This window comes from Streptomyces sp. NPDC051041, assembly GCF_044456065.1.
Classification (GTDB): domain Bacteria; phylum Actinomycetota; class Actinomycetes; order Streptomycetales; family Streptomycetaceae; genus Streptomyces; species Streptomyces glaucus.
Genome location: NZ_JBITFM010000004.1, coordinates 1 through 55,580, shown reverse-complemented (window position 1 = coordinate 55,580; position 55,580 = coordinate 1). Strand labels below are relative to the sequence as shown.

Annotated in this window: 53 protein-coding genes and 1 pseudogene (1 of these 54 running past the window's edge); 31 read left to right on the top strand and 23 right to left on the bottom strand. The window is 73.9% G+C overall.

What is annotated here, in order from left to right:
• On the bottom strand, positions 1–615 hold the 5' portion of the coding sequence (locus ACIBAI_RS08940) for a heme-copper oxidase subunit III (RefSeq protein ID WP_344608606.1). Its footprint begins 6 nt before the window's first position; only the first 615 of its 621 coding nucleotides appear in the window; its start codon is at positions 613–615; the stop codon falls past the left edge of the window.
• A 143-nt stretch (positions 616–758) separates the two neighbouring features.
• Between ACIBAI_RS08940 and ACIBAI_RS08935 the strand changes: the two genes are divergently transcribed.
• Positions 759–1,160, top strand: a complete 402-nt coding sequence (locus ACIBAI_RS08935; RefSeq protein WP_399032316.1) for a hypothetical protein — start codon at positions 759–761, stop codon at positions 1,158–1,160.
• Between the two features lie 27 nt (positions 1,161–1,187).
• Here ACIBAI_RS08935 and ACIBAI_RS08930 read toward each other — a convergent pair whose 3' ends face one another.
• From ACIBAI_RS08930 to coxB, 4 genes are all read right to left on the bottom strand, one after another.
• Positions 1,188–2,474: an Ig-like domain-containing protein gene (locus ACIBAI_RS08930; RefSeq protein ID WP_399032314.1), complete on the bottom strand. Its 1,287-nt coding sequence runs from the start codon at positions 2,472–2,474 to the stop codon at positions 1,188–1,190.
• 130 nt (positions 2,475–2,604) lie between these two features.
• Complete coding sequence (locus tag ACIBAI_RS08925; RefSeq protein ID WP_399032312.1) at positions 2,605–3,003, bottom strand: cytochrome c oxidase subunit 4; 399 nt, start codon at positions 3,001–3,003, stop codon at positions 2,605–2,607.
• The gene (gene ctaD, locus ACIBAI_RS08920; RefSeq protein WP_399032311.1) at positions 3,000–4,736 is read right to left on the bottom strand and encodes a cytochrome c oxidase subunit I; all 1,737 of its coding nucleotides are present in this window, start codon (positions 4,734–4,736) and stop codon (positions 3,000–3,002) included. Before ctaD ends, ACIBAI_RS08925 begins: the two co-directional genes overlap by 4 nt.
• Positions 4,733–5,692, bottom strand: coding sequence for a cytochrome c oxidase subunit II (gene coxB / locus ACIBAI_RS08915; RefSeq protein ID WP_399032309.1), 960 nt, complete (start codon positions 5,690–5,692; stop codon positions 4,733–4,735). Before coxB ends, ctaD begins: the two co-directional genes overlap by 4 nt.
• Before the next feature lie 297 nt (positions 5,693–5,989).
• Between coxB and ACIBAI_RS08910 the strand changes: the two genes are divergently transcribed.
• Entirely contained in the window at positions 5,990–7,366 is a 1,377-nt protein-coding gene (locus ACIBAI_RS08910; RefSeq protein ID WP_399032307.1) for a cysteine desulfurase/sulfurtransferase TusA family protein, read from the top strand.
• Between the two features lies 1 nt (position 7,367).
• Here ACIBAI_RS08910 and ACIBAI_RS08905 read toward each other — a convergent pair whose 3' ends face one another.
• On the bottom strand, positions 7,368–8,342 hold the full coding sequence (locus tag ACIBAI_RS08905) for a carbohydrate kinase family protein (RefSeq protein ID WP_344608593.1): 975 nt from the start codon (positions 8,340–8,342) through the stop codon (positions 7,368–7,370).
• A 132-nt stretch (positions 8,343–8,474) separates the two neighbouring features.
• On the opposite strand from ACIBAI_RS08905, the gene ACIBAI_RS08900 reads away from it, so the two are divergent.
• Together ACIBAI_RS08900 and ACIBAI_RS08895 are read left to right on the top strand one after the other, a co-directional pair.
• Positions 8,475–8,684, top strand: a complete 210-nt coding sequence (locus ACIBAI_RS08900) for a hypothetical protein (protein ID WP_399032305.1) — start codon at positions 8,475–8,477, stop codon at positions 8,682–8,684.
• A 150-nt stretch (positions 8,685–8,834) separates the two neighbouring features.
• Positions 8,835–10,397, top strand: a complete 1,563-nt coding sequence (locus ACIBAI_RS08895) for a hypothetical protein (RefSeq protein ID WP_399032303.1) — start codon at positions 8,835–8,837, stop codon at positions 10,395–10,397.
• Positions 10,398–10,495: 98 nt separating this feature from the next.
• On the opposite strand, the gene ACIBAI_RS08890 is transcribed toward ACIBAI_RS08895, so the two are convergent.
• Positions 10,496–10,852 carry an iron-sulfur cluster assembly accessory protein gene (locus ACIBAI_RS08890; protein ID WP_028422454.1) on the bottom strand — a complete coding sequence of 119 codons (357 nt, stop codon included), beginning with the start codon at positions 10,850–10,852 and terminating at the stop codon, positions 10,496–10,498.
• 261 nt (positions 10,853–11,113) lie between these two features.
• On the opposite strand from ACIBAI_RS08890, the gene nadA reads away from it, so the two are divergent.
• On the top strand, positions 11,114–12,298 hold the full coding sequence (gene nadA, locus ACIBAI_RS08885; protein ID WP_399032301.1) for a quinolinate synthase NadA: 1,185 nt from the start codon (positions 11,114–11,116) through the stop codon (positions 12,296–12,298).
• A gap of 64 nt (positions 12,299–12,362) precedes the next feature.
• Here nadA and ACIBAI_RS08880 read toward each other — a convergent pair whose 3' ends face one another.
• From ACIBAI_RS08880 to ACIBAI_RS08860, 5 genes are all read right to left on the bottom strand, one after another.
• Positions 12,363–15,467, bottom strand: a complete 3,105-nt coding sequence (locus ACIBAI_RS08880; RefSeq protein ID WP_399032300.1) for an efflux RND transporter permease subunit — start codon at positions 15,465–15,467, stop codon at positions 12,363–12,365.
• Between the two features lie 170 nt (positions 15,468–15,637).
• Positions 15,638–16,321 (bottom strand): response regulator, encoded by a 684-nt coding sequence (locus ACIBAI_RS08875; RefSeq protein ID WP_399032298.1) that lies wholly within the window; start codon positions 16,319–16,321, stop codon positions 15,638–15,640.
• 12 nt (positions 16,322–16,333) lie between these two features.
• Positions 16,334–17,539: a sensor histidine kinase gene (locus ACIBAI_RS08870; RefSeq protein ID WP_399032296.1), complete on the bottom strand. Its 1,206-nt coding sequence runs from the start codon at positions 17,537–17,539 to the stop codon at positions 16,334–16,336.
• 144 nt (positions 17,540–17,683) lie between these two features.
• Positions 17,684–17,965 (bottom strand): hypothetical protein, encoded by a 282-nt coding sequence (locus ACIBAI_RS08865; protein ID WP_399032294.1) that lies wholly within the window; start codon positions 17,963–17,965, stop codon positions 17,684–17,686.
• Positions 17,966–18,001: 36 nt separating this feature from the next.
• Entirely contained in the window at positions 18,002–18,811 is an 810-nt protein-coding gene (locus ACIBAI_RS08860) for a PspA/IM30 family protein (protein WP_399032292.1), read from the bottom strand.
• A 304-nt stretch (positions 18,812–19,115) separates the two neighbouring features.
• Here ACIBAI_RS08860 and ACIBAI_RS08855 point away from each other — a divergent pair, with 304 nt between their 5' ends.
• The 3 genes from ACIBAI_RS08855 (at position 19,116) to ACIBAI_RS08845 (ending at position 21,628) form a co-directional block, all read left to right on the top strand.
• Positions 19,116–19,715 (top strand): DUF3043 domain-containing protein, encoded by a 600-nt coding sequence (locus tag ACIBAI_RS08855; protein ID WP_399032290.1) that lies wholly within the window; start codon positions 19,116–19,118, stop codon positions 19,713–19,715.
• Between the two features lie 83 nt (positions 19,716–19,798).
• Positions 19,799–20,500 carry a class I SAM-dependent methyltransferase gene (locus ACIBAI_RS08850; protein ID WP_399032289.1) on the top strand — a complete coding sequence of 234 codons (702 nt, stop codon included), beginning with the start codon at positions 19,799–19,801 and terminating at the stop codon, positions 20,498–20,500.
• A 57-nt stretch (positions 20,501–20,557) separates the two neighbouring features.
• The gene (locus tag ACIBAI_RS08845) at positions 20,558–21,628 is read left to right on the top strand and encodes a S1C family serine protease (RefSeq protein WP_399032287.1); all 1,071 of its coding nucleotides are present in this window, start codon (positions 20,558–20,560) and stop codon (positions 21,626–21,628) included.
• 37 nt (positions 21,629–21,665) lie between these two features.
• Here the strand turns inward: ACIBAI_RS08845 and ACIBAI_RS08840 are convergent, their stop codons facing one another.
• Positions 21,666–21,878, bottom strand: a complete 213-nt coding sequence (locus tag ACIBAI_RS08840; RefSeq protein ID WP_344604999.1) for a hypothetical protein — start codon at positions 21,876–21,878, stop codon at positions 21,666–21,668.
• Positions 21,879–22,039: 161 nt separating this feature from the next.
• Here ACIBAI_RS08840 and ACIBAI_RS08835 point away from each other — a divergent pair, with 161 nt between their 5' ends.
• Positions 22,040–23,239, top strand: a complete 1,200-nt coding sequence (locus tag ACIBAI_RS08835; RefSeq protein WP_399032285.1) for a bifunctional adenosylcobinamide kinase/adenosylcobinamide-phosphate guanylyltransferase — start codon at positions 22,040–22,042, stop codon at positions 23,237–23,239.
• Here ACIBAI_RS08835 and ACIBAI_RS08830 read toward each other — a convergent pair.
• Positions 23,228–24,262 carry a class I SAM-dependent methyltransferase gene (locus ACIBAI_RS08830; RefSeq protein ID WP_399032284.1) on the bottom strand — a complete coding sequence of 345 codons (1,035 nt, stop codon included), beginning with the start codon at positions 24,260–24,262 and terminating at the stop codon, positions 23,228–23,230. The genes ACIBAI_RS08835 and ACIBAI_RS08830 overlap by 12 nt on opposite strands.
• Before the next feature lie 170 nt (positions 24,263–24,432).
• Between ACIBAI_RS08830 and cobT the strand changes: the two genes are divergently transcribed.
• Positions 24,433–25,533, top strand: coding sequence for a nicotinate-nucleotide--dimethylbenzimidazole phosphoribosyltransferase (gene cobT / locus ACIBAI_RS08825; protein WP_399032282.1), 1,101 nt, complete (start codon positions 24,433–24,435; stop codon positions 25,531–25,533).
• Positions 25,534–25,537: 4 nt separating this feature from the next.
• Here cobT and ACIBAI_RS08820 read toward each other — a convergent pair whose 3' ends face one another.
• Positions 25,538–26,311 carry a hypothetical protein gene (locus ACIBAI_RS08820; protein ID WP_399032280.1) on the bottom strand — a complete coding sequence of 258 codons (774 nt, stop codon included), beginning with the start codon at positions 26,309–26,311 and terminating at the stop codon, positions 25,538–25,540.
• A 60-nt stretch (positions 26,312–26,371) separates the two neighbouring features.
• Between ACIBAI_RS08820 and ACIBAI_RS08815 the strand changes: the two genes are divergently transcribed.
• From ACIBAI_RS08815 to ACIBAI_RS08770, 10 genes are all read left to right on the top strand, one after another.
• Positions 26,372–27,154 (top strand): adenosylcobinamide-GDP ribazoletransferase, encoded by a 783-nt coding sequence (locus ACIBAI_RS08815; protein WP_399032278.1) that lies wholly within the window; start codon positions 26,372–26,374, stop codon positions 27,152–27,154.
• Between the two features lie 98 nt (positions 27,155–27,252).
• Complete coding sequence (locus ACIBAI_RS08810) at positions 27,253–27,858, top strand: hypothetical protein (RefSeq protein ID WP_399032276.1); 606 nt, start codon at positions 27,253–27,255, stop codon at positions 27,856–27,858.
• Between the two features lie 354 nt (positions 27,859–28,212).
• On the top strand, positions 28,213–29,748 hold the full coding sequence (locus ACIBAI_RS08805; RefSeq protein ID WP_399032274.1) for a leucyl aminopeptidase: 1,536 nt from the start codon (positions 28,213–28,215) through the stop codon (positions 29,746–29,748).
• A 298-nt stretch (positions 29,749–30,046) separates the two neighbouring features.
• Complete coding sequence (gene lpdA / locus ACIBAI_RS08800) at positions 30,047–31,435, top strand: dihydrolipoyl dehydrogenase (RefSeq protein ID WP_399032272.1); 1,389 nt, start codon at positions 30,047–30,049, stop codon at positions 31,433–31,435.
• 98 nt (positions 31,436–31,533) lie between these two features.
• A complete protein-coding gene (gene sucB / locus ACIBAI_RS08795) occupies positions 31,534–33,378 on the top strand; it encodes a 2-oxoglutarate dehydrogenase, E2 component, dihydrolipoamide succinyltransferase (RefSeq protein WP_399032270.1) in 1,845 nt (614 codons plus the stop codon).
• A 205-nt stretch (positions 33,379–33,583) separates the two neighbouring features.
• Entirely contained in the window at positions 33,584–34,222 is a 639-nt protein-coding gene (locus tag ACIBAI_RS08790; protein ID WP_399032268.1) for a GntR family transcriptional regulator, read from the top strand.
• Between the two features lie 136 nt (positions 34,223–34,358).
• Positions 34,359–34,862: a hypothetical protein gene (locus tag ACIBAI_RS08785; RefSeq protein ID WP_399032266.1), complete on the top strand. Its 504-nt coding sequence runs from the start codon at positions 34,359–34,361 to the stop codon at positions 34,860–34,862.
• Between the two features lie 336 nt (positions 34,863–35,198).
• Positions 35,199–37,901, top strand: coding sequence for a pyruvate dehydrogenase (acetyl-transferring), homodimeric type (aceE, locus tag ACIBAI_RS08780; protein ID WP_399032265.1), 2,703 nt, complete (start codon positions 35,199–35,201; stop codon positions 37,899–37,901).
• A 58-nt stretch (positions 37,902–37,959) separates the two neighbouring features.
• On the top strand, positions 37,960–39,054 hold the full coding sequence (locus tag ACIBAI_RS08775) for a helix-turn-helix transcriptional regulator (protein ID WP_399032263.1): 1,095 nt from the start codon (positions 37,960–37,962) through the stop codon (positions 39,052–39,054).
• Between the two features lie 127 nt (positions 39,055–39,181).
• The gene (locus ACIBAI_RS08770; RefSeq protein WP_399032261.1) at positions 39,182–39,703 is read left to right on the top strand and encodes a DUF4240 domain-containing protein; all 522 of its coding nucleotides are present in this window, start codon (positions 39,182–39,184) and stop codon (positions 39,701–39,703) included.
• A gap of 14 nt (positions 39,704–39,717) precedes the next feature.
• On the opposite strand, the gene ACIBAI_RS08765 is transcribed toward ACIBAI_RS08770, so the two are convergent.
• Both ACIBAI_RS08765 and ACIBAI_RS08760 read right to left on the bottom strand, forming a co-directional pair.
• Positions 39,718–39,948, bottom strand: a complete 231-nt coding sequence (locus ACIBAI_RS08765; RefSeq protein WP_399032259.1) for a hypothetical protein — start codon at positions 39,946–39,948, stop codon at positions 39,718–39,720.
• Positions 39,945–40,847 (bottom strand): peptidoglycan recognition protein, encoded by a 903-nt coding sequence (locus ACIBAI_RS08760; RefSeq protein ID WP_399032258.1) that lies wholly within the window; start codon positions 40,845–40,847, stop codon positions 39,945–39,947. Before ACIBAI_RS08760 ends, ACIBAI_RS08765 begins: the two co-directional genes overlap by 4 nt.
• Positions 40,848–41,019: 172 nt before the next feature.
• On the opposite strand from ACIBAI_RS08760, the gene ACIBAI_RS08755 reads away from it, so the two are divergent.
• Positions 41,020–42,204, top strand: coding sequence for a MarP family serine protease (locus ACIBAI_RS08755; RefSeq protein ID WP_399032257.1), 1,185 nt, complete (start codon positions 41,020–41,022; stop codon positions 42,202–42,204).
• 14 nt (positions 42,205–42,218) lie between these two features.
• On the opposite strand, the gene ACIBAI_RS08750 is transcribed toward ACIBAI_RS08755, so the two are convergent.
• Positions 42,219–42,707 (bottom strand): GNAT family N-acetyltransferase, encoded by a 489-nt coding sequence (locus ACIBAI_RS08750; protein WP_399032255.1) that lies wholly within the window; start codon positions 42,705–42,707, stop codon positions 42,219–42,221.
• Between the two features lie 70 nt (positions 42,708–42,777).
• Here ACIBAI_RS08750 and ACIBAI_RS08745 point away from each other — a divergent pair, with 70 nt between their 5' ends.
• Positions 42,778–43,680: a TIGR01777 family oxidoreductase gene (locus tag ACIBAI_RS08745; protein WP_399032253.1), complete on the top strand. Its 903-nt coding sequence runs from the start codon at positions 42,778–42,780 to the stop codon at positions 43,678–43,680.
• A gap of 150 nt (positions 43,681–43,830) precedes the next feature.
• Positions 43,831–45,300, top strand: coding sequence for an NAD(P)/FAD-dependent oxidoreductase (locus ACIBAI_RS08740; RefSeq protein ID WP_399032252.1), 1,470 nt, complete (start codon positions 43,831–43,833; stop codon positions 45,298–45,300).
• A 48-nt stretch (positions 45,301–45,348) separates the two neighbouring features.
• Here ACIBAI_RS08740 and ACIBAI_RS08735 read toward each other — a convergent pair whose 3' ends face one another.
• Entirely contained in the window at positions 45,349–46,869 is a 1,521-nt protein-coding gene (locus tag ACIBAI_RS08735) for a regulator (protein WP_399032250.1), read from the bottom strand.
• Positions 46,870–47,125: 256 nt separating this feature from the next.
• Between ACIBAI_RS08735 and lipB the strand changes: the two genes are divergently transcribed.
• The 4 genes from lipB (at position 47,126) to ACIBAI_RS08715 (ending at position 50,258) form a co-directional block, all read left to right on the top strand.
• Positions 47,126–47,935 (top strand): lipoyl(octanoyl) transferase LipB, encoded by an 810-nt coding sequence (lipB, locus tag ACIBAI_RS08730; protein WP_399032248.1) that lies wholly within the window; start codon positions 47,126–47,128, stop codon positions 47,933–47,935.
• A 93-nt stretch (positions 47,936–48,028) separates the two neighbouring features.
• On the top strand, positions 48,029–49,018 hold the full coding sequence (lipA, locus tag ACIBAI_RS08725) for a lipoyl synthase (RefSeq protein ID WP_399032246.1): 990 nt from the start codon (positions 48,029–48,031) through the stop codon (positions 49,016–49,018).
• 271 nt (positions 49,019–49,289) lie between these two features.
• The gene (locus ACIBAI_RS08720; RefSeq protein ID WP_344605142.1) at positions 49,290–49,490 is read left to right on the top strand and encodes a hypothetical protein; all 201 of its coding nucleotides are present in this window, start codon (positions 49,290–49,292) and stop codon (positions 49,488–49,490) included.
• Positions 49,491–49,556: 66 nt separating this feature from the next.
• Positions 49,557–50,258: a DUF4191 domain-containing protein gene (locus tag ACIBAI_RS08715; RefSeq protein ID WP_344605048.1), complete on the top strand. Its 702-nt coding sequence runs from the start codon at positions 49,557–49,559 to the stop codon at positions 50,256–50,258.
• 136 nt (positions 50,259–50,394) lie between these two features.
• Here the strand turns inward: ACIBAI_RS08715 and ACIBAI_RS08710 are convergent, their stop codons facing one another.
• Positions 50,395–50,862, bottom strand: coding sequence for an RDD family protein (locus ACIBAI_RS08710; protein WP_399032244.1), 468 nt, complete (start codon positions 50,860–50,862; stop codon positions 50,395–50,397).
• A gap of 209 nt (positions 50,863–51,071) precedes the next feature.
• Here ACIBAI_RS08710 and glnA point away from each other — a divergent pair, with 209 nt between their 5' ends.
• Both glnA and ACIBAI_RS08700 read left to right on the top strand, forming a co-directional pair.
• Positions 51,072–52,481 (top strand): type I glutamate--ammonia ligase, encoded by a 1,410-nt coding sequence (gene glnA, locus ACIBAI_RS08705; RefSeq protein WP_344605052.1) that lies wholly within the window; start codon positions 51,072–51,074, stop codon positions 52,479–52,481.
• Positions 52,482–52,623: 142 nt separating this feature from the next.
• Entirely contained in the window at positions 52,624–52,887 is a 264-nt protein-coding gene (locus ACIBAI_RS08700; protein WP_399032242.1) for a hypothetical protein, read from the top strand.
• Between the two features lie 76 nt (positions 52,888–52,963).
• Here the strand turns inward: ACIBAI_RS08700 and ACIBAI_RS08695 are convergent, their stop codons facing one another.
• Complete coding sequence (locus ACIBAI_RS08695; protein ID WP_399032240.1) at positions 52,964–53,242, bottom strand: hypothetical protein; 279 nt, start codon at positions 53,240–53,242, stop codon at positions 52,964–52,966.
• A 114-nt stretch (positions 53,243–53,356) separates the two neighbouring features.
• On the opposite strand from ACIBAI_RS08695, the gene ACIBAI_RS08690 reads away from it, so the two are divergent.
• Positions 53,357–54,118, top strand: a complete 762-nt coding sequence (locus tag ACIBAI_RS08690) for an alpha/beta hydrolase (RefSeq protein WP_399032238.1) — start codon at positions 53,357–53,359, stop codon at positions 54,116–54,118.
• Positions 54,119–54,216: 98 nt separating this feature from the next.
• On the opposite strand, the gene ACIBAI_RS08685 is transcribed toward ACIBAI_RS08690, so the two are convergent.
• Positions 54,217–54,525 carry a hypothetical protein gene (locus tag ACIBAI_RS08685; RefSeq protein WP_399032236.1) on the bottom strand — a complete coding sequence of 103 codons (309 nt, stop codon included), beginning with the start codon at positions 54,523–54,525 and terminating at the stop codon, positions 54,217–54,219.
• A 198-nt stretch (positions 54,526–54,723) separates the two neighbouring features.
• On the opposite strand from ACIBAI_RS08685, the gene ACIBAI_RS08680 reads away from it, so the two are divergent.
• Positions 54,724–55,083, top strand: a complete 360-nt coding sequence (locus tag ACIBAI_RS08680) for an arsenate reductase family protein (RefSeq protein ID WP_399032234.1) — start codon at positions 54,724–54,726, stop codon at positions 55,081–55,083.
• 161 nt (positions 55,084–55,244) lie between these two features.
• Here ACIBAI_RS08680 and ACIBAI_RS08675 read toward each other — a convergent pair.
• Positions 55,245–55,580: pseudogene (locus ACIBAI_RS08675) on the bottom strand (IS701 family transposase); the annotation flags it as partial.

The following is a 55,580-nucleotide window of genomic DNA, read 5'->3' as shown; positions in this document are numbered from 1 at the left end:
GATCATGTAGATCGTGGCGAAGAGGCCGATCCAGACCACATCGACGAAGTGCCAGTAGTAGGACACGACGATGGCGGCGGTCGCCTGCTCGTGGGTGAACCTCCGGGCCGCGTAGGTCCGGCCGAGGACCAGCAGGAAGGCGATGAGACCGCCCGTCACGTGCAGGCCGTGGAAGCCGGTGGTCAGGTAGAAGACCGAGCCGTACGGGTCGGACGAGAGCGACAGGCCCTCGTGCTTGACCAGCTCGGTGTACTCGAAGACCTGGCCGCCGATGAAGATCGCACCCATGATGAAGGTGACGATGAACCACATCCGGAGCTTCTTCACGTCACCGCGCTCGGCGGCGAACACGCCGAGCTGGCAGGTGAGGGAGGAGAGCACCAGGATCGTGGTGTTGGTCGCCGAGAACGGGAAGTTCAGGGCGTCGGCCTTCTCCGACCAGAAGTCGGGCCCGGTCACCGAGCGCAGGGTGAAGTACATCGCGAAGAGGGCCGCGAAGAACATCAGCTCGGAACTCAGCCAGATGATGGTTCCGACGCTGGTGAGGTTCGGCCGATTGACCGACGGGTGCGCGTGCCCGGTTTCTACTGTCGTTGCTGTCGCCACGACCGACATTATGTCGGTCGCTTATCCCGCCCTCACTCCGGGGGTGCCGTTCGGAGTGTCTTGCCGGTTCGCACCGCTGTTGACGTGGTGCCCGAGGGAGTAGCATCCGCCCATCGGGCCTGTCCTTACGACGCTGACGTCACGGAGGAACCATGCAGCCGACCGCCACGGTGCTGGTCTACAGCGACGACTCCAACACCCGCGAGCAGGTGCGGCTGGCCACCGGCCGGCGGCCGGCGCCCGACGCCCCCGCGGTGGAGTTCGTGGAGTGCGCGACGCCCCAGGCGGTGCTGCGGGAGCTGGGCAGGGGCGGGGTCGACGTCTGCGTCCTGGACGGCGAGGCCGTGCCCATGGGGGGCATGGGGATGTGCCGGCAGATCAAGGACGAGGTGTTCGACTGCCCGCCGGTGCTGCTGCTGATCGGGCGGCCGCAGGACGCGTGGCTGGCGACCTGGAGCCGGGCGGACGCCGCGGTGACGCTGCCGGTGGAGCCGGTGGAGTTCGCGGCGGCGCTCGCCTCCCTGCTGCGGGAGAAGCGGCTGCAGCGCGTCTGAGGTCTGCCGCCGGGCCGGTCCGGGCTCTCACCGGCTCTGGGGTCTCAGCCCGGCGCGGCCGGCCGGGGCCGGGCCGTCGGGGTCGCCGGTGGTGAGGGCGCTGCCCTGGCGCCACTTCCGCCAGGGCAGGTTCCAGTCGCCGAAGCCGTTGCCGAAGGGCGTCATCGTCTCGCCCCGGGAGTTGACGACCTTGACGACGTCACCCTCGCGGACGTTCTCGAAGAACCATTTGGCGTTCTCGGTGCTCATGCCGGTGCAGCCGTGGCTGACGTTGGCGGAGCCCTGGGAGCCCTCGGACCAGGGGGCGGCGTGCAGGTACTCGCCGCTCCAGGTGACGCGGGTGGCGAAGTGGACGGGCAGGTCGTAGGACTCGGCCGAGTCCTCGGCGATGCCGAGGGTGCTGCTGCGCATCCGCACGAAGCGTTCCTTGCCGAGGACGACCTTGATGCCGTTGCGGGTCTCGAAGCCGGGTTTGCCGGTGGTGACGGGGATGGTCCGGACCTCCTTCCCGTTCTTGTAAACCTTCATCCAGTGGGCGGCGGCGTCCGTGAGGGCCTCGACCCGGTCGCCCGTGCTGAACTCCAGGGGTTCGGCCGTGCCGCCCCACAGCCGGTCGCCGACCTTGATGCCGGCCAGGTTGCTGCGCACCCGGACGGTGGCGTGGGCGGGCCAGTACTCCTTGGGGCGGTAGTGGAGCTCCCTGTCGTTCACCCAGTGCCAGGCGCCCTGCACGGCGGGCGTGGAGTCGACCTTGAGGGCGCGTTCGACGACGGCGCGCTGGGCCCGGTCCCGGACCGGCCGGTTCAGTTCGGCCGTGACGGGCCGGCCGACACCGTACGTGCCCTTCCCGGGTCCGAGGTCGACGTTCAGGCGCTTCTTGGTCAGGGGCCTGCCGGTGTCGAAGGTGATGACCTTGCGGCCGGGCGCCCCGTCCTGGTCCTCGGTGCTCACCCGGACCGTGTAGCGGGCGCCGGCGGCCAGTGGTGAGGTGCTGTGCCAGCGGCTGCCGTCGGCGGCGAGTTCGCCCGCGACGTACCGGCCTGTGGCGTCGTGGACGGTGACGTCCGTGATGCGCCCGTCGGGGTCCTTGGCGACGACTTCCAGGGGCTGGTCCGGATCGGCCTTCTTCCCGGGGCCGAGGGAACCGCTGAAGGAGATCCGGTCGGTCGCGTCGTACGGTTCGGCCGCCAGCGGATGGCCGCTGTCGCAGGAGGTGGCGCCCGCGCCGAGGGCGATCACCAGCAGGGTGCAGCCGACGGCGGCGGGGGTGCGCGGGCCGGCTGCGGCACCCCGGGAATCAGCGGTGTGGCTCATGACCTCACGCTAGGGAGCTTCCCGGGCGGCGGCGCGGTGGGGAAGCCGAGCGGGGGATCCGCGGTGCGGCACGAGCAGGGGCCCGGACGCTCCTGACGGAGTGTCCGGGCCCCGATGCGCTCGGCGCGGGTCACTGGGTGCGGTTCTCACCGCGGTAGTACTCGAAGACCCAGCCCCAGAGGGCGATCAGCATCAGCGGTGCCGAGAAGTACATCAGCCACCAGCCGACCGCGACCGCCAGGAAGGCGAACGCGCCGCCGACCGCCAGGAAGAGCGGCTGCCAGCTGTGCGGGCTGAAGAACCCGATCTCGCCGGCGTCGTCCGCGACGTCCGCTTCCTTGTCGTCCTGGGCGCCCACGTCGACCCGCTTGGCCGTGAAGCCGAGGTAGAAGCCGATCATGATGGCCAGGCCGAACGCCAGGAAGAGGGCCGTGGTGCCGGCCGGCTCCTTCGACCACCAGCCATAGACGATCGCCATGACGAGGATGAAGACGCTCAGCCACATGAACATCTTGCCCTGGATCTTCACTTGCCGGCCTCCTTGCCGCCAGCGAGGGCCTTGTCGCCGTGGCCGACGTTCTCGAGCTGGTCGAGAGCGGCGATCTCCGGGTGGTGCAGGTCGAACGCCGGGGATTCACTGCGGATCCGCGGCAGGGTGAGGAAGTTGTGCCGCGGCGGCGGGCAGGAGGTGGCCCACTCCAGCGAGCGGCCGTAGCCCCACGGGTCGTCCACGCCGACCGGCTTGCCGTACTTGGCCGTCTTCCACACGTTGTAGAAGAACGGCAGGATCGACATGCCGAGCAGGAACGAGGCGATCGTCGAGATCGTGTTCAGGGCGGTGAAGCCGTCGGCCGCCAGGTAGTCGGCGTACCGGCGCGGCATGCCCTCGGCGCCCAGCCAGTGCTGGACCAGGAAGGTGCCGTGGAAGCCGATGAACAGCGTCCAGAAGGTGATCTTGCCGAGGCGCTCGTCGAGCAGCTTGCCGGTGAACTTCGGCCACCAGAAGTGGAAGCCGGCGAACATCGCGAAGACGACCGTGCCGAAGACGACGTAGTGGAAGTGGGCCACCACGAAGTACGAGTCGGAGATGTGGAAGTCCATCGGCGGCGAGGCCAGGATGACGCCGGTCAGACCACCGAAGGTGAAGGTGATGAGGAAGCCCATCGCCCACAGCATCGGCGTCTCGAAGGACAGCGAGCCCTTCCACATGGTGCCGATCCAGTTGAAGAACTTCACACCGGTCGGGACGGCGATCAGGAACGTCATGAAGGAGAAGAACGGCAGCAGCACACCGCCGGTGACGTACATGTGGTGCGCCCACACCGTCACGGACAGACCCGCGATCGCGATCGTCGCGCCGACCAGTCCCATGTAGCCGAACATCGGCTTGCGGGAGAAGACCGGGATCACCTCGGAGATGATGCCGAAGAACGGCAGCGCGATGATGTAGACCTCGGGGTGGCCGAAGAACCAGAACAGGTGCTGCCACAGCAGCGCGCCGCCGTTGGCCGAGTCGAAGACGTGGGCGCCGAACTTGCGGTCCGCCTCCAGCGCGAACAGCGCCGCCGCCAGCACGGGGAAGGCCAGCAGGACCAGGACACCGGTCAGCAGCACGTTCCAGGTGAAGATCGGCATGCGGAACATGGTCATGCCCGGCGCGCGCATGCAGATGATCGTGGTGATGAAGTTGACCGAGCCGAGGATCGTGCCGAAGCCGGAGAAGGCCAGGCCCATGATCCACAGGTCACCGCCCAGACCCGGCGAGTGCACCGCGTCCGACAGCGGGGCGTAGGCGAACCAGCCGAAGTCGGCCGCGCCCTGCGGGGTGAGGAAACCGCCCACGGCGATGAGCGAGCCGAACAGGTACAGCCAGTAGGCGAACATGTTCAGCCGGGGGAAGGCCACGTCCGGCGCGCCGATCTGCAGCGGCATGATCCAGTTGGCGAAACCGGCGAACAGCGGCGTCGCGAACATCAGCAGCATGATCGTGCCGTGCATCGTGAACGCCTGGTTGAACTGCTCGTTCGACATGATCTGCAGGCCCGGCCGGGCCAGCTCGGCGCGCATGAACAGCGCCATGACGCCGCCGATGCAGAAGAACGCGAACGACGTGACCAGATACAGCGTGCCGATCGTCTTGTGGTCCGTGGTCGTCAGCCACTTGATCACGACGCTGCCGCGCTTCTGGCGCCGGACCGGCAGCTCGTCCTCATAGTGGGACCCTGCTGCCGCGGCACCCTGGGGTTCGTTGAGGATGCTCACAGGATGTTCGACTCCCGGTTCTTCTCGGGACCCGCCTGCTCGATGCCGGCGGGAACGTAACCGGTCTGCCCCTTCTTCACGAGGTCCTTGAGGTGCTGCTCGTAGCGCTCGGGGGAGACGACCTTCACGTTGAACAGCATCCGGGAGTGGTCGACGCCGCAGAGCTCGGCGCACTTGCCCTTGAAGGTGCCCTCCCGGTTGGGGGTCACCTCGAAGGCGTTGGTCTGGCCCGGGATGACGTCCTGCTTCATCAGGAACGGCACCACCCAGAAGGAGTGGATGACGTCACGCGAGGTCAGGACGAAGCGGACCCGCTTGCCCTCGGGCAGCCACAGGGTCGGGCCCGGGTTGCCCGTCTGCGGGTTGCGCGTGGAGGGGATGCCGCAGTCGTGGACGCCGCCGGCGTTCGCCGGGAAGGCCTCCTTGTAGCGGTCGGGGACCGCGTCCAGTTCCTTGGCGGTCTTGGCGTCACCGGAGGAACCGTCGACGCTCTCGACGTAGTTGAAGCACCAGCTCCACTGGAAACCGACCACGTTGACCGTGACGTCGGGCTTCTTCTCCAGCTTGAGAAGCTCGGACTCGTCGCGGGCGGTGAAGTAGAAGAGCACCGAGACGATGATGAGCGGGACGACCGTGTACAGCGCCTCGATGGGCATGTTGTACCGGGTCTGCGGGGGGATTTCGACCTTGGTGCGGCTGCGCCGGTGGAAGAAAGCACTCCACAGGATCAGGCCCCACACCAGCACGCCGACGGCGAGCGCGGCAGCCCAGGAACCCTGCCACAGGGAGAGGATCCGCGGAGCCTCTTCCGTGGTGGGGGTGGGCATGCCAAGGCGGGGGAAGTCCTCCCATGTGCAACCGGTGGCGGTCGCCAGGACCAGGCCCGCGGTCAGTGCCTGCAGCAGCTTCCGCCGCATCGGGCGCCGCGGCGAGCGGTCGGAGCCGTTGGGACTCACGTAGCGCCTTCCCGAGAGTCTCGCCCGCGCGCATCGGCTGCGGCCTTCTCGCTGGTCGGTCGCCGCCCTGCGTCGGGCAGGGGTTTGGATGTTTATGCGGACCAAACCCTAGCCGACGCCCTCCGGGGGGTCGCGGGGAGGGTGCCCATACGCGCCGCGGGTCACTCCGAGGGGCGCTTGCCGGCTCGGGGCCCCGACTCGCGCGGCGGGCACGGGTGGTGCGGGCGCGGCGCGCCCGCGCGGCGCGGTCGCGCACCGGTGCTGTCCCGCGCCCCCTCGGGCGCTTAGCGTTGCGGTGTGCCCTACTTCGATGCCGCCTCCGCCGCTCCGCTCCATCCCGTCGCCCGTCAGGCCCTGTTGGCCTCCCTCGACGAGGGGTGGGCCGATCCCGCCCGGTTGTACCGGGAGGGCCGCCGGGCCCGTCTGCTGCTGGACGCCGCGCGCGAGACGGCCGCGGAGCTGGTCGGGTGCCGGCCGGACGAGTTGGTGTTCACCTCCTCCGGCACGCGGGCGGTGCACTCCGGCATCGCGGGGGCGCTGGCCGGACGGCGGCGCGCCGGGCGTCACCTGATCGTGTCAGCGGTCGAACACTCCTCGGTGCTGCACGCGGCCGAGGTGCACGAGGCCGACGGCGGGCCGGTCACCCGGGTGGCGGTGGACCGTACGGGTGCGGTGGCGCCGGAGGCGTACGCGGCCGCCCTGCGCCCGGACACCGCGCTGGCCTGTCTGCAGTCGGCCAACCACGAGGTGGGCACGGAGCAGCCGGTGGCCGAGGTGGCCGAGGCGTGCCGTGCGGCGGGGGTGCCGCTGCTGGTGGACGCGGCGCAGTCGCTGGGGTGGGGGCGGGTCGGGGGCGACTGGTCGCTGCTCGCGGCCAGCGCCCACAAGTGGGGCGGGCCGTCGGGGGTCGGGCTGCTCGTCGTGCGCAAGGGGGTGCGGTTCGCGCCGCAAGGACCGGCGGACGAGCGGGAGTCGGGGCGGGCTGCCGGGTTCGAGAACATCCCGGCGATCGTCGCCGCGGCGGCCTCGCTGCGGGCGGTGCGGGCCGAGGCGGCGGAAGAGGCGGCGCGGCTGCGGGAGCTGACGGAGCGGATCCGGGCGCGGGTGCCCGAGCTGGTGCCGGACGTGGAGGTGGTGGGCGACCCGGTGCGCCGGCTGCCCGGCGTCGTCACCTTCTCCTGCCTCTACGTCGACGGGGAGGCGCTGCTGCACGAGCTGGACCGTGCCGGTTTCTCCGTTTCGTCCGGTTCGTCGTGTACGAGCAGCACGCTGACGCCCAGCCATGTGCTGAAGGCGATGGGGGTGCTGAGCGAGGGCAACGTGCGGGTGTCGCTGCCGCCGGGGACGCCGGCCGAGGACGTGGAGCGGTTCCTGGCGGCGCTGCCGGACGCGGTGGCGGGGGTCCGGGAGAAGCTCGGGGCGCCGGCGCCGGCGGCGGTCGTGCACGAGGGCGCGCTCGTCGTCGACGCGGTCGGCAAGCTCTGCCCGGTCCCGGTGATCGAGCTGGCGAAGGTGATCGGGGACGTCCCGGTGGGCGGGACCGTCCGGGTGCTCGCGGACGACGAGGCGGCGCGGCTGGACATCCCGGCGTGGTGCGCGATGCGCGGGCAGGAGTACGTCGGCGAGGAGCCGGCGGACCGCGGCTGCGCGTTCGTGGTCCGCCGGCTCTCCTGACTCAGGCCAGGTGCTCCTGCACCTCGGCGGCGGCCTCGTGGCCGTAGGCCTTGGTGAAGCGCTCCATGAAGTGGGCCCGGCGCAGCTGGTACTCCTGGGTGCCGACCGTCTCGATGACCAGCGTGGCGAGCATGCAGCCGACCTGGGCGGCCCGCTCCAGGGACACGCCCCAGACGAGGCCGGAGAGGAAACCGGCGCGGAAGGCGTCGCCGACGCCGGTGGGGTCGGCCTTGCGCTCCTCCTCCGGGCAGCCGACCTCGACCGGGTCCGCGCCGGCCCGCTCGATGCGCACGCCGCGCGCGCCGAGCGTGGTCACGCGGTGGCCGACCCGGGAGAGGATCTCGGCGTCGCTCCAGCCGGTCTTGGACTCGATGAGGCCCTTCTCGTACTCGTTGGAGAACAGGTACGTCGCCCCGTCGAGCAGGATCCGGATCTCCTCGCCGTCCATGCGGGCGATCTGCTGGGAGAAGTCGGCGGCGAACGGGATGTTCCGGGAGCGGCACTCCTCGGTGTGCCGGAGCATCGCCTCCGGGTCGTCCGCGCCGATGAGGACCAGGTCGAGGCCGCCGACGCGGTCGGCGACGGTCTGCAGCTCGATCAGGCGGGCCTCGCTCATGGCGCCCGTGTAGAAGGAGCCGATCTGGTTGTGGTCGGCGTCGGTCGTGCAGACGAAGCGGGCGGTGTGCAGGGTCTCGGAGATGCGGACGGAGTCGGTGTCGACCCCGTTGCGGTCCAGCCAGGCCCGGTACTCGTCGAAGTCGGAGCCCGCCGCGCCCACCAGGATCGGCCGGGTGCCGAGCTGGCCCATGCCGAAGGCGATGTTCGCGCCGACGCCGCCCCGGCGCACGTCGAGCTGGTCGACCAGGAAGGAGAGCGAGACCGTGTGCAGCTGGTCCGCGACGAGCTGGTCGGCGAAGCGGCCGGGGAAGGTCATGAGGTGGTCGGTGGCGATGGAGCCGGTGACTGCGATGCGCACGACGTGGACTCTCTCCTGAGGGAGGCGGTGTGACAGTTCACGCTACCCGGTGGGCGGACGCCCGCTGAAGCGGGGAAAACTACCCGATAGTAGATCTTTCTTCGCAGGATCGGGCATGCCTACGGTGCCGCTATGACGAATCCGAAGGCTCCCGCGTACGCCCCGGCCGACCCCGACGGCGACCTGGCGTCGCTGCGCGGCGACTGCGCCCGGATGGTGCCGCACTGGGCGGCCCCCGAGCGGACGCCCCCCGCCCCGGTCTCCCCCGCGCGCCTCCACGGAGTGACGGTGCCGCCGGCGTCGGCGCGGCTGCTGGACGCGATGTCGGACTACGGCGACTGAGCGGACGCCGCCCCGGCGGGGAACCGGGCGCTCCTCCGCTGCGTCCCATCGCCGTCCCCCGTGGAGGGACGCGGAACACGACCCGCCGGCAGCCCGTGCGCGAAGCGGGCGGGTCGTACGGGACAGTCGCGCAGCCGAAGGAGCGATGCGGTGAACACCGAGCGACCCGACCACGACGACGCCCCGGCTGAGCCGGGCGCCGGCGGCTCCGCCGAGGAACAGGGCGTCCGGGCGGAGCCGGGAACCGCGGGCGCCGGCACGCCCGGCGCGAAGAGCGGCGCCGGCCGCGCCGGCGGTGCGCGGGAGGGCGGGCGGCCGGCCCGGCGGCGCTCCCCGCTGGTCGCCGTCTGCGCCGCCGCCGTCCTGCTCGTCGGGGGCGGCGGGGCGTACCTGGCGGCGAACGTCGCCGGCGGCGCGGCGCCCGGGGCGTCCGGCGGCGGCGCTCCCCCGCCGCTCGCCCTCGACGGCCCCGCACCGGGCGGCACGAACGGCGTCGCGCCCGGTGAGCCCGACCCCTACGGCGTCGTCCACCGGGCCGCGGGCGCGCTCCCCCGGGGCCCCGGCTCGGCGCCCGTGTACCGGCCGGCCGGACAGGTCGCCGCGGAGGAGGTGGCGCGGCTGGCGAAGGCCCTCGGCGTGCCGGGGACACCGGTGGCACGGGGCCGGGACTGGACGGTCGGGGCGGTGAAGGACGGGTCGGGGCCGGTTCTGCGGGTGGCGCGGCAGGCGCCCGGGGCGTGGACGTTCCACCGGTACGCGCCGGGCACCGACGACTGCCGGGGCGCCACCGCGTGCGCGCGGAAGTCCGGCGGCCCGGTGGGCGAGGAGACCGCGCGGAAGGCCGCCGCGCCCGTGCTGAAGGCGGTGGGCCAGGACGACGCGAAGGCCGACGCGCGTCAGGTCATGGGCGCCCGGCGGGTGGTGAACGCCGACCCCGTGGTCGGCGGGCTGCCCACCCACGGCTGGACGACCGGGGTGGTCGTCGGCGCGACGGGCGAGGTGGTCGGCGGCAGCGGTCTGCTGAAGGCGCCGGTGAAGGGGGACACGTACCCCGTCCTGGACGCGGAGCGGACGCTGGAGCTGATGAACGCGGCGCCGGCGGCCGACCCGCGCGCGGGCGTCGGCGGCTGCGCCAGTCCCGCGCCGCTGGCGGACGGGGCGCAGGAGCCCTGCGGTCCGTCCGCGGCGGCCCCGGAGCGGGAGACGGCCGTGGTCGAGCGGGCCGTCTTCGGCCTGGCCTCGCACTCCGTCGGCGCGCGGCAGACGCTGGTGCCGTCCTGGCTGTTCGAGGTGCGGGCGCCGGGCTCGCGGGACACCGTCACGGTGGCGCATCCGGCGGTCGACCCGGAGTACCTGACCTCCGCCGCGCCGTCCGACGGCACGCCGTCCGGGGGGCCGGCCGAGACGCCGGCCCCCCGGGACGTCCGGGTCGAGGGCTACACCGCCGAGGGCAGGGAGCTGACCGTGACCTTCACGGGCGGGGTGTGCGCCGACTACGCGGCGGAGGCGGCCGAGAGCGCCGGCGAGGTGACGGTCACGGTGACCGAGACCCCGCATCCGGACCGGGCCTGCATCCTGATCGCCCGGCAGTACGAGCGGACCGTGCGGCTGGACGAGCCGCTCGGCGACCGTGCGGTCGTGGGCTCGGACGGCAGCCGGGTGCCGGTGCGGAAGCCGGGGGCGCGGCTGCCGGCGCCGTCCGGGACGCGCTAGCGCGGGCTCCCCGCGTCCCGGGGACCGGAGGAGCGCGAAGGCGGCGGCCCCGCCGGAGGGGACCGCCGCCTTCCCGTCACGCGTTCGCCGGGCGCGGCTCAGCTGAAGGAGTCGCCGCAGGCGCAGGAGCCCGTCGCGTTCGGGTTGTCGATCGTGAAGCCCTGCTTCTCGATCGTGTCCACGAAGTCGATGGTGGCGCCGCCCAGGTACGGAGCGCTCATCCGGTCGGTGACGACCTTCACGCCGCCGAAGTCCTTCTCCACGTCGCCGTCGAGGGAACGCTCGTCGAAGAAGAGCTGGTAGCGCAGGCCGGAGCAGCCACCGGGCTGGACGGCGACGCGCAGGGCGAGGTCGTCACGGCCTTCCTGGTCGAGCAGGGCCTTGACCTTGGCCGCGGCGGCGTCGGTCAGGATGATGCCGTCGGTGACGGTGGTGGTCTCGTCCGATACGGACATCTACATCTCTCCCGGGTTGTACGGAGACTGCTTGCCGACGGTTGCAACCGGCGGCGCCGCGGATTCATTCCGGGCGAGCCCGACTTTCTCCTCGGCTTGTGTCCTTCATGCTCGCACATGCCCCGGTGCGCGGACAGCGGTCCGGACGGCGGACCGCCGCCGGGATTCACGTCACACCGACGCGATGGGCATCGTCAAACTGACATGAACCGGTTATGATAGATAGCGTCAATTCGACGAAAAGTAGAAAGGGTGCGTGTCGTGACCACCGCCCAAGCCCAGGAGCTCGACGTCCAGCCGACGCCCCTCGCCCTGCTGCTCCTCGGCCGCGAGGCCGACCCGAGGAGCGAGCGCGGTGTGGAGTGTCCCGGCGACCTGCCCTCGCCGTCCGACCCGGACCTGGTGGAGCGCGCCCGCAGGGCCAAGGAGAGGCTCGGGGACAAGGTCTTCGTGCTCGGCCACCACTACCAGCGCGACGAGGTCATCCAGTTCGCCGACGTCACGGGAGACTCCTTCAAGCTGGCGCGGGACGCGGCCGCGCGCCCCGAGGCCGAGTACATCGTGTTCTGCGGTGTGCACTTCATGGCCGAGTCCGCCGACATCCTGACCTCCGACGACCAGAAGGTCGTCCTGCCGGACCTGGCCGCCGGCTGCTCGATGGCCGACATGGCCACGGCCGAGCAGGTCGCCGAGTGCTGGGACGTGCTGACCGAGGCCGGCGTCGCCGAGCAGGTCGTGCCGGTGTCGTACATGAACTCCTCGGCGGACATCAAGGCGTTCACGGGCAAGCACGGCGGGACGATCTGCACCTCGTCGAACGCCCGGCGGGCCCTGGAGTGGGCCTTCCAGCAGGGCGAGAAGGTCCTGTTCCTGCCCGACCAGCACCTCGGCCGGAACACGGCGGTGCGGGACATGGGCATGTCGCTGGAGGACTGCGTCGTCTACAACCCGCACAAGCCGAACGGCGGGCTGACCGCGGACGAGCTGCGCGCCGCGAAGATGATCCTGTGGCGCGGCCACTGCTCGGTGCACGGCCGCTTCAGCCTGGACTCGGTCGACGAGGTGCGCGCGCGCATCCCGGGCGTGAACGTCCTCGTCCACCCCGAGTGCCGGCACGAGGTCGTGGCGGCGGCCGATCACGTCGGTTCGACGGAGTACATCATCAAGACCCTGGAGGCCGCGCCGGCCGGCTCCAAGTGGGCCGTCGGCACGGAGCTGAACCTGGTCCGCCGGCTGGCGAACCGGTTCGCGCCCGAGGGCAAGGAGATCGTGTTCCTGGACCGGACGGTGTGCTTCTGCTCCACGATGAACCGCATCGACCTGCCGCACCTGGTGTGGGCCCTGGAGTCCCTCGCCGACGGCAAGCTCGTCAACCGCATCGAGGTCGACGAGGAGACCGAGGCGTTCGCGAAGCTGGCGCTGGAGCGGATGCTGGCGCTGCCGTAGGACGCGCGGACGTGCGTGAGGGCCGGGTCCCGTCGCGGGACCCGGCCCTCACGCCGTCACACCGTCACGCCCCGGCCGGCTCCAGGGGCCGGTCCGCCTCGGCCTGCCGCTTCCCCGCCCGCTTCGCCGCCCGGCGCTCCTTGCGGAGCTCCAGCATCGCGTACAGCGTCGGGACCAGGAGCAGGGTCAGCAGGGTCGAGGTGACCAGGCCGCCGATCACGACCACCGCCAGCGGCTGGGCGATGAAGCCGCCCTCGCCGGTGATGCCCAGGGCCATCGGCAGCAGGGCGAAGATCGTCGCCAGGGCCGTCATCAGGATGGGCCGCAGCCGGTGGCGGCCGCCCTCCACCACGGCCTCCACCACGCCGTAGCCCTGCGCGCGGTACTGGTTGATCAGGTCGATCAGCACGATCGCGTTGGTCACCACGATGCCGATCAGCATCAGCATGCCGATCATCGCGGGCACGCCCATCGGGGTGCCCGTCACCACCAGCAGGCCGATCGCGCCGGTCGCCGCGAACGGGACCGACACCAGCAGGATCAGCGGCTGGGCCAGCGAGCGGAAGGTGCCCACCAGCAGCATGAAGACGATCGCGACGGCCGCCAGCATCGCCAGGCCCAGGTTGGCGAACGCCTCGTCCTGGTCCTCGGACACGCCGCCGATCTCCGCCGTCGCGCCGGCCGGCAGCTCCAGCGCGTCGATCCCGGCCTGGAGGTCGGCGCTCACCGCACCCGTGTTGTCGCCCGTCGGCCTGGCCGTGATGGTGGCCGCGCGCTGGCCGTCGATCCGGGTCATCGACACCGGGCCGTCCACCAGCTTCACCGTGGCGATGTCGCCGAGCCTGACCCCGCCCAGGTTCAGCGCCTTCAGCTGCCGCAGCGTCTCGGCCGGCTTCGCCGACCTGACGACGACGTCGCGCTCGGTGTCGTCCAGGACCGCCTTGGCCGCGGTGGTGCCGCGGACGGCCTGGGCGACGGCCGCGCCGAGGGTCTGGTCGTCGAAGCCCGCCGCCGCGGCCTTCGCGTTGGCCTCGACCGAGACGCGCGGCACGCTCTGCGCCAGGTCGCTGGTGACGTCGGTGACGTCGTCCAGCGAGGCCACCGTCTTGCGGACCTCCTCCGCGGCCTCGCGCAGCACGTCCCCGTCGGCCGCCTTCACCACCACGCTCAGGTCCTGGCTGCCGAAGCCGTCACCGGCCGCGATGGTGGTGGTGCCGATGCCCTCCAGCTCGTCCAGGCCCTTCTGGAGGCGGTCCCGGACGTCCTGGGAGGACGCCGAGTCCTCCAGCATCACCTGGTAGGAGGCCTGGTTGGTGTCCGTGCCGCCGCCGAAGGCCGCGAGGAAGCCGGACGAGCCGACCGTCACCTGGTAGTCCTCGACGCCCTCGGTGCCGGCGAGCAGCTTCTCGACCCTCCTCGCCTGGGCGTCGGTGGCGGCCAGGCTGGTGCCGGGCTTCAGCTCCTGCCGGACGGTGAGGACCTCCTGCTCGCCCTGGTCGAAGAAGTTGGTCTTCAGCAGCGGCGCCATGCCGAAGGTGCCGATGAGGACGACGACCGCGATGGCCACGCTGGTCAGCCGGCGCCGGGTCGCGAACCGCAGGACGGGGACGTAGATCCGCTGGAGCCGGCTCCTCGCCTCCTTCTCCTCCGCCAGCCGGCGCGCCTCCTCGGCGTCCCGCGGGGTGCCCTTCGGGGCGCGCAGGAACCAGTACGACAGGACCGGGACGACCGTCAGCGACACCAGCAGGGACGCCAGCAGCGCGGCCGTGACGGTCAGGCTGAACGAGCCGAACAGCTCGCCCACCATGCCGCCGACCAGGCCGATCGGCAGGAACACCGCGACCGTGGTGAGCGTCGAGGAGGTCACCGCGCCCGCGACCTCGCGGACCGCCCTGAGGATGGCCTCCCGGCGTTCCTCGCCGTAGCCGAGGTGCCGCTTGATGTTCTCCAGCACCACGATCGAGTCGTCGACGACCCGGCCGATCGCGATGGTCAGCGCGCCGAGGGTCAGCATGTTCAGCGACAGGTCGCGCGTCCACAGCACGATCAGGGCCAGGACCACGGAGAGCGGGATGCTCACCGCCGTGACCAGGGTCGAGCGGATCGAGGCCAGGAAGACCAGGATCACCAGGACGGCGAAGACCAGTCCGAGCGCGCCCTCCGTGGTCAGGCCCTCGATGGACTTCGACACCGCCGGGCCCTGGTCGCTGACGACGGTGAGGGTGGCGCCGGCGCCGAGGTCCTCGCGCAGGTCCGGGAGCATGTCCCGGACCGCGTCCGAGATCGCGACCGCGCTGCCGTCGTGGTCCATGGTGACCGTGACGGCGAGGCTGGGCCTGCCGTTGGTGCGGGTGAGGGAGTCGGCGCGGGCCTGTTCCTCCTCGACCTCGGCGACGTCGCCGAGGCGCACCGGCCTGCCCTTGCCGGCCTCCCCCTTGACCATCAGGTCCTCGATCTGCTTCAGCGAGGTGAAGCCGCCGCCGACCTGGACGGTGCGGTTGGCGCCGTCCTCGTCGAAGGAGCCGGCCGGCACGGTCGCGCCGCCCGCCTGCAGGGCCTGGACGAGGGACTGCGTGGTCAGGCCCGCCCGGGCGAGACCGGCCTCGTCCGGGGTGACGGTGACCTCGGTGTCCCGTACGCCGTCGACCGTGACCTGTCCGACGCCCTCGATCTCCTCCAGGGCGGGGACGACGGTCCGGTCGAGCTGGTCGGCCAGGGCCTGCTGGTCGCGCTGGGAGGTGACGGCGAGGACCACGGTGGGGATGTCGTCCGTCGACCCCGCGACGACCTGCGGGTCCACCTCGTCCGGGAGCTGGGCGCGGGCCCGGTTGACGGCCTGCTGGACGTCCGCGACGAGCTGCTGGGTGCCGTTGCCGTAGTCGAAGGACGCCATGATCACGGCGTTGCCCTCGCTGGCCGTGGAGGTGACGCCCGAGATGCCGTCGACGGCCTCCAGGCTGTCCTCGACGGGCTCGACGACCTGCTTCTCGACGACGTCGGGAGAGGCGCCCGGGTAGGACGCGATCACCGACACCATCGGCAGTTCGATGGTGGGCAGCAGTTGCTGCTTCAGCTGCGGGATCGCGATCGCCCCGAAGACGAGCGCGATGATCGAAATCAGCCCTACGAGGGCCCGTTGCGCGAGGCTGAATCTGGACAGCCAGGACATGGGTTGGGTGTCTCTCTCCTGTGAACGGCGGACGTGCGGACGGTCGAGGGGCGGAGCGCAGGCGAGCGCCCGCCCCTACACCATGGGCCATGGGGGACCGCCGATTCGTAGGTCCGAGGTCCATTTCCCGGTGCGGCGCGTACTCCCGCCGCAGTACGCCCGGGCAGGGCTCACTCCACCCTCGGACGTACCAGCCCGGACTCGTAGGCGATGACCACCAGCTGTGCCCGGTCCCGGGCGCCCAGCTTGCCCATGGCCCGGTTGACGTGCGTCTTCACCGTGAGCGGGCTGACCTCCAGCCGCTCGGCGATCTCGTCGTTGGAGTGTCCGCCGGCGACCTGCACCAGCACCTCGCGCTCCCGCCCGGTCAGCGAGGCGAGCCGCTCGGCGCGGGCGGGGTCGCGGCCGTCGCCGGCCGGTCCCTCCTGGGCGAGGAAGCGGGCGATCAGGCCCTTGGTCGCGGCCGGGGACAGCAGCGCCTCGCCGCCGGCCGCGACCCGGATGGCGTTGAGCAGCTCCTCCGGCTCGGAGCCCTTGCCGAGGAAGCCGGAGGCACCGGCGCGCAGCGACTGCACGACGTAGTCGTCGACCTCGAAGGTCGTCAGGATGACCACGCGGACGTGGGCCAGGGCGGGGTCGGCGCCGATCATGCGGGTGGCGGCGAGTCCGTCCGTGCCGGGCATCCGGATGTCCATCAGCACGACGTCGGCCCGCCGCTCCCCGGCCAGCCGCACCGCCTCCGCGCCGTCGGAGGCCTCGCCCACCACCTCCATGTCGGGCTCGGAGTCGACGAGCACCCGGAAGGCGCTGCGCAGGAGCGCCTGGTCGTCGGCGAGCAGGACACGGATCGTCATACGGGGTCCTCTTCAGGCACGGGTGCGGGTCTCGACCGGCAGGATGGCATGGACGCGGAAGCCGCCTCCGTAGCGGGGACCGGTGGTGAGGGTGCCGCGCAGGGCGCTGACGCGCTCCCGCATGCCGAGCAGTCCGTGCCCGCCGCCGGAGCCGGGGGCGTCGCCCCGGCCGGGGCCGTCGTCGACCACGGTGACCTCGATGTCCGGCCCGACGCGGACGACGCTGACCTCGGCCCTGGCCCCGGGCCCGGCGTGCTTCTGCACGTTGGTCAGGGCCTCCTGGACGACGCGGTAGGCGGCCAGGTCGACGGCGGCGGGCAGGTCGCCGCCCCCGTCGGCGCGGGCGACCTCGACGTGCAGGCCGGCGCTGCGGAAGGTGCCGACGAGCTCGTCGAGGCGGTCCAGGCCGGGGGCGGGTTCGGTCGGGGCCTCGGGGTCGCCGGACTGGCGGAGCAGGCCGACGGTGGCGCGCAGCTCGTTCAGCGCGGAGCGGCCGGCCTCCCGTACGTGGGCGAGGGCCTCCTTGGCCTGGTCGGGCCGCTTGTCCAGGACGTGCGCGGCGACCCCGGCCTGGACGTTGACCAGGGCGATGTGATGGGCGACGACGTCGTGCAGGTCGCGGGCGATGCGCAGGCGTTCCTCGGCGACCCGGCGGCGGGCCTCCTCCTCGCGGGTGCGCTCGGCGCGCTCGGCGCGCTCGCGGATGGCGTGGACGAAGGCGCGGCGGCTGCGGACGGCGTCGCCGGCGGTGGCGCCGATGCCGGTCCAGGCGAGGATGCCGAGGTTCTCCTGGGCGTACCAGGGCAGGGGGCCGGCGAGCATGGCGGCGCCGGTCAGCACGGTCGTGGTGAGCAGGCCGGCGCGCCAGGTGGTGGAGCGGTCGGTGGCGGAGGCGACGGTGTAGAGGGCGATGACCGCGGACATGGCGACGGGGGCGCGGGGGTCGCCGGTGACGCACTCGACGAGGGAGACGCCGCCGGTGAGGGCGAGGACCGTCCGGGGGGCACGGCGGCGGAGGACGAGCGCGGCGGCGCCGAGGGCCATGAGGACCAGGCTGAGCGGGTCGGGGCTGCGGACGACCCAGGTGGCGCCGTCCGGTCCGTGCGGGTCGACGAACGAGCCGGCCACCATGCACGCCAGGACACCGGCCGCCAGGGCCGCGTCCAGCGCCGCGGGGTGCGACCGCAGTCGGCACCGGGCGCGTTCGAGGGTGCTCACGGCTGTTTACGGTAGCGGGGCCGGCCACCGCCGGGAACGGCACCGGGGCACCGCCCCGGGGCACGCGCGGCTCGCCCCGCGCCGGCCCGGGGCCGCGCGGACGGCGCCGTGAGCCGCCCCCTCCCTCCCGGCGCCCCGGGCCGCTCACGCCTCCGGGATCAGGCCGCCGTCGCTCAGCAGCTCCCGGACCTCCTCCAGGGTGGCGTCCGCGGCGGGCAGGATCAGGTCCGAGGGTTCCAGGGAGTCGTCCGGCAGGGGGTCGCCCAGGGCACGGACCCTGGACAGCAGGGCCGTGAGGGTGCGGCGGAAGCCGGGGCCGTCGCCGTTCTCCATCTCGGCCAGGAGTTCGTCGTCCAGCTTGTTCAGCTCGGCGAGGTGGCCGTCGGCCAGCCTCACCTGTCCCTCCCCCATGATCCGTACGATCATGTCGCCCTCCTCGGCGTGGGCCCCGGCGGAAGACGGCTACTGCTTGTCGAAGCGCGGGGTGTCCTGCGGCTGCTGCTGGGACTGCGGCTGCTGCTGCGGCCGGCTCGTGCCGCCTTCGATGGCCTGCTGCCCGTCGGCCGTGCCTCCGGCCAGCTCCGCCTTCATGCGCTGCAGTTCCAGCTCTACATCCGTACCACCGGAGAGCCGGTCCAGCTCGGCCTGGATGTCGTCCTTGTGCATGCCGGAGGGGTCGTCCAGGGCGCCGGAGGCGAGGAGTTCGTCGATCGCGCCGGCCCGCGCCTGGAGCTGGGCCGTCTTGTCCTCGGCGCGCTGGATCGCCAGGCCCACGTCGCCCATCTCCTCGGAGATGCCCGAGAAGGCCTCGCCGATCCGGGTCTGCGCCTGGGCCGCGGTGTAGGTGGCCTTGATGGTCTCCTTCTTCGTGCGGAAGGCGTCGACCTTGGCCTGGAGCCGCTGGGCCGCCAGGGTGAGCTTCTCCTCCTCGCCCTGGAGCGTGGCGTGCTGCGTCTCCAGGTCGGTCACCTGCTGCTGGAGCGCGGCGCGGCGGGAGAGCGCCTCGCGGGCGAGGTCCTCCCGGCCCAGGGCGAGCGCCTTGCGGCCCTGGTCCTCCAGCTTGGAGGACTGCTGCTGCAGCTGGTTCAGCTGGAGTTCCAGGCGCTTGCGCGAGGTGGCCACGTCCGCGACGCCGCGGCGGACCTTCTGGAGCAGTTCCAGCTGCTTCTGGTACGAGTAATCGAGGGTCTCGCGCGGGTCCTCAGCCCGGTCAAGGGCCTTGTTCGCCTTCGCGCGGAAGATCATCCCCATACGCTTCATGACACCGCTCATGGGCTTCGCGCGCCCCCTTCTGACGGACTCCAGCTCCAGCGACTGCGACAGAACCCACAGTACGGGCCCTGCTTCCATTACCGCACTGTTCGGGGACGGATGCGCTCATCCCCGAGGACGACTGCGTGACCTCCTGCTCCGGCGTAGGGAGTAGGTGATCCCCGGGGCCGCCCGGACGTGTGTCCGCAGGTGTACCCGGGACGTACGCATCGTCCCCTCTGTCCCTTTACCGACGACCGGCGTTGCCGGATCGTTCCCCGTGGGGCTGGGGTCCATGCCCGTCCAGCCCTTACCCTTGGGTTTTGTGTTCCGTAGCCGTGTCAAGGAAGAGAAGGCCCCGGCCGCCGACCAGGCGCCGGTGAACCTCTCCAAGCAGCCCCGCGACCCGCAGGCTCCCAAGGGCCGCCCCACGCCCAAGCGCAGTGAGGCCCGGTCCCAGCGCCGCAGCGTCGCCCACACGCCGATGACGCGCAAGGAGGCCGCCAAGCGGCAGCGCGAGGCGCGCCGCGCCGCGCTGGAGCGGCAGCGGCAGGCGCTGGCCACGGGCGACGAGCGGTACCTGCCGGTCCGCGACAAGGGCCCGGTGCGCCGCTTCGCGCGCGACTTCGTCGACTCGCGGTTCAACGTCGCGGAGTTCTTCCTGCCGATGGCCGTGGTCATCCTCGTGCTGAGCATGGTCCGGGTGCCCGCGCTGCAGAACGCCGCGCTGCTGCTGTGGCTGGTCGTGATCGCGCTCATCGTGTTCGACTCGTTCGTCACCGGTTTCCGGCTGAAGAAGCGGCTCGGCGAGCGCTTCCCGGACGAGAACAGGCGCGGCGCGGTCGCCTACGCGCTGATGCGCTCCCTCCAGATGCGCCGGCTCCGGCTGCCGAAGCCGCAGGTCAAGCGCGGGGAGCGGCCCTGACCACGACGCCGTTCTCCCAGGACGCGGCAGATGCCCGGCTGAGCGGGGCGGGCGGACTGCGGGACGCCGTACGGCAGGAACTGGTGGCCCGGCAGCTGGAGGAGCAGATATCCGCGCGGTTCCCGGTCGGGCAGCGGCTGCGGGTGCTCGACGTCGGCATGGGGCGGGGCGCGCAGGCGCTGCGGCTGGCGCGGGCCGGGCACCAGGTGACCGGCCTGGAACAGGACGCGGCGATGATCGCCGCCGCCCGGGAGGCGCTGGCCGGGGAGCCGGAGGGCATCCGGGAGCGGATGCGGATCATCGAGGGGGACGGCCGGGAGACCGGCGCGCACTTCCGGCCCGGCAGCTTCGACGTGGTGCTCTGCCACGGGGTGCTCATGTACGTCGAGGAGCCCGATCCGCTGCTGGCGGGGCTGGCGCGGGTGCTCGCGCACGGCGGGCTGCTGTCGCTGCTGGTGCGCAACGGCGACGCGCTGGCGATGCGGCCGGGCCTGTCCGGCGACTGGGCCGGGGCGCTGGCCGCCTTCGGGACCACCGCCTACCGGGACCGGCTGGGGCTGGACGTGCGGGCCGACCGGCTCGGCGCCCTGACGGACACGCTCGCCGGCATCGGGGCGCCGCTGCACACCTGGTACGGCGTCCGGGTCTTCACCGACACCGCGGTCGCCGGGGCCGAGGCGCCGGACGACGTCGAGGCGCTGCTGGCGGTGGAGGAGCGGGCGGGGCGGACGGACCCGTACCGCGGGGTGGCGACGCTGCTGCACCTGTGCGGGGTGCGGGACTGAGGCCCGTTCGGGCGCTCACCGCGGGCCGGGGCCGCGGCCGGACGGGACACTGCGGGCATGGACGCTTCGCGCAGCCGCGCCCCGCGGCTCCCCCTCCTCGCCGCCGCGCTGGTGTGCGCCGGCGCGCTCGCCGCCGGATGCATCGGTTCCGTCGCGCCGCGCGAGCGGGAGGACACCACCCGGCGGGCCGCCGCGCCGCGGGCGGACAGCGACCTGGAGGCCGACTACCGGCGGGTGATCCGGGACGTGCTGCCGTCGGTGGTGCAGATCCAGGCCGGTGACGACCTGGGCTCGGGGGTCGTGTACGACGGCCGGGGGCACGTCGTCACCAACGCGCACGTCGTCGGCGACGAGCGGACCTTCCGGGTGACGACCGCCCACGCCGAGGAATCCCTCGCCGCCACCCTCGTCTCCTCCTACCCGCAGCAGGACCTCGCCGTCGTCCGGCTGGAGCGGGTGCCGGACGGGCTGCGGGCCGCCCGGTTCGGCGACTCCTCGAAGGTCGAGGTCGGGCAGATCGTGCTGGCGATGGGCTCGCCGCTCGGGCTGTCGTCGAGCGTGACGCAGGGCATCGTCTCCGCGACCGGACGGACCGTCACCGAGAGCAGTGGGAGCGGCGGTACGGGCGCGACCCTGGTGAACATGGTGCAGACGTCGGCGGCCATCAACCCCGGCAACAGCGGCGGCGCCCTGGTGGACCTGGACGGCCGGGTCGTCGGCATCCCGACGCTCGCCGCGGCCGACCCCGGGCTCGGGGAGGGCACGGCGCCCGGCATCGGGTTCGCGATCCCGGCGTCGACGGTGCGGACCGTGGCCGACCAGATCGTCCGGGACGGCCGGGTCACCGACTCCGGCCGTGCCGCCCTCGGCATCACCGGCCGCACGGTCGTCGACGACGACTACCGGGCCGCCGGGGTCGCCGTCGTCGACGTCGCGGACGGCGGCGCGGCCGACCGGGCGGGCATCGCGCCCGGGGACGTCATCACCCGGCTGGGCGACACCGGCATCACCACCGTCACCTCGCTCGCGGAGGCCCTGGCGGCCCGGCGGCCGGGCGAGCGGACGACGGTGACGTTCACCCGCGACGGGCGGCGGGAGACGGTGGACGTGACGCTGGGCGAGCAGTAGCGGGGGGCGGGGGCCGCCCGGCCCCCGCCCGGGGGCCTCAGCCCCGGTCCGCGTGCAGGCTCATCGGCCCGTAGATCTCCGCGCCGTCCTCGAACAGCCGCACCTGGTCCGCGCCGCCGTCCAGCAGGGCCTTCCAGTGCTCCCCGATCCAGGACTCGGCGTCCCCCTGGGTGGTGAACTCCTCGGGCTGCACCGCGGGCTGGACCTCCGTCCCGTCGGCCGTCTCGAACCGCCACGTCCAGTTCGCCATGTACGCCTCCACAATGTGAGCAGCTGCAGAGCGGAAGCCTATGCGCTCCGCCCGGGGCGTGGTCGGCGCGGTGCGGACGGGCCGGCCACCGTGCGGGGCCGGGCCTGCCCCGCGGGGGCCTCGGATGCGCACGCCGTGCGGCGACCGGTGAGAATCGGTGCGTGGATGTGACTCTGCTCGGCACCGGCGCCCCCGCGGGGCTCCCCCGTCCCTGCTGTCCCTGCGCGGCCTGCGCCGTCGCGGTGGGCGCCGACGCGCGCGCGGCCACCGCGCTGCTCGTGGACGGGGCGCTGCTGCTGGACCTGACGCCGGGCGCCGCGCTCGCGGCGGCCCGGGCGGGGCGCTCCCTGGGCGGTGTGCGCCAGGTGCTGCTGTCGCATCCGCACGACGGGCCGGCGCTGGAGGTGCCGGCCGGGCTGCCGCAGCCCGGCCGGGTGCCGGACGGGCGCGAGCTGACGCTGCTGACCGGGCACCGGGTGCGGGCGCTGGCGCTGGACGCGCCGGGCACCGGGTACGCGGTGACGGGCCCGGACGGGCAGCGGCTGCTGTACGTGCCGCCGGGTGCGGCGCCGGCGGGCCTGGCGGAGGCCGGCGCGGCGTACGACATGGTCCTCGCGGACGTGGTGGGGCGGCCGGACGGGCTGGCGCGGCTGCGGGCGGTGGGGGCGGTGGGTCCGACCACGGACGTCGTCGCCGTGCACCTCGACCACGACGTGCCGCCCGGCGCGGAGCTGGCGCGGCGGCTCGCGGCGGCGGGGGCGCGGGCGGTGCCGGACGGCACGACGCTGGTGGTGGGCGCCTACGAGGACGTGCCCGACGTGCCGCGGCGGACGCTGGTGCTGGGCGGGGCGCGGTCGGGGAAGTCGGCGGAGGCCGAGCGGCGCCTGGAGGCCTTCCCGGACGTGCTGTACGTGGCGACGGGCGGCACCCGCGGCGGCGACACCGAGTGGGCGGCGCGGGTCGCCGCGCACCGGGAGCGGCGGCCGGGGTCGTGGCGCACCGCCGAGACCTGCGACCTGGTGCCGCTGCTGGAGGACGACGGACCGCCGCTGCTCGTCGACTGCCTGTCGCTGTGGCTGACGGACGCGATGGACGCCGTCGGGGCGTGGGACGACGCGGAGTGGGCCGGCGGCGGGGAGCGGGCGCTCAGGCAGCGGGTGCGGGAGCTGACGGAGGCGGTGCGCGCCACCCGGCGGACCGTGGTCGCGGTGTCGAACGAGGTGGGGTCGGGGATCGTGCCGGCCACGGCGTCGGGGCGGCGCTACCGGGACGAGCTCGGGCGGCTGAACGCGGCGTTCGCCGGCGAGTGCGAGCAGGTGCTGCTGGTGGTGGCGGGGCAGGCCCTGCCGCTACGGGGCTGACGCCCCCTTGCGCGCGACGACCCGGTAGGCGTTCGAGAAGGGGGTGCGGCGCAGTACGGGCGCCAGGGCGTGGTCGAGCGCCGAGGCCAGGGCCACCAGCGGGCTGCCCGCGCCGGTCAGGGCCGCCCGCCACGGGCCGTCCGGGGCGGGCAGGGCGTGCGCCAGCGCCAGGGACAGCGCCGCCGCGAGGTCGCAGGGGACGTGCGGGGCGCGGCGGTCGGCGGCCACGATCGTGCAGCCCTGGGCGCGCAGTTCGGCGATCAGGTTGGCCGGGGGCGGCAGGTGCAGGTGGCGGGGGTGGTCGTGCGGGGGCCACCAGCGGCCCAGCAACGCGGCGAACACGCAGCGCGGGTCGGGGAGTTCGATCAGGAGCAGGCCGCCGGGGCGCAGCACGCCGAGCGCGGCGCGCAGTTCCGCGCGCGGGTCGGGGACGTGCTGGAGGTGGTGGAGCATGCTGACGACGTCGTAGCGGGCGCGCAGGCGGGCCGTGATCCGCGGGTCCGTCAGATGGCCGACGTGCGCCTCCTCGATCCGGCCCGCCGCGCGGGCCTCCTCGACCCGGCCGGTGGGGTCCAGGCCGTCGAAGGCGGTGTACGGGAGGAGTTCCCGCGCGGTCTCCGGGAAGCGGGCGTGGCCCGTGCCCACGTCCAGCCAGCTCTCCGGCTCGGTGAGGCGGAGCATCGCGCGGGCGGCACGGCGGTGCGCGCGGCGCAGGCCGCCGCGGGTGGCGGAGGCCTCCAGGTGCCCCTCGTACACGTCCCGGTGGGCGAAGACCAGGCCCTCCGCGGTCAGCCGGGGGTTCTGGAAGACGTGGCCGCAGTCCCGGCACGCGTCCACGGCGAACGTGCCCGGTGTGCGCTGCCGCGGGTCGCCCGAGCGCAGCCGGGTGCGCAGCCGGGCCGAGCCGCACCAGGGGCAGGTGGCGCGGCGCGGCTCGTGGAAGCGGTCCGCGCCGTCGGCGAGCGCGGCGAGGTAGGCGGCGCGCCGGCGGTCGGCGGCCTGCCGGGCGAGGGGGACGGGCATGGGCGGCTCCCGGCTGCGAGGAGGGACGGCGGGGACGTACACCGGAGACATGCGGCAATTCACCGCAAAACGGAACGTATGGGATGGCGATCCCGGGTGCAACGACGTGGGGGGTGCGGGGTGGCGTCGGGGCGGTTCCGCGTGCCGGCGGGGCCGGTACTGTTCGGCGAATGAGCTCGCTTAATCTCGACGACTTCACCGATCTGATCGAGCGTCCCGACGGCGGGGTGCGCCGCGACGCCGAGGCGCGCCGGGAGCGCCGGATCGTGCCGCCCGGAGCGCTGGGCCGCCTCGACGACCTGGGTGAGTGGCTGGCCGCGGCGCAGTCCGCGGTGCCGGTGCGGCCGATCGAACGGCCGCGGGTGGTGCTCTTCGCCGGTGACCACGGCGTCGCCGGACTGGGGGTGTCGGCGCGGCCCGCGGGCGGCGCCGGTCAGCTGGTGCGCGAGGTGCTGGAGGGCGGGCGGCCGGTGTCCGTGCTCGCCCGGCGGCTGGGCGTGCCCGTGCGGATCGTGGACATGGCGCTGGACTGCGACGCGGAGTCGCTGCCGGCCGAGGTGGTGCGGCACCGGGTGCGGCGGGGCAGCGGGCGCATCGACGTCGAGGACGCGCTGACCCTCGACGAGGCGGAGGCCGCGTTCCGGGCCGGGGTCGCGGTGGCCGACGAGGAGGCCGACTCCGGTACGGACCTGGTGGCGCTCGGCGATGTGAGCGTGGGCGGCACCACGGCGGCGGGGGTGCTGGTGGCCGCGTTGTGCGGGACCGACGCGTCCGTCGTCACCGGGCGGGGCGGGCTGGCCATCGACGACCTGGCGTGGATGCGCAAGTGCGCGGCGATCCGGGACGCGCTGCGCCGGGCCCGGCCGGTGCTCGGGGACCAGTTGCAGCTGCTGGCGACGGTGGGCGGGGCCGACCTCGCGGCGATGACGGGCTTCCTGCTGCAGTGCGCGGTGCGCAAGCTGCCGGTGGTCCTGGACGGGGTGGTGACGGCCGCCTGCGCGCTGGTGGGGCAGCGGATCGCGTTCCGGGCGCCGGACTGGTGGCTGGCCGCGCACGACAGCGGGGAGCCGGGGCAGGCCAAGGCGCTGGACCGGATGGCGCTGGAGCCGCTGCTGGCCCAGGGGGTGACCGTCGGGGAGGGCGCGGGGGCGCTGCTGGCGCTGCCGCTGGTGCAGGCCGCGGCGGCGCTGGCCGCGGAGCTGCCGGAGAAGCCGGCCGGCCCCGAGGGGACCGGGGAGCCGGCGGACTCCGAGGAGCCGGCGGAGGAGTAGGGGGTCAACGGGGCCGGCGGGTCCTCGCCGGGCCGGCCGGCTCCGGGTTCGGTTTGCCGGCCAGCCAGTCCTGGAACGCCCGGCGGGGGCCCGACCAGCGGCGGTCGTGGTGGTAGGCGCGCAGCGTCGCCCTGGCCCGGGCGCGGTGGCGGCGGCGGTAGAAGCGCCTGGCCCACGGCGAGTCGGGGCGGGCCAGCCGTACGGCGCCGATCAGCGCGAGGACCGGCACGATCATCCCGAGGACCGCGAGGCGGGCCTTGCCCTTGCTGAGGGCGACGAGGGCGAGGAGGAAGTTCACCGCCACGTTCACCAGGGCGCCGGCGCGGCCCTGCTGCTCGTCCTCGGTGAGGTCGTCGACGCCGAACGGCGAGAACCCGATCAGGAGCAGGCCGACCAGGGCGGCCGTGAGGACCACGGCCTCCACGCTCTTGCGGCCCGCCTCGGTCCAGTACACGTCGTCCAGGTGCAGGACCAGCGCGAACTCGTCCAGCACGAGCCCCGCGCCCGTCCCGAAGAGCACCGCGGCGAGCGCCGGGCCGAAACCGTGCTGCCCGCCGGCCACCGCGCCGAAGCCGCCGGCCACCGTGAGGACGACGCCGGGCACGACGTGGTGGATGTGCATCCCGCCCGACTTGATGTTGCCGAAGGGTCCCCGGCCCGCCCGGATGAGCCGGGTGATGGTCCGGGTGACCAGGAAGGTCAGGACGAAGGCGGTGAGGGCGAGGAGCAGGGGCAGCTTGCCCGGCTCGATGATGTTCTGCCGCCACCAATCTCCCATATGTGCACTTTATCCGCGGCCGCCGTCCCCCCTCTCCTGACCGCCGGGTAACCTGCGCCGGTGCGCTCGACCCCCTGGCCGGACGGCCTCCGCTTCGCCTTCGGCACCCTCACCGTGCTCCCGGTCAGGGTGACCCGCTGGGACCGCGCCGCCGCGCGCGGCGGCATGCTGTGCGCCCCGCTGGCCGGCCTGGTGACCGGCGCCGCCGCTGCCGCCGCCGGGCTGTCGCTGCTGTTCCTCGGCTCGGGCGCGCTGCTCGCCGCCGTCGCCACCGCCGCCGTGCCCGCCGCGCTGACCCGCGGGCTGCACCTCGACGGGCTCGCGGACACCGCGGACGGACTCGGCAGCGGCAAGCCCGCCGAGGACGCGCTGCGGATCATGAAGCAGTCGGACATCGGCCCGTTCGGCGTGCTCACCCTCGTCCTCGTGCTGCTCGCCCAGGTGGCCGCGCTGGCGCGGGCGTACGACGGCTCCTGGGCCCGGGGCGCGCTGGCCGCCGTCGTCTCGGCGACCACCGCCCGCCTCGCGCTCACCCTGGCCGCCCGGGCCGGGGTGCCGGCCGCCCGTCCGGAGGGCCTGGGCGCGGCGGTCGCCGGGGTGGTCCCGCCGGGCGGGGCGCTCGCCGCGGCCGTCGCCGTCACCGCGTCGGCCGCCGCCGGGGGCGCCCTGCTCGGGCCGTACGGCGCCCTGCGCGCCGCCGCCGCGGTCGTCCTCGCCCTCGCCGCCGCCGAGCTGCTGCTGCGGCACTGCACGCGCCGCTTCGGCGGGGTCACCGGTGACGTGTTCGGCGGGCTCGCGGAGACGGCGGCGACGACGGCCCTGGTCGTTTCGTCCCTGGGCTGACCCCCTCCCCCGCCCCTTCGTCCCCTCCGCCCTCCTTCCCGGCCCGTCCGCCCCGGCTCCCCTCGTCTGCCCGACACGCAAGTCATCGGGGGGTGCCGATGCCGCGTCCCCGTCGTGTCCTGGCCTGGTGCGTCGGCTTCGCGCTGGTGGCGGCGGTCGCGTCGCTGCTCGCCGCGCTGACCCTCGACCGGATCTGCGCGCTCGTCGCCGACGTGCCCGCACTCGCCGCCCGCGGCGGCTTCGACCTGCTGACCTCGCGCGGTGACGTCGTCGACGCGTTCCAGGACCCGGGGCCGTCGCTGTGGAACACGTCGGTGCGCTGCGTCCAGCAGGCCTTCGGGGCGCTGGTCGCGGCGGTCCTCCTCCACCGGTGGGGATGCCCGGTCCTGGCGGGGCGCACCGCCGGCAAGGCGCTGACCGGCCTGAGGATCGCCCCGCGGGCGCCGGCCCGGGCCGCGCTGCGCGCCGCGGTCACCACCGCCGCGGACGTCGCCGTGTACGCCGTGGCCTGCGTGCTGCTGGTCGAGGGCCGGATCCTGCTGTCGGTGCTGGTGTGGGCGGCGGCGGTCGCGCTGCTCCTGGCCGACGCGGTGCCGGTGCTCTTCGCCGGGCGCCGCTCCCTCGCCGACCGGGTGGCGGGCACCGAGGTCGTCGGGGTCACGCTCGGCGCGCCCGGCGTCGGGCGGCCGGTCCGCAGGCTCTGAGCACCGGGCCCGGCCCTGGCCGGCGGGGGGCGGAAGCGGCGGGCGGGCGGGCGGTTCGTACGCGACCAGGGGGCCGCCGTGGCGCGGGCGGCCACCGCACCCCGCCGCGTGTGACGGGGGCCACCGGATGCGAGGATCGGGCCACGACCCCGACACCGACGGCGGACGCGTACCCGCAGGAACGAGCGGAGGCGCCCACAAGCGTAGGCTCGTTCCGGGTGTTCGCCGACAGGGTGAAGGCCCCGGTCACGACCGACCGCACCTGGGCCGGCGGTTCCAGGGTCGGCTGACGGGCCCGGTCGACCCACCCACTCGGCCACAGCAACTTCACATCGGAAGCGAGAATCCACCACCGTGACTGCTCTCACTCTCAGCACCGCCGCGGCGCCCGGCCTGCGGGCCGACGCGATCGTGATCGGTGTCGCCAAGGGCGCCAAGGGCCCCGTCGTCGCCCCGGGCGCCGAGGCCGTGGACCAGGCGTACGACGGCCGGCTCGCCGGCGTCCTGGAGACCCTCGGCGCCTCCGGCGCCGAGGGCGAGGTGACGAAGCTGCCCGCGCCCTCCGGCTTCAAGGCGCCGCTCGTGGTGGCCGTCGGCCTGGGCGCGGAGCCCCGCAAGGACGCCGGGTACGACGCCGAGGCGCTGCGCAGGGCCGCGGGCGCGGCCGCCCGTGCCCTGGCCGGCGTCAAGAAGGCCGCCTTCGCGCTGCCGGTGGCGGACGCCGCCGACGCGGGCGTGATCGGCGAGGGCGCACTGCTCGGCGCGTACTCCTTCGACGCCTACAAGGACGACGCCGCGGCGAAGAACGGGTCGCGGGCCAAGAACGGCAAGGCCCCGCTCGCCGAGGCCGTCCTGCTCGGCGGCAAGCCCCGCGACAAGGCGTACAAGGCGGCCGTCGAGCGCGCCGCCGCCGTCGCCGAGGAGCTCAACCGCGCCCGCGACCTGGTCAACACCCCGCCGAACGACCTCGACCCGGAGGCGTTCGCCGCGATCGCGCAGGCCGCGGCCAAGGAGCACGGCATCAAGGTGCAGGTGCTCGACGAGAAGGCGCTCGCCAAGGGCGGCTACGGCGGCATCCTCGGCGTCGGCTCCGGCTCGGCGTCGGCCCCGCGCCTGGTGAAGCTGTCGTACACGCACTCCAAGGCCAAGAAGCACCTCGCCTTCGTCGGCAAGGGCATCACCTACGACTCGGGCGGCATCTCGCTGAAGCCGGCCGGGCACAACGAGACGATGAAGTGCGACATGAGCGGCGCCGCCGCCGTGTTCGCCGCGGTGGTCGCCGCCGCGCGCCTCGGCCTGGAGGTCAACGTCACCGGCTGGCTGGCGCTGGCCGAGAACATGCCCTCGGGCTCCGCGGTCCGCCCGGGCGACGTGCTGCGCATGTACAGCGGCAAGACCGTCGAGGTGCTCAACACCGACGCCGAGGGCCGGCTGGTCCTCGCGGACGCGCTGTGGGCCGCCTCGCAGGAGAAGCCGGACGCGATCGTCGACGTCGCGACCCTGACCGGGGCGATGGTGCTGGCGCTCGGCAACCGCACGTTCGGGATCATGGCGAACGACGACGCCTTCCGCACGGCGGTGTACGAGGTCGCCCAGGAGGTCGGCGAGGACGCCTGGCCGATGCCGCTGCCGGAGCACCTGCGCAAGGGCATGGACTCGCCCACCGCCGACATCGCCAACATGGGCGAGCGGATGGGCGGCGGCCTGGTCGCCGGCCTGTTCCTGCGGGAGTTCGTCGGCGAGGGCATCACCTGGGCCCACCTGGACATCGCCGGGCCGGCCTTCAACGAGGGCGGGCCGTTCGGCTACACGCCGAAGGGCGGCACGGGCTCGGGCGTGCGGACGCTGGTGCGGCTCGCCGAGCTGGCCGCCGCCGGGGACCTCGGCTAGGTCGCCGCACGGCCCGGTCCGCGTCACAGGACGGCTCCGCCGCGCGGGGGCTGGTCGCTCCCGCGCGGCGGAGCCGTGTGCCCGCCCGGCCCCGCACCCCGGGCGGGCCGCCCCGCCGTCCCCCGGACGTGGGGCGTCTCACACTCCAGCCCCGCGTCCCTTCCCGTACCGACAAGTGCGAAGATGGGGCTCGGCAGGACAGGGCCCCACCGAAGGGCCGAAGCAAGAGCGGCCGGACACCAGCCGCCTGCCGGTCAGCGAAGACCGGCGCACGGCGCACATGCATGGAGGACGTGACGTGGCGAACGACGCCAGCACCGTTTTCGACCTAGTGATCCTCGGCGGTGGTAGCGGTGGTTACGCCGCGGCCCTGCGCGGGGCGCAGCTGGGCCTGGACGTCGCCCTGATCGAGAAGGACAAGGTCGGCGGTACCTGCCTGCACCGGGGTTGCATCCCCACCAAGGCCCTGCTGCACGCCGGCGAGATCGCCGACCAGGCCCGCGAGAGCGAGCAGTTCGGCGTCAAGGCCAACTTCGAGGGCATCGACATGCCCGCCGTCCACAAGTACAAGGACGACGTGGTCGCGGGCCTGTACAAGGGCCTGCAGGGCCTGATCGCCTCCCGCAAGGTGACCTACATCGAGGGCGAGGGCCGGCTGTCCTCGGCCACCTCGGTGGACGTCGACGGGCAGCGGATCCAGGGCCGCCACATCCTGCTGGCGACCGGCTCCGTGCCGAAGTCGCTGCCGGGCCTGGAGATCGACGGCAACCGGATCATCTCCTCGGACCACGCCCTCGTCCTGGACCGCGTGCCGCAGTCCGCGATCATCCTCGGCGGCGGGGTCATCGGCTGCGAGTTCGCCTCCGCGTGGAAGTCCTTCGGCGCCGACGTCACGATCGTCGAGGGCCTGAAGCACCTCGTCCCGGCTGAGGACGAGAACTCCTCGAAGCTGCTGGAGCGCGCCTTCCGCAAGCGCGGCATCAAGTTCAACCTGGGCACCTTCTTCCAGAAGGCCGAGTACACCCAGGACGGTGTCAAGGTCACCCTCGCCGACGGCAAGGAGTTCGAGGCGGAGCTCCTCCTCGTCGCCGTCGGCCGCGGCCCGGTCTCCCAGGGCCTGGGCTACGAGGAGGCCGGGGTCGCCATGGACCGCGGCTACGTCCTCGTCGACGAGTACATGCGCACCAACGTCCCCACCATCTCCGCCGTCGGCGACCTGGTCCCGACCCTCCAGCTCGCGCACGTCGGCTTCGCGGAGGGCATCCTGGTCGCCGAGCGGCTGGCCGGTCTGAAGGTCGTCCCGATCGACTACGACGGTGTCCCGCGGGTGACGTACTCCCAGCCGGAGGTCGCCTCCGTCGGCCTCAGCGAGGCCAAGGCCAAGGAGATCTACGGCGCGGACAAGGTCGTCGCTCTGAAGTACAACCTGGCGGGCAACGGCCGGAGCAAGATCCTGAAGACCGCGGGCGAGATCAAGCTCGTCCAGGTCAAGGACGGTGCCGTGGTCGGCGTCCACATGGTCGGCGACCGCATCGGCGAGCAGGTCGGCGAGGCCCAGCTGATCTACAACTGGGAGGCGCTGCCGGCCGAGGTCGCCCAGCTCATCCACGCCCACCCGACGCAGAACGAGGCGCTCGGCGAGGCCCACCTGGCGCTGGCCGGCAAGCCCCTCCACGCGCACGACTGACCCTCGGTCACGGACGCGACGACACAGACTTCCGCTTCCCCCGGTTCTCGACCCCGCTGGGACCGGGGGGACCCCATCCGTAAGGAGCAACCGAAACCATGGCGGTTTCCGTAACCCTTCCGGCGCTCGGCGAGAGCGTCACCGAGGGCACCGTCACCCGCTGGCTGAAGGCCGAGGGTGAGCGTGTCGAGGCCGACGAGCCGCTGCTCGAGGTCTCCACCGACAAGGTCGACACCGAGATCCCGGCGCCCGCCTCCGGCGTGCTGGCCTCCATCAAGGTCGCCGAGGACGAGACGGTCGAGGTCGGCGCCGAGCTGGCCGTGATCGACGACGGCACCGGCGCCCCCGCCGCCGCCCCGGCTCCGGCCGCCGAGCAGGCCCCGGCCGCCGAGGAGGTCGCCCCGCCGGCTCCCGAGCCGGCCCCGGCCGCCCAGCCGTCCACCGAGCAGGCCGCCCCGGCTCCGGCGCCCACCGCCGAGGCCGCCTCCGGCGGCGGCTCCGCCGAGGGCACGGACGTGGTCCTGCCCGCGCTCGGCGAGTCCGTCACCGAGGGCACCGTCACCCGCTGGCTGAAGTCGGTCGGCGACAGCGTCGAGGCCGACGAGCCGCTGCTGGAGGTCTCCACCGACAAGGTCGACACCGAGATCCCGGCGCCCGCCTCCGGCGTGCTGCTGGAGATCGTGGTCGGCGAGGACGAGACCGCCGAGGTCGGCGCCAAGCTCGCCGTCATCGGCGCCCCGGGCGCCGCGCCCGCCGCCGCCCCGGCCGCCCCCGCGGCCCCGGCCCAGCCCGAGCCCGCCCCGGCCCAGCCCGAGCCGGCTCCGCAGCAGGCCGCTCCCGCCCCGGCCGCCCCGGCTCCGGCGCAGCCCGCTCCCGCGCAGGCCGCTCCGGCCCCGCAGGCCCCCGCCCCGGCCCCGGCCCCGCAGCAGGCCGCCCCGGCTCCGGCCCCGGCCCCCGCAGCTCCGGCCGCTCCGGCCGCTCCGGCCGCCGCCAGGGCGACCGACGAGGGCGCCTACGTCACCCCGCTGGTGCGCAAGCTCGCCGCCGAGAACGGCGTCGACCTGTCCACCGTCACCGGCACCGGCGTGGGCGGCCGGATCCGCAAGCAGGACGTCCTCGCCGCCGCCGAGGCCGCGAAGGCCGCCGCCGCTGCCCCGGCTCCGGCCGCGGCCGCCCCGGCCCCCGCCGCCGCGAAGAAGGCGCCGGTCCTGGAGGCGTCCCCGCTGCGCGGCCAGACCGTCAAGATGCCGCGCATCCGCAAGGTCATCGGCGACAACATGGTCAAGGCCCTGCACGAGCAGGCCCAGCTGTCCTCCGTCGTCGAGGTGGACGTCACCCGCCTGATGAAGCTGCGCGCCCGGGCCAAGGACGCGTTCGCGGCCCGTGAGGGCGTCAAGCTCTCCCCGATGCCGTTCTTCGTCAAGGCCGCCGCCCAGGCGCTGAAGGCCCACCCGGTCATCAACGCCCGGATCAACGAGGCCGAGGGGACCATCACCTACTTCGACACCGAGCACATCGGTATCGCGGTGGACTCCGAGAAGGGCCTGATGACCCCGGTCATCAAGAACGCCGGCGACCTCAACATCGCCGGTATCGCCAAGGCCACCGCGGAGCTCGCGGGCAAGGTCCGGTCCAACAAGATCACGCCGGACGAGCTGGCGGGCGCGACCTTCACCATCAGCAACACCGGTTCGCGCGGCGCGCTGTTCGACACGATCATCGTGCCGCCGGGCCAGGTCGCGATCCTCGGCATCGGCGCCACGGTCAAGCGCCCGGCCGTCATCGAGACGGAGGAGGGCACGGTCATCGGCGTCCGCGACATGACGTACCTGACCCTGTCCTACGACCACCGCCTGGTCGACGGCGCCGACGCCGCCCGTTACCTGACGGCGGTCAAGGCGATCCTGGAGGCGGGCGAGTTCGAGGTCGAACTCGGCCTGTGATCCACGGCCGCCGACGCGGTCCCGCGGTGCCCCCGTCCGGAAGCCTCCGGGCGGGGGCACCGCTTTTCGCGGGCGTGTAAGTCTCGTCTCACCTGCGCGAAAGCTCCCCCGCGCGCCTCTTCCGCACGGCGTCGCGGCCTTATTGTCTAAGCGTCGAACGCCCCAAGGGGGTCCGGTCCGGTGGGCCCCTTCCGAAGGAGCCCTCATGACCGCGCCCGTCATCCACTCGCTGCGCGAACAGATCCGCGAGCACATCCTCGAAGGGATCATCAGCGGGCGCTGGAAGCCGGGCGAGCGGATCGTGGAGCGGCGGATCGCCACCGAGCTGGAGGTCAGCCAGACGCCGGTGCGGGAGGCGCTGCGCGAGCTGGAGTCGCTGCGGCTGATCGAGTCGGCGCCGAACAAGGGCGTGCGGGTGCGGAACCTGACGGCGGCCGACCTGGAGGAGAGCTACCCGGTGCGGGCCGGCCTGGAGGCCATCGCGGCGGAGCTGGCGGCGCAGCGGCTGGCCGAGGACACCTCGGCCCTGGAGCCGCACGTCGCCGCGCTGTACGAGGCCGACCGCGTGGCGGACGGCACGGCCCAGGTGCGGCACACGGTGGCCTTCCACCGGGAGCTGGTCCGGGCGGCCGGCAACTCGGTGCTGCTGCACACCTGGGAGGGCCTGGGCATCGAGGTCTTCACGACCCTGTCCATCCGCTGGCTGGGCACGGTCCAGCAGTCCTACGCCGAGGAGCACGAGGAGCTGGTGGCCGCCTTCAAGCGCCGCGACCCGGACATCGGCCGCCTGGTGAAGGAGCACGTGCTGGGCTGCGCGCCCCGCGCCGCCGAGGACTCCGCCTGACCCGGACCGGAGGCCCGGCCCGCCCGGAAACCGGACCATCCGGACCTGATACCCGTCAGGTGGTTTACCGGGACGAAGGGGTGGAAAACGGCGGGAAGACCCATCGACACCCATGCTTTTCGGCAGGGGGACGGACATGACTTCCCCAGAGCTACAGCAGCCCAAGCACACACAGCAGCCCACCCAGCCGCAGGTCCAGAACCGGTTCGAGTCCCAGTCCCAGGCCGAGGAGGGCTCCGCGCGGGAGACGCACGGCCAGGAGAGCCGGGAGAGCCGGGGGAAGGGGATGGGCAGGGTGGTGCATCTGCACACCGCGCACCCCCGGGTCCCCATTCCGTACGTGACCCCCGGCGACCGGTTCCCCGGCGTCCGCACGGTCACGTCCGCGGCCGCGTCGGCGCTGTCCTCGCCCCGCAAGCTGACCCTCTACGGCGTCCTCGGGGGCATGGCCGTCGCCGGCGCCATCGGATGGCCGGTGGCGGTGGCCGTCGGCGCCGCCACCGAGGTGATCACCCGGGAGCAGGCGGCACGGCAGCGTGCCGAGCAGGAGCGCGCCGAGCGGGAACGCTCCGGGCAGCCCGCGGAGACGGCCCCCGCCGGAGCGGAACAGGGCACGTCCTCGCGGACGGCGACGGCCTGACGTCGGCCGGTCGCGCCGTCGGCGGGACCGGCCGGGGTCCGCGGCCCGCGCCGGCGGCGCCGGCGCGGGCCGCCCACCCCCGGGTGAGCAGGAAAAACACGGCACCCGGTGCCCACATTTGCGGCACCGGATGCCAATTTTCGTGCGTCGGTGGGTTTTTCCCTTCCACCCTTTGATCGATCATCGATCAGGGGGTTACAGTCGCCGACGGGCCACGCGACGGAGCCGCACAAACGGCTCCGCACCGGAGCCTCGCGCCCTGTCCTGCCAAAGACCAAGGGCACCCCCGAACCCTTACCGATGAGGGAACCCCCTTCGACTGAGGAAGGCGGCGACATGACCGACCCCAACGCCATCCAGCCGAGCGAGCTCGACCAGCTCCCGGACCGCGACCCCGAGGAGACCGCCGAGTGGCGGGCCTCGCTGGACGCCGTCGCCAAGGCGGCCGGGCCGCACCGTGCCGCGTACCTGATGCGCCGCACGCTGGAGCGCGCCGAGGGCGCCGGCGTCCCGCTGCCGAAGCTCCTCGAGACCGACTACGTCAACACCATCCCCACCGCCGCCGAGCCCGCCGTGCCCGGTGACGAGGAGATGGAGGCCCGGATCACCGCGTGGAACCGCTGGAACGCGGCCGCGATGGTGACCCGCGGCAGCAAATACGGCGTCGGCGGCCACATCGCCACCTTCGCCTCCGCGGCCTGGCTGTACGAGATCGGCTTCAACCACTTCTTCCGCGGCAAGGAGGGCGACGGCTCCGGCGACCAGCTCTACGTCCAGGGCCACGCCTCCCCCGGCATCTACGCCCGCGCCTTCCTCGACGGCCGGCTGACCGAGCAGCACCTGGACAACTTCCGCCGCGAGGCCGGCGGCAGCGGCCTGCCGTCGTACCCGCACCCGCGCCGCCTGCCCTGGCTGTGGGAGTTCCCGACCGTCTCCATGGGCCTGGGCCCGCTGTCCGCCATCTACCAGGCGCGCTTCAACCGCTACCTGGCCAACCGCGGCATCAAGGACACCTCCGGCTCGCACGTGTGGGCGTTCCTCGGCGACGGCGAGATGGACGAGCCCGAGTCGACGGCGGCCCTCGCGCTCGCCGCCCGCGAGGAGCTGGACAACCTCACCTTCGTCATCAACTGCAACCTGCAGCGCCTGGACGGCCCGGTCCGCGCCAACTTCAAGATCGTGCAGGAGCTGGAGGCCCAGTTCCGCGGCGCCGGCTGGAACGTGATCAAGACGCTGTGGGGCTCCGCCTGGGACGAGCTGTTCCAGCTCGACACCACCGGCGCGCTCGTCCGCCGGCTGCGCGAGGTGCCGGACGCGCAGATCCAGACGTACCAGACCCGCGACGCCGCCTACATCCGCGAGGACTTCTTCGGCAAGGACCCGGCGCTCGCGGAGATGGCGAAGCTGCTGAGCGACGACAAGATCCTCGACTGCTTCCACTTCTCCCGCGGCGGTCACGAGCCGCGCAAGGTGTACGCGGCGTACAAGGCGGCCCTCGCGCACAAGGGCGCGCCGACGGTGATCCTGGCGCAGACCGTCAAGGGCCACACGCTCGGCGAGGGCTTCGCGTCGAAGAACGCCAACCACCAGATGAAGAAGCTGACGGTGGACGAGTTCAAGGCGATGCGCGACCGCCTCGGCCTGCCCATCAAGGACAGCGACTTCGTCGACGGCCAGGTCCCCTACGGCCACCCGGGCGCCGACTCCCCCGAGGTCCGCTACCTCCAGGAGCGCCGCGCCGCCCTCGGCGGCCCGGCCCCGGCCCGCCGCGTCCACCCGGTCCCGGCGCTGCCCGCCCCGGCCGAGAAGGCGTTCGCCGCCTTCGACAAGGGCTCCGGCTCGCAGAGCGTGGCCACCACCATGGCCTTCGTCCGCCTGGTCAAGGACCTGGTCCGCGACAAGGAGACCGGCAGGCGCTGGGTGCCGATCGTCCCCGACGAGGCGCGCACCTTCGGCATGGAGAGCCTGTTCCCCTCCCTCGGCATCTACTCGCCCAAGGGCCAGACGTACGAGCCGGTCGACCGCGACCAGCTGATGTACTACAAGGAGGCGAAGAACGGGCAGATCCTCAACGAGGGGATCACCGAGGCCGGTTCGATGGCCGACTTCATCGCCGCCGCCACGTCGTACGCGACGCACGGCGAGCCGATGATCCCGTTCTACATCTTCTACTCGATGTTCGGCTGGCAGCGGACGGCCGACCAGATGTGGCAGCTCGGCGACCAGCTCGGCCGCGGCTTCCTCGTCGGCGCCACCGCCGGCCGCACCACGCTGACCGGTGAGGGCCTGCAGCACGCCGACGGCCACTCCCCCGTCATCGCCGCGACCAACCCGGCGGCGCTGACGTACGACCCGGCGTTCGCCTACGAGATCGCGGTCATCGTGCGCGAGGGTCTGCGCCGGATGTACGGCGAGGCCAAGCCGGGCGAGGACCAGGACGTCTTCTACTACCTCACCGTCTACAACGAGCCGCTGCCGCAGCCCGCGAAGCCGCAGGGCCTCGGCATCGACGAGGGCATCGTCAAGGGCCTGTACCGCTTCAACACGGCGGAGTCGGCGGGCCTGACCCCGCCGGCCAACGCCCCGCGCATCCAGCTGCTGGGCTCCGGCACGGCGATCCACTGGGCGCTGAAGGCGCAGCGGCTGCTCGCCGAGGAGTGGGGCGTGGCGGCCGACGTGTGGTCGGCGACGTCCTGGAGCGAGCTGCGCCGGGACGCGCTGGAGGCCGACGCGGCGCTGCTGCGCGGCGAGGACCGGGTGCCGTACGTCCGCCAGGCGCTGCAGGGCGCCGAGGGCCCGGTGCTGGCGGTCTCCGACTACATGCGCCAGGTCCCGGACCAGATCGCGCAGTGGGTCGAGCAGGACTGGTCCTCGCTGGGCGCCGACGGCTTCGGCCTGTCGGACACCCGTGAGGCGGCCCGCCGCCACTTCGGCGTCGACGCCGAGTCCATCGTGGCCGCGGCCCTCGCCCAGCTCGCCCGGCGCGGCGCGGTGAAGGCGACGGCCGTGAAGGAGGCGCGCGAGCGCTACGGCCTGTAGGGCCCGGTCGTCAGGAGGCCCCCGCTTCGGCGGGGGCCTCCTGCTGCATGATGGGCCCATGCGCGCCGCCCGCCTGATCAAAATGGTCCTCCTGCTGCAGTCCCGGCCCGCCATGACGGCCGCCGAACTCGCCCGCGAGCTGGAGGTGTCCGAGCGGACGGTGACCCGGGACGCGCAGGCGCTGTCGGAGGCGGGGGTCCCGGTGTACGCGGACCGGGGCCGGGCCGGCGGCTACCGGCTGGTCGGCGGCTACCGCACCCGGCTGACCGGCCTGCACCGCAGCGAGGCCGAGGCGCTGTTCCTGTCCGGGGTGCCGGGCGCGCTGCGCGAGATGGGGCTGGCGGACGCCGCGTCCGCCGCCCGGCTGAAGGTGTCCGCCGCTCTGCTGCCCTCCCTGCGGGACGCGCCCAGGACGGCGGCGCAGCGGTTCCACCTGGACGCGCCGAGCTGGTTCCGGGAGCCCGAGACGCCCGCGCTGCTGCCGGCGGTCGCGGACGCGGTGTGGGACGACCGGCGGATCACCGCGCGCTACCGGCGCGGGGGCGCGCGGCCGCCGGGAGGCGCCGACGCCGAGGGGGCGGGCGCGCGCGGCCCCGAGGGGGTGCGCACGGTCGCCGTCCCGGCGCCGGCCGGGGCGCCCGGGGGGCGGGGCGACGACGCGGCGGAGGAGGTCGTCCGGGAGCTGGAGCCGTACGGGCTCGTGCTGAAGGCGGGCGTCTGGTACCTGTGCGCGCGGGTCGCGGACCACGGGTCCTTCCGGGTGTACCGGATCGACCGGTTCACGGCGGTGACGGCCGGCGAGGAGCGGTTCACGCGGGACGAGGAGTTCGACCTGCCCGCGTTCTGGGCGGAGCGGGCCGAGCAGTTCGCGCGGTCCCTCCTGCGCGCGCAGGTGGTGGTACGGCTGTCCGGGGAGGGCGTGCGCAGGCTGCCGTACGCGGTGGATCCGCAGTCGGCGCGTCAGGCGCTGGCCGCCGCGGGCGACCCGGACGGCGACGGGTGGGTGACGGTGACCCTGCCGGTGGAGTCCGAGGAGGTCGCGCACGCCCAGCTCACCGGGCTCGGGCCGGAGGTCGAGGTGCTCGCGCCGGAGGGCCTGCGGGCCCGTTTCGCGGCGGACGCGCTGCGGCTCGCCCGGCTGTACGGGGCGTGAGCCCGCCCGGCCGTGCAGGTGACGCCGTACGGCCGGGCGGGCCCGGCGGAGGAGCGGGGTGCGGCCCGCGCGGGAGGCCCGCCGCGCTCCGCGTGCGCCCCGTCCGTCCAGGGCCGATGCTGGACGCGTGAGGGACGAGACGGAGTTCTGGGAGCTGATCGACGCCACCCGGGAGGCCGCCGGCGGCGACCCCGAGGAGCAGGCCGACCTGCTCGTGGAACGGCTGGTGCGGCTGGACCCGGAGGCCGTCCTGGACTTCGCCCGTCACTTCGAGGCCCGCTACGACCGCGCGTACACCTGGGACCTGTGGGCCGCCGCCTGGATCCTGCTCGGCGGGGCCGGCGACGACGCCTTCGACTCCTTCCGCTGCTGGCTGATCGGACAGGGCCGGGAGGTCTACGAGGGCGCGGTGCGCGACCCGGACGCGCTCGCCGGCCTCCTGGACGGTTTCGACGAGGAACTCGACGGCGACGGCGAGGGGCTCGGCTACGCGGCCGACGAGGCCTACGAGCGGCTCACCGGCACCGTGGCCCCCGACCTGGACGTCCCGCCCGCGCCCCCGGAGCCCCGGGGCACCCCGGTCGACCTGGAGGACGACCGCGCCCTCGCCGAACGCCTGCCCCGGCTGTGGGAGCGGTTCGGGGGGTGAGGGCGGGGCGGGTCTCAGGCCGCCGCCCTCCCGCGGGGGGCGGCGGGCGGGCGGTGCGCCCGGGTCCGGCCGGCCCGCGCCGCGCGGTGCGGCGGCGCCGCGTTGGCCTGGTCCAGGGCGGACGCGGTGGCCGCGGCCGGGCCCAGGACCACCGCCAGGACGGCGTGGAGCGCCGCCCAGGGGCGCCGGGCGGCCTCCGCCCCCGCGGCCCGGGAAGCCGTGGCCCCGGTACGACTGCTGTTCATCTTCCCCACCTCCGGTCTGCTTCTGCCGAGGACCGTAAGGCGGCGGGCTCTGCGGACCCTGCGGGCGCGCTGTGACGTTCCTGTGGGACCGGCGGCCGGCCCTGGCGGCGGGCCGCCAGCTCCCGGATCCCGGGCAGGTGGGCGCGCAGGGCGGCGCCCGGGCAGCTGGTCATGTAGCCGTCGTCGTGGCCCGCGACGGCGGGCAGCGTGACGGCGGTGCCGGCCGCGTACCGGCTGCGCCCGTTGCTGGAGACCAGGCGGACGCTCCCGCGCGGGTCGGTGCCGGACGGGCCGAGCTTCCAGGCGGCCAGCGCGGCGATCGCGTCCGTCAGCGCCCGCGGCACCGGCACCCCCGCGGTGAAGGTGCCGATCGCGGCGATGCCCGCGGTGCGGTGGTTGAAGCCCTGGGTGTGGGCGCCGGTGACGGGGCGGTCGACGCCCCCGGCGCGGCCCTCGTAGACCGTGCCGCAGCGGTCGACGAGGAAGTTGTAGCCGATGTCGTCCCAGGCTCGGGCGCCGGTCTGGCCCGCGTACAGGTCGCGGATGATGCGCGGCACGTCGACGCAGTCGTAGCCGTTGGGCGTGTCGGTGTGGTGGACGAAGACGCCGACGACCCGGTCGTCGTAGCGCGGCGGCGGCTGGGGGCGGGCGGCGGCGCCCAGCCAGGCCGAACGGGGCACGATGTACGGCCGGGGGGCGAGGTACTGGACGGCGGGGCGGGTGGTGGGGCGGGCCGGTGCCCCGGCCGTGCCGGCCCCGCGTTCGATGCCGGAGACGCACACGGCCAGCGCGGCGACGACGGCGAGGCCGGGCAGACAGCCGAGCAGCACCCGGACGGGGCCGGGTATGCGCGGCCCGCGTCGTTCCCGCGCTCCCCGCGGCTCTCGGAGGACGCGCATGGCCCCACTGTCCGCCGGATCCGGCCCGCCCGCGACGTGCGCTGTGCCATCCGGCGGAACCATCGTCCCGGTCCGCGGCGTTTCCCGGGTGCACGCGCGATCCGGCCACGCGCGTGCGCTGGTCACCGGACCCGTCCGCCACGCGCGGGGGTCCGCGAGAAAGGCGGCTTGCGTGGACCTGCTCGACCTCCTGCTGGTGCTGGTGATCCTGGCCTACGCGGTGTCCGGCTACCGCCGCGGACTGGTCGCCGGCTGTGTCTCGCTCGCCGGTTTCGTGGGCGGCGCGGCCGTCGGCGTGTGGCTCCTGCCGTGGGTGATGGACCTGGTGACGCCGGGCACGACGGCGGCCACGGCGACCGCCGTGCTCGCGGTGCTGCTCCCGGCGGTGGCCGGTCACGAGCTGGCCGGGCGCCTGGCGCTCCGGCTGCGCCGGGAGCTGGACCGGGGGCCGCTGAGGGCGGCGGACGGGATCGGCGGCGCGGTGGCCAACGCGGCGGCCGTGCTGATCGTGGCGTGGGTGGCCGCGAGCGTGCTGGCCGCGTCCTCCTCCCCGCTGCTGACGTCGGCGATCCGGGACTCCCGGCTGCTCGGCGCGGTCCAGCGGGCCATGCCGGACACCACGCCGGCGTGGTTCTCGCGGGCCACGTCCGCGCTGACCGACGCGGGTTTCCCGCAGGTCTTCAACCCGTTCGAGAACGAGTCGACCGCCGAGGTCGCGCGGCCCTCCGGGGACAGCGTGACCCCGGCCGCCACCGACGCCGCCACGTCCTCCACCGTGAAGGTCGAGGGCGTGGCGGGCCTCCAGGGCCGCGAGGGCAGCGGCTTCGTGTACGCGCCGGAGCGCGTGATGACCAACGCCCACGTGGTGGCCGGCATCGACGAGCCGAGCGTGCGGGTCGGCGGGGTCGGACGCGCGTACGCGGCGCGGGTGGTGCTGTTCGACCCCGGCAAGGACGTGGCCGTGCTGCACGTGCCCGGTCTGACCGCGCCCGCGCTGCGGTTCGACGGCCATGCCGGGCGCGGCGAGGCGGCGGTCGTGGCGGGCTACCCCCAGGACGGCGCCCTCGACCTGCGGGCGGCGACGGTCGCGAACCGGGTGCGGGCGACGGGCTGGAACATCTACAACGACGAGACGGTCACCCGGGAGATCTACTCGATCCGTTCCACCGTCCGCCCCGGCAACTCCGGCGGCCCGCTGCTGACCACCGACGGCCGGGTGTACGGCGTGGTCTTCGCCCGCTCCACCTCGGACGCCGAGACCGGCTACGTCCTGACGGCGGCCGAGGTCGCCGCCGAGGCCGCCCGCGCGGCGGACGCGACGGCGCCGGTGGACACGGGGGAGCCGGTGGCGTCGTAGCCCGGCCGGGCCCCTCAGACCAGGGGCCGCCCCATCAGCACGTCGTCGGCGTACACGCCGTCGAGGCAGAACTCCTCCGGCTGGACCCCCTCGACGGCGAAGCCCTCGGACGCGTACAGCGCGCGGGCCGCCGTGTTGTGGCCGAGGACGCGCAGGGTGATACGGCGGGCGCCCAGGTCCCGGGCCCGGTCGACGGCGGCCCTGACCAGGGCGCGGCCGACGCCCCGGCCGCGGGCCCCGCCCGCGACGGCGAGGCCGCGGATCTGCCGGACGTGCGCGTTGGAGGCCAGCTCGGTGGGGAAGCCGAGGCGGACGTAGCCGACGAGCCGGTCGTCGAGCTCGGCGACCAGGTGGTCGCCCGGCCCGCAGTGCTCCCGGAAGAACGGCTCGTCCGGTCCCGGGCGGGGCGTGACCGCGTGCTGGTGGGACCAGGTCTCCCGGTCGAGCCGCCGCAGCGCCTCCTCGTCGTCGGGCGTGGCCTGGCGTATGTACGGAACGGGCATGGCGGTCACTGTACGGCGGATGCACCAGGACCGGTCCACGGTTTTCCGCACGCGCGGGCAGGATGGGCGCATGGAACGTTCCCGCGTCGCGGTCGCCGGCGCCTCCGGTCTCATCGGCAGCGCCCTGGTGCGGTCCCTGACCGCCGAGGGGCACGAGGTGGTGCGCCTGGTGCGCCGTGCGCCCCGGACGGCGGACGAGGTGCGCTGGGATCCCGAGCGCGGGTCCGTGGACGTGGCGGGGCTCGCGGGGTGCGCGGCCGTGGTCAACCTGGCGGGGGCCGGCATCGGCGACCACCGCTGGACCGAGGCGTACAAGGAGCGGATCCGGCGCAGCCGCGTCCTCGGCACGGCGGCCCTCGCGCGGGCCGTCGCCGAGCTGGACCGGCCGCCCCGGGTCCTGGTGAACGGCAGCGCGATCGGCATCTACGGCGACACCGGCGAGCGGGCCGTCGACGAGAGCGCGCCCGCCGGTGCGGGCTTCCTGCCCGAGCTGTGCGTGGAGTGGGAGGCGGCCGCGGCCCCCGCCGCCGAGGCGGGCGTACGGACCGTCTTCGCCCGCACCGGGCTGGTGGTGGCCCGCGGGGGCGGCGCCTGGGGGCGGCTGTTCCCGCTCTTCCGGGCGGGGCTCGGCGGACGGCTGGGCGACGGGCGGCAGTACTGGTCGTTCATCGCGCTGCACGACGAGGTGGCCGCGCTCCGCCACCTCCTCGACCGGGACGACCTCGCCGGACCGTTCAACCTCACCGCCCCGCAGCCGCTGACGAACCGCGAGATCACCGCGGCGATGGGGCGCGTACTGCGCCGCCCGGCCCCGTTCGCGGTGCCCGCCCCGGTGCTGCGGGCCGTGCTCGGCGAGCTGGCCGGCGACGTGCTGGGCAGTCAGCGCGTGCTGCCCACGCGCCTGCTGGCGTCCGGGTTCGGGTTCGCCTTCCCGGGGATCGAGGACGCGATCCGCGCGGCCGCCGGCCGGTGAGCACATGCGACCGGCGTGCGACCGTGCCCTGCCCGTGCGCGACTCCCGCCGGCCGATCACGGCCCCGACACTCGTCCTGAACTCGGCTATCCCGGAGGCCGGTTGGGGGCATCACGTCTCCAGCGCCCGCGCAACCTCTAGGAGGGGCACGTGCTTGAACCCGCGTACCAGGCGGACGTCGTCGTCGTGGGAGCCGGAGTCGCCGGGCTCTGGGCGGCGCGACGGCTGACCAGCGCCGGAGTGACGACCATGGTCCTGGAGGCCGCCCACGGCGTGGGCGGCCGGATGGCGACGGAGAGGGTCGACGGCTTCCGGCTCGACCGGATCGGACAGCTGCTGACGGTGCCGCGGACGTCGTGGCCGGCGTCGGCGGCGCATCCCGATCCGCGCCGCGCCACCGCCCTGGACGGGCTGGTGCTGCGTCCCTTCGCGCCCGGGGTCCTGGTGCACAGCGACGGACGCCGCCACCGTGCGGGGATCCCGGCGACCGCCCGGGGCGCCCGGGGCGCACTGCACGCCGTGCGCGCCCTGGCGGGCGTCCCCCGGCCGGCGCCCGCGCCCCGGAACCGGGCGGGCGCCCCGCCGGGTTCCGCCGCCGGCCGGGCCCGCCCGTTCCCGGACGCCCCGCCGCCGGCCCGACTCGACCGGTACCGGCACGGCGACCGCGGCCGCCAGTTCGGCATCGTCGCGCCCCTGCGGCTCCGTGCCGAGCTGGCCCGGCTCGCGGACACGCCCGTCGAACGGCTGCTGGCCCGCCCCGAGCTGCCCGCCGGACAGGCCCTCGCCGCCCGCGGCCTGCCCGCCCGGACGGTCGACGGCTTTCTGCGCCCGCTGCTGGCCGCCCTGCTGAGCGACCCGGACCTCACCACGTCCAGCCGGTGCGCGGACCTCGCCCTGCGCGCCTTCGCGAGCGGGCGGCTGTGCCTGCCCGAGGGGGGCGCCCAGGCCCTGCCGGAGCTGCTCGCGCGGACGCTGCCGCCGGGCACCGTGCGCACCGGCGTGCGGGTCACCTCGGTCTCCGCCAACGGGGTGGCGACCGCCGAGCACGGCGAGATCCGCTGCCGGGCCGTGCTGCTGGCGACCGGCGCGCGGGCCGCCGCGGAACTGCTGCCGGGCCTGCGCGTGCCGGACTTCCACCCGGTGACGGTGGTGCACCACACCACGGACGAGCCGCCGCCGACCGGCACGTGCCTGCTGCTGGACGCGGACCGCGGCGGCCCGGTCGCCCACACGGCGGTCGTCAGCCGCGTCGACCCGTCGCGGGCGCCGGCGGGCCGGACGCTGGTGTCGTCCACGGTCCTGGGCCCGCCCCCGGCCGACGTCGACACCGTCGTACGCGGCCATCTGTCCCGCCTGTACGGCACCTCGACGGCGCGCTGGGAGACGCTCGCCGTGCACCACACCGCCGAGGCGGTGCCGGCGATGCGCCCGCCGCACGACCCGCGCCGGCCGGTGCGGCTGCTGGCGGGCCTGTACGTGTGCGGCGACCACCGCGACACCAGTACCGTCCAGGGCGCCCTGCGCTCGGGCCGCCGCGCGTCGGCGGCGATCCTGGCGGATCTGGGGGCGGCGGGGTCGATGCACGCGGCCGACCCCCTGCCGACGGCCCGGGCCGCCTAGGCCCGCCGCCTTCCCCTCGCCCGCCCGGCGGGCGGCGGTCCGGCGGGTCTAGCCGAGGGCGGCGACCTTGTCCCGGTAACCGCGCACGGGCGCCGCGTCCTTGTACGGCTCCAGCCGCCGCTCGAAGTCCCTGACGTACTCCGCCGCCCGTACCGACCGCATCTCCGCCGCCTGTCCGGCCGCCTCGGCGCCCAGCTGGCAGGCCTGGTCGAGCTCGCCGAGACCGAGGCGGGCGGTGGCGAGGACGACCCGGCAGAACAGCCGGCTGCGGGCGTAGGCGGGGGCGCGCAGCTGCAGGGAGCGTTCCGCGTGCTGGGCGGCGGCGCGGAACTGCTGGAGGTCGCGGTGGCAGTGCCCGAACTCGTCGGCGAGCTGGGCCTCGTCGAAAAACCGCGCCCAGTGCGGCACCTCGTCCCCGGGGCGGGCGGCCTCCAGGGCGCGTTCGGCCCGTACGAGCGCCGCGGTGCACGCCCGCACCTCCCCCAGCACGCCGTGCCCGCGCGCCTCGGCGGCGTGCAGCAGCGCCTGCACGACGGGCGGCACGGAGGTGCCCACGCCCTGCTGGGCCACGCGGGCGAGCTGCACGGCCTCCCGTCCGTGGCCGAGGTAGACCGCCTGCCGGCTCATGGTGACCAGCACGTACGCCCCGTAGGCCCGGTCCCCGGCCACCTGCGCGAGCCGGAGCGCCTGCACGAAGTACCGCTGGGCGAGGCCGTGCGCGGCGATGTCGTACGACGTCCAGCCCGCGAGCCGGGTGAGGTCGGCGGCGGCCGCGAACAGGCGGCGGCCGGTCTGCTCGCCGTAGGTGCCGCGCAGCATCGGCTCCAGCTCGTGCTCCAGGTAGCGCACGAGGGCCTGGCGGGCGTGGCCGCCGCCGTAGGCGTCGTCGAGGCTGCGGAACAGCTCGCCGACCGAGCGGAGCGCGGCGATGTCGCCGGCCGTGACCTTCTGGCCGGGGCCGCGTTCGGCCGGGACGCGCCGGCGGGGCGGGGGAACCTCCCGGCCGGGCGCGGCCGGGGCCGGGAGCCCGGGGGCGGCCGGGCGGCCCTGCGCGGGGACGGCGGGGGCGCCTCTGCGCTCGAGCGGGGCCGGGAGCCCGGGGGAGGGCTGTCCCGGGCGGGCGACCTTCTCGTCGGGGCGGCCGATCAGCCAGTCCCGGCTGGGCACGACGAGGCCGGCCGGGGTGAAGGCGATCTTGCGCAGCTCGGCATGGCTGCCGGAGTCCTTGCGCCACAGCCCGCTGACGATGTCGACGGCCTCTTCCGGGGTGGCCGCGAACTCCAGCCCCGCGTACACGGGGGCGCAGGCGTCCAGGCCGAGGTCCTGGGCGGTGAGGCGGCGGCCGAGGCGCCGGGTGAAGACCTCGGCGATCAGGGCGGGGGTGGTGCCGCGCGGCTGCTGCCCGCGCAGCCAGCGGGTGACGGATGTCTTGTCGTATCTCAGGTCGAGCCCGTGTTCGAGCCCGAGCTGGTCGACGCGACGGGCGAGACCCGCGTTGGAGAACCCGGCTTCGGCGATGAGCGCGGCGAGCTGACGATTGGGAGTGCGCTGCGCGGGTCGTTCCGTCATCTGCGGTGCGGTCTCCTGCCTTCCGGCGTGCGATGTGCCCCTGGATTGCCTGTGAGCAGCCCTTATGGCCATGTGGACGGCGCGAATGTAGCGGAGCGTGAGCGGCCGAACGCACCCTTTGACCGGCATTCATCCGATCGTGTGAGGATCGGTCGCGGGGGCTGACAAGGCGGCCGGACGGCCGGCGTCGCGGGACCGGTCGTACAGTGGCGTGGGCACGATGCGTGCCCTACGACCTTCCAGGGAGGCGCTTGCCGTGAGTGAGCTGCGGTTCGTCCGTATGGGGTTCGGCGCTCAGGCCGTCGAGTACCGGGAGGCGTGGGAGGAGCAGCGCCGGGTGCACGCGGCGCGGTTCGCCGACGAGATCCCGGACACCGTGCTGCTGCTGGAGCACCCGCCGGTGTACACGGCCGGCCGCCGGACCGAGGACAGCGAGCGCCCCCTCGACGGCACCCCGGTGGTCGACGTGGACCGCGGCGGCAAGATCACCTGGCACGGTCCGGGCCAGCTGGTGGGCTACCCGATCCAGAAGCTGCCGCGCCCGGTGGACGTGGTGGCGCACGTGCGGCGCCTGGAGGAGGCCCTGATCCGCACCTGCACGGAGTTCGGGCTGGAGACCACCCGGGTCGAGGGCCGCAGCGGCGTGTGGGTGCTCGGCGACCCCGTCGAGCAGCGCCCCTCGCTCGGCGGCCTCTCCCTGGACTTCGACCCGAGGCTGCACGACGAGGAGTTCGACCCGCGCCTGAACGGCCCGGAGTACGCCCCCTCCAACGCGGGCCAGCGCCGCGAGGACCGCAAGATCGCCGCGATCGGCATCCGCGTGGCCAAGGGCGTCACCATGCACGGCTTCTCGTTCAACGTGAACCCCGACAACTCGTGGTTCGACCGGATCATCCCCTGCGGCATCCGCGACGCGGGCGTCACCTCCCTGGCGAACGAGCTCGGCCGGGACGTGACGGTCGAGGAGGTGCTGCCGGTGGTGGAGCGGCATCTGCGGGACGTGCTGGAGAACGCGGACCCGAAGCCCCGGGTGATCGAGAGGGAGCCGGAGAAGGCCTCGGCCTAGCGCCCCCGCTGTCGGGGGCGGCCCGCGCACGGGGCCGTGCACATCACGGGCGTACCCTGGGGTACGCCGAAGAATCGAAGCTAGGGAGCCGACGTGTCCGCAGTCGCACCCGACGGACGCAAGATGCTGCGCCTGGAGGTCCGCAACAGCCAGACCCCCATCGAGCGCAAGCCCGAGTGGATCAAGACCCGGGCGAAAATGGGTCCCGAGTACACGAAGATGCAGAACCTCGTCAAAAGCGAGAACCTGCACACGGTCTGCCAGGAAGCCGGCTGCCCGAACATCTACGAGTGCTGGGAGGACCGCGAGGCGACCTTCCTCATCGGCGGCGACCAGTGCACCCGGCGCTGCGACTTCTGCCAGATCGACACCGGCAGGCCCGAGGCGCTGGACCGTGACGAGCCGCGCCGCGTGGGCGAGTCCGTGGTCGCCATGGACCTGAACTACGCCACCATCACCGGCGTCGCCCGCGACGACCTGGAGGACGGCGGCGCCTGGCTGTACGCGGAGACCGTGCGCCAGATCCACCGGCAGACGGCGCACCGCGAGGGCGGCCGCACGAAGGTGGAGCTGCTGGCCCCCGACTTCAACGCGGTCCCCGAGCAGCTGGCGGAGGTCTTCTCCGCCCGTCCCGAGGTCTTCGCGCACAACGTCGAGACGGTGCCGCGGATCTTCAAGCGGATCCGCCCCGGCTTCCGCTACGAGCGCTCCCTGAAGGTCATCACCGCCGCCCGGGACTACGGCCTGGTGACCAAGTCGAACCTGATCCTCGGCATGGGCGAGACCCGCGAGGAGGTCAGCGAGGCGCTGAGGCAGCTGCACGACGCCGGCTGCGAGCTGGTGACCATCACGCAGTACCTGCGCCCGTCCGTGCGCCACCACCCCGTGGAGCGCTGGGTCAAGCCGCAGGAGTTCGTGGAGCTGAAGGAGGAGGCCGAGCAGATCGGCTTCTCCGGCGTGATGTCCGGTCCGCTGGTGCGCTCCTCGTACCGGGCCGGGCGGCTCTACGGGATGGCGATCGAGCAGCGCCGGTCCGGCGCCGCGCAGCGGGACGGCGGGGCCGTCGCCGCGCAGGCCGTCTGACGCGGAGTCACCCGCCGCCCGTACGGGGTTCCGGCATACGTGTGAATTCGCGCACAAGCGGCTACCCGCCGGTAGTGACCGCTGGACCGCGGTCCTGACCGTCCTCGCAGATCAGGACGCCCGTCAGGGCCGCGGTGGCGTTTCCGTCCCGCAAATCGGGGCTTCATGGGTGTTTGACCGGTCGGTCACGCCCTGGTAACACCGATCAGTGACCCTGAACTCACGCCATGTGCACCCGCACCCGGAGCAGGACCGAGGGGGGACCTCCACGATGCAGGCCGCGCCCGTACGCGCCACCGCCATCCCGTCGTTGACCGGCGCGCTGCGCGCCGTCGAGTCGCTGCTCATGAGCGGCGGTCAGCGCACCGCCCGCCGCAACGCCTGGACGTCCGTCCTGGAGGACCGCCGCCGGGCCAAGGACCGCGTCGAGGCGCAGCGCTTCCTGGAGCAGGCCTTCGACGCCCGCCGCTGACACCGGGCCGGCCTCCCCGGGGCACTGCCGTCGTCGGCGCTCCGGGGGCCACGTAGACTTCGTGGCATGGCGAGGAAGGAAACCGCAGCGGAGGCTGCGAACCCCGGGCGACTGAAGCAGATCGCCCTGACCTACAAGATGACCCGCAGGGCCGACAAGAAGATCGGTCTTGTACTCGCGGCTGTCGGAATCGTCACCTTCGGTGTCTTCCTCGCGATCGGTTTCTTGATCGGCCACCCCATCTATCTCGGCATCCTGGGCCTGCTGCTCGCCTTCCTCGCGACGGCGATCGTCTTCGGGCGCCGGGCCGAGCGGGCCGCCTTCGGGCAGATGGAGGGCCAGCCGGGCGCCGCCGCGGCCGTGCTGGACAACATCGGCCGGGGCTGGACGACGACCCCCGCGGTGGCGATGAACCGCAACCAGGACGTGGTGCACCGCGCGGTCGGCAAGGCCGGCATCGTGCTGGTCGCCGAGGGCAACCCGAACCGGGTGAAGTCCCTGCTCGCCGCCGAGAAGAAGAAGATGAACCGCATCGTCGCGGACGTGCCCGTGCACGACCTGATCGTCGGCACCGGCGAGGGCCAGGTCGAGCTGAAGAAGCTGCGCACGACCATGCTGAAGCTGCCGCGGGTGCTCACCGGCCCGCAGGTCACCGCGACCAACGACCGGCTGCGCGCCCTGGGCGACCTGATGAGCAACATGCCGCTGCCCAAGGGTCCGATGCCGAAGGGGATGCGCCTGCCGAAGGGCGGGCCGCGGCCCCGCTGATTCCCTCGCACGAGAAGAGGGGCGCCCGGAGTGGTCCGGGCGCCCCTTCGCCGTAGGGGGGATCAGTGCCGTGCGGGGCGTCCCGCGGGGACCAGTGCCCCCGCGGTCGGCGTTCTGCGGGGGGCCTCCCGCGGGGTCAGATCCGCACCTCCACCGTGCGGGCCAACCGGTCGTGCAGGCCGCGGCCGTCGCGGTCCCAGACCAGGGCCGGGATCGCGAGGCACAGCAGGAAGGTGCGCAGCAGGGCGCGCGCCGGGCTGACCGTGCCGGTGTCCAGGGCGACCACCCGCAGGCCGAACAGGCGCTTGCCCGGAGTGAAGCCGATCGTGCCGACGGTCAGGACGCTCATCACGAAGAAGACGAGCAGCGCCCAGTTCGACGACGCCTGGTCATAGCTCTGCGTGATGAACTGGGATGCAATCAGGGCGCACATCGCCCAGTCGACGGCCAGGGCGCCGAGCCGCCGGCCCGGACGGGCGATCGAGCCCGGCCCCTCCTCCGGCAGACCGAGCTGTTGCCCCCGGTATCCGAGGTCGGCACCGGCGTCCTCCATGGCCGCGCGCGGTCCGGAGAGCCACGATCCGATTGCTTGCCTCTTGTCCACTCGTACACGGTACTGCGGCGGTGCGTGACCGAGGTCCGGCGGGGTCCGTTCGAGCTACCGTGGAGGGAGTTCGGTTAACTTCTGCGAAACAAACGGGTCACGCCGGAGAAATCACCCGTCCTTAGGGTCGGGAACAGCGTGTGCCACCCGCACTGGCCGCACGAACGAACTACCACCCCGGCGGGACGGTCGGGAGTAGGAGGAGCTGGATGTTCCAGAACGCCGACGAGGCCAAGAAGTTCATCGCGGACGAGGACGTCAAGTTCATCGATGTCCGCTTCTGCGACCTGCCGGGCGTGATGCAGCACTTCACGATCCCTGCCACGGCGTTCGACCCGGACGAGGAGCTCGCCTTCGACGGGTCCTCGATCCGTGGTTTCCAGGCGATCCACGAGTCCGACATGGCGCTGCGCGCGGACCTGACGACCGCCCGGGTCGACCCGTTCCGCCGCGACAAGACGCTGAACGTCAACTTCTTCATCCACGACCCGATCACGGGCGAGCAGTACTCCCGCGACCCGCGCAACGTGGCGAAGAAGGCCGAGGCCTACCTCGCCTCCACCGGGATCGCCGACACGGCCTACTTCGGTCCCGAGGCCGAGTTCTACGTCTTCGACAGCGTGCGCTTCAAGACGTCCGAGAACGAGTCCTTCTACCACATCGACTCCGAGGCCGGCGCCTGGAACACCGGCGCCCTGGAGGACAACCGCGGCTACAAGGTCCGCTACAAGGGCGGTTACTTCCCGGTCCCGCCGGTCGACCACTTCGCCGACCTGCGCGCCGAGATCTCCCTGGAGCTGGAGCGGGCCGGCCTGAAGGTCGAGCGCCAGCACCACGAGGTGGGCACCGCCGGCCAGGCCGAGATCAACTACAAGTTCAACACGCTGCTCGCCGCCGCCGACGACCTCCAGCTCTTCAAGTACATCGTGAAGAACGTCGCCTGGCGCAACGGCAAGACGGCGACCTTCATGCCGAAGCCGATCTTCGGCGACAACGGTTCGGGCATGCACGTCCACCAGTCGCTGTGGAGCAACGGCGAGCCGCTCTTCTACGACGAGCAGGGCTACGCGGGCCTGTCCGACACCGCCCGCTACTACATCGGCGGCATCCTCAAGCACGCCCCGTCGCTGCTGGCCTTCACCAACCCGACGGTGAACTCCTACCACCGTCTGGTGCCGGGCTTCGAGGCCCCGGTGAACCTGGTGTACTCGCAGCGCAACCGCTCCGCCGCGATGCGCATCCCGATCACCGGCTCGAACCCGAAGGCCAAGCGCGTCGAGTTCCGCGCCCCGGACTCCTCCGGCAACCCGTACCTGGCCTTCGCGGCGCTGCTGCTGGCGGGCATCGACGGCATCAAGAACAAGATCGAGCCGGCCGAGCCGATCGACAAGGACCTGTACGAGCTGGCTCCGGAGGAGCACGCGGGCGTCCCGCAGGTCCCGACCTCGCTCTCGGCCGTCCTCGACTCCCTCGAGGCCGACCACGAGTTCCTGCTCCAGGGCGACGTCTTCACGTCCGACCTGATCGAGACGTGGATCGACTACAAGCGCACGAACGAGATCGCCCCGCTGCAGCTGCGTCCGCACCCGCACGAGTTCGAGCTGTACTTCGACGTGTGACCGGCGCACCGCACCGACGCTTCGGGGCCGCCGCCCGCCAGGGTGGCGGCCCCGCCGTCGTCGGCGCGGAACCCGCTTCACAGACCGGGCACGGCCGGGCGATCCTGGTGACCGAAACCTTTGTCCGAGAGAGGCGACGGGGATGTCCGAGCGGGACGATTTCGAACAGCGGGAGTTCGACCTGCGGTGGGCGGACGACGCCGTGCACAAGGAGCCGTCCGCCCGGGCCCGGATGCTCGCCGCGCGCTGGAGGCACGACCCGCCCGGGCCGGTGCCGTTCCGTCCCGAACCGGACCGCCGCGGGGCGCGCCGGCCCCGCTCGCCGTGGGTGTCGGTGGCCGTGGTGTTCGGCGGCGTGGCCGCGGTCGTCCTGCTGCTCGGGTATCTGGACTTCCGCCCGTACTGAGCCCCCGGGCCGCCGGCGCCCGGCGCGGGAAGCGCCCGGCCGGGGGCCGCGCTCCCCGGCCCCGGCGGCCCCCGTCTCACCTGCTCCGTCCGCGCTCCCGGCGGGTCCCGGAGGGGCGCTCGCGCCGGTAGCGGCGCTCCCACCTGGCCTGCCGGTCACGGTGCTCGCGGTAGGCGCGGTAGGTCGTGGGCGCGGTCCCCGCCGAGGCCGTGCCGGCCGGTGAGGACGGGGCGGCCGGACCCCGGCCGTACCGCACGTACAGGAAGAGCAGGGCGACGGCGGCGAGCCACCAGACGGGGTCGGCGAACCCCAGGACCACCAGGACGAAGGTCCCGGACGTGACGACGGTGCCCATCACGGACCTCCTTCCGCTCGTTCCGCGACGTGCATCCAGCGTAAGGACCCGGTCACTCCGCGTGCATCCGCTTTTCCCCGTGGCGCCGGGGGGCGGCGTGAGTGAATGGGGCCCATGAGCCGACCGCCCTCCTTCAGGCCCTTCTCCCACGAGCACGACGGCGAACTCCTCAGCGGGGTGTACGGCGGTGCCGACGGCGGGGAGCCCGGGCGGCCCACCGCCGTCGTCCTGCACGGCGCCGGCACCGGCAGCAAGGAACGGCTGCTGCCGCTGCTCGCGGAGTTCACCGCCCACGGCTGCCGCGGCCTCGCCTTCGACTTCTCGGGACACGGCGACAGCACCGGCGCGCTGCGCGAGTCGAGCCTGCGGCGCCGGTTCGAGCAGGCCGTCGCCGTCATCGACGCCCATGCGCCGGCCGGCGGCCCGCTGGTCCTGACCGGCTTCAGCATGGGCGGTCAGACGGTGGCCGACCTCGTGGCGCACTACGGGCCGCGGGTCGTCGCGCTGGGGCTGTGCGCGCCCGCGGTGTACACGGCCGAGGCGTGGGAGGTGCCCTTCGGGAACGGCGACGGCCGGTTCAGCGCGCTCATCCGCCGTCCCGGCAGCTGGCGCACGGCACCCGCGCTGGACGCGCTGCGGGCGTACGAGGGCCGGGCCGTGCTGGCGGTGCCGGGCACCGACGCGGTCATCCCGCCGGCGGTGACGCGGGCCGTCCAGGACGCGCTCGCCACCCGTGCCCGCTGCACCCGCCTGGACCTGCCGGACGCGGACCACCGGCTGGGCCTGTGGTTCCGCGACCATCCCGGGTCCCGGCGGGAGTTCGTGGCGGCGGTCCTGGCGGACCTGCGCCCCGCGGCCCCGGCTCACCCTCGTTGAGCGGCCGTCGCCCCCGCCCCGCGGCGCCGGCAATCCCTCCGGCCGGGGGCGGCGGAAGCGCCGGGCGCCCCGCGGCACGGGGCGCCCGGCGCAGCGGCTCAGCGCGAGTACCGCATGAAGGCCCGCACCATGTGGCACGTCGTGTCCGACGGCGGGCGCACCCCGATGAGCTCCGCGGTGTCCCGGATCGTCTCGTCGTGTGCCTGGTCCGGCTGGTAGACGCCGGAGTCGAGCAGGGCGATGGCCAGCCGCATCGCCTTCAGGCGCCGGTTGTGCGTGATGTACCACTCGCGGGGGCGCCCCGGCGGCAGCGGGCACTTCTCCACGGGCGCGTACGGGCTGTCGAGCAGTACGGGCCGCCGGGCGGTCGACTGCGTGGGCTTCGGCTTCACTGCGGCAGCGGGCACAGGCATCCTCCTGTCGTGGTCAGGGCACCCGCCGGAAACCCCGGCGCCACCCTCGAACACTGCTTCCATTCTACTGCCGGGCACTGACAAAAGCCCTGGCCACAAGGGCTGACGGGGGTGCGGTGACGCACGTGGACAACGAGTTTCCGCGCCCCCGGACCGGTCGGTTCCAGCGCCCCGCGGGCGTACCGTGGCGGCATGGAGATCTGGATCAACCCGGCCTGTTCCAAGTGCCGCAGCGCCGTGCGGCTGCTCGACACCGAGGGCGCCGACTACACCGTCCGCCGCTACCTGGAGGACGTGCCGAGCGAGGACGAGATCCGCGACGTGCTCCGGCGCCTCGGCCTGGAACCGTGGGACATCACCCGTACCCGGGAGACGGCCGCCGAGGAGCTCGGCCTCAGGGAGTGGCCGCGGGACGCCGGCGCGCGCGACCGCTGGATCAAGGCGCTCGCCGAGCATCCGAAGCTGATCCAGCGCCCGATCATCACGGCGGACGACGGCACGGCGGTGGTGGCCCGCACCGACGAGGCCGTCCGGGACGCCCTGTCCCGCTAGTACTGCAACGGTGTTTGTGCTGATTGCTGACCAGTTTCAGGGGCTGTGTCCGCGTCGTTTGTAGTGACTGAGGCGGGCCTGGTGCTGGCGTCGTCGGCGCCAGTGTGACCAGTGCAGGATGTGCTCGACGGGTGTGGGTCGGCGGTCGGTGAGGCGGGTGATCAGCCGCCTGATCTCGGCGAGGCTGAGGTGGATGAGCTGGGAGGATCCGTTTCTGCTTTCCCGGCATCCAGCTGGCGGGCCCGCAGGACGGTCAGGCAGGCGTGGGCGGCCATGGCCAGGGTCATGTGGCGGTGCCAGCCCGGATAGCGGCGGACCTGGTAGTCGTCCAGGCCGCACTCCTGCTTCGCGCTCTGGAAGCACTCCTCGATCGCCCACCGGCTGCCCGCGACGCGGATCAGTTCGTCCAAGGTGGTGTCGGCGGGGCAGTAGGCGATGTAGTAGGAGATCTCCTCGGGCCGGCTGACACTGCGGCGGGCCAGCACCCAGTGGCGGCG

Bases quoted from the DNA above. Each gene is read 5' to 3' on its own strand.
- sucB (WP_399032270.1), top strand. From the start codon at position 31,534: ATGGCGGTTTCCGTAACCCTTCCGGCGCTCGGCGAGAGCGTCACCGAG.
- ACIBAI_RS08880 (WP_399032300.1), bottom strand. From the start codon at position 15,467: ATGTCCTGGCTGTCCAGATTCAGCCTCGCGCAACGGGCCCTCGTAGGG.
- ACIBAI_RS08865 (WP_399032294.1), bottom strand. From the start codon at position 17,965: ATGATCGTACGGATCATGGGGGAGGGACAGGTGAGGCTGGCCGACGGC.
- aceE (WP_399032265.1), top strand. From the start codon at position 35,199: ATGACCGACCCCAACGCCATCCAGCCGAGCGAGCTCGACCAGCTCCCG.
- ACIBAI_RS08890 (WP_028422454.1), bottom strand. From the start codon at position 10,852: ATGTCCGTATCGGACGAGACCACCACCGTCACCGACGGCATCATCCTG.
- ACIBAI_RS08695 (WP_399032240.1), bottom strand. From the start codon at position 53,242: ATGGGCACCGTCGTCACGTCCGGGACCTTCGTCCTGGTGGTCCTGGGG.
- ACIBAI_RS08785 (WP_399032266.1), top strand. From the start codon at position 34,359: ATGACTTCCCCAGAGCTACAGCAGCCCAAGCACACACAGCAGCCCACC.
- ACIBAI_RS08820 (WP_399032280.1), bottom strand. From the start codon at position 26,311: ATGGGAGATTGGTGGCGGCAGAACATCATCGAGCCGGGCAAGCTGCCC.
- ACIBAI_RS08930 (WP_399032314.1), bottom strand. From the start codon at position 2,474: ATGAGCCACACCGCTGATTCCCGGGGTGCCGCAGCCGGCCCGCGCACC.
- ACIBAI_RS08700 (WP_399032242.1), top strand. From the start codon at position 52,624: ATGTCCGAGCGGGACGATTTCGAACAGCGGGAGTTCGACCTGCGGTGG.
- ACIBAI_RS08935 (WP_399032316.1), top strand. From the start codon at position 759: ATGCAGCCGACCGCCACGGTGCTGGTCTACAGCGACGACTCCAACACC.
- ACIBAI_RS08745 (WP_399032253.1), top strand. From the start codon at position 42,778: ATGGAACGTTCCCGCGTCGCGGTCGCCGGCGCCTCCGGTCTCATCGGC.
- ACIBAI_RS08860 (WP_399032292.1), bottom strand. From the start codon at position 18,811: ATGAGCGGTGTCATGAAGCGTATGGGGATGATCTTCCGCGCGAAGGCG.
- ACIBAI_RS08790 (WP_399032268.1), top strand. From the start codon at position 33,584: ATGACCGCGCCCGTCATCCACTCGCTGCGCGAACAGATCCGCGAGCAC.
- ACIBAI_RS08735 (WP_399032250.1), bottom strand. From the start codon at position 46,869: ATGACGGAACGACCCGCGCAGCGCACTCCCAATCGTCAGCTCGCCGCG.
- ACIBAI_RS08765 (WP_399032259.1), bottom strand. From the start codon at position 39,948: ATGAACAGCAGTCGTACCGGGGCCACGGCTTCCCGGGCCGCGGGGGCG.
- cobT (WP_399032282.1), top strand. From the start codon at position 24,433: ATGAGCTCGCTTAATCTCGACGACTTCACCGATCTGATCGAGCGTCCC.
- glnA (WP_344605052.1), top strand. From the start codon at position 51,072: ATGTTCCAGAACGCCGACGAGGCCAAGAAGTTCATCGCGGACGAGGAC.
- ACIBAI_RS08715 (WP_344605048.1), top strand. From the start codon at position 49,557: ATGGCGAGGAAGGAAACCGCAGCGGAGGCTGCGAACCCCGGGCGACTG.
- ACIBAI_RS08810 (WP_399032276.1), top strand. From the start codon at position 27,253: ATGCCGCGTCCCCGTCGTGTCCTGGCCTGGTGCGTCGGCTTCGCGCTG.
- ACIBAI_RS08830 (WP_399032284.1), bottom strand. From the start codon at position 24,262: ATGCCCGTCCCCCTCGCCCGGCAGGCCGCCGACCGCCGGCGCGCCGCC.
- ACIBAI_RS08875 (WP_399032298.1), bottom strand. From the start codon at position 16,321: ATGACGATCCGTGTCCTGCTCGCCGACGACCAGGCGCTCCTGCGCAGC.
- ACIBAI_RS08840 (WP_344604999.1), bottom strand. From the start codon at position 21,878: ATGGCGAACTGGACGTGGCGGTTCGAGACGGCCGACGGGACGGAGGTC.
- ACIBAI_RS08680 (WP_399032234.1), top strand. From the start codon at position 54,724: ATGGAGATCTGGATCAACCCGGCCTGTTCCAAGTGCCGCAGCGCCGTG.
- ACIBAI_RS08760 (WP_399032258.1), bottom strand. From the start codon at position 40,847: ATGCGCGTCCTCCGAGAGCCGCGGGGAGCGCGGGAACGACGCGGGCCG.
- ACIBAI_RS08750 (WP_399032255.1), bottom strand. From the start codon at position 42,707: ATGCCCGTTCCGTACATACGCCAGGCCACGCCCGACGACGAGGAGGCG.
- ACIBAI_RS08900 (WP_399032305.1), top strand. From the start codon at position 8,475: ATGACGAATCCGAAGGCTCCCGCGTACGCCCCGGCCGACCCCGACGGC.
- ACIBAI_RS08845 (WP_399032287.1), top strand. From the start codon at position 20,558: ATGGACGCTTCGCGCAGCCGCGCCCCGCGGCTCCCCCTCCTCGCCGCC.
- ACIBAI_RS08720 (WP_344605142.1), top strand. From the start codon at position 49,290: ATGCAGGCCGCGCCCGTACGCGCCACCGCCATCCCGTCGTTGACCGGC.
- ACIBAI_RS08690 (WP_399032238.1), top strand. From the start codon at position 53,357: ATGAGCCGACCGCCCTCCTTCAGGCCCTTCTCCCACGAGCACGACGGC.
- ACIBAI_RS08775 (WP_399032263.1), top strand. From the start codon at position 37,960: ATGCGCGCCGCCCGCCTGATCAAAATGGTCCTCCTGCTGCAGTCCCGG.